This is a genomic window from Methanoculleus thermophilus, assembly GCF_001571405.1.
GTDB lineage: Archaea > Halobacteriota > Methanomicrobia > Methanomicrobiales > Methanoculleaceae > Methanoculleus > Methanoculleus thermophilus.
In genome coordinates this window covers 1-55825 of record NZ_BCNX01000008.1, presented here as the reverse complement: position 1 = coordinate 55825, position 55825 = coordinate 1, and the positions used below count along the sequence as shown (strand labels likewise).

Below are 55825 nucleotides of genomic sequence, written 5' to 3'. Positions count from 1 at the left end.
GGATCGACCGGATCGCCCTCGTCGCCCCGACGACCTCGCCGGATCGGCAGCGTGCGATCCTCTACGGTGCCTCGGGGTTCGTCTACATCATCTCGATCGAGGGGGTCACCGGGGAGCGCGACCGTCTTTCGCCCGGTATCGCCCGTCTCGTCGGTGCGGTCCGGGAGAAGACGGCCCTCCCCCTCGCTGTCGGGTTCGGGATCTCGCGCCCGGAGCACGTCCGGACCGTCGTGGCCGCCGGTGCGGACGGTGTTATCGTGGGAAGCGCGCTTGTCCGGACGATCGAGGAGCACCTCGGCGACGAGGCGGGGATGCACGCGGCCCTCCGGACGGTCATCGCCCGGCTCCGGCGCGGGTTTGCCCCCGACCCCGAACCTGATATCCTCCGGCGGGAAAGGGTTGAGGGATGAGAAAGGCGATCGGTCTCCTGGTCAACCCCATTGCCGGGATGGGCGGCGCCGTGGGGCTTTCCGGGACGGACGGGAAACTTGAAGAGGCCCTCCGCCGCGGGGCCGTCCCCCGCGCTGCCGCCCGGGCCGTCGAGGCCCTCTCCCGTCTTGGGGGCGAGGAGATCCACTGGTATACGGCCGCAGCCCCGATGGGCGAGGACGTCCTCGCCGCGGCCGGGATCGACCGGTTCACCGTCCTCTACCGCCCTGCATCCCCGACCACCGCTGCCGATACCAAAGCTGCGTGCCGGGCGTTCCTCGATGCCGGGGTCGACCTCATCCTCTTCTGCGGCGGGGACGGGACGGCCCGGGACGTCTTCGACGCCGTGGGCCGCTCGGTCCCGATCCTCGGCATCCCCGCCGGGGTGAAGATGTACTCGGCGGTCTTTGCGGTCAACCCGGCGGCCGCGGCCGAGCTTCTCCGCCTGGCGGGCGAGATCCCCTGCCGCGACTCCGAGGTGATGGACGTCGACGAGGAGGCCTACCGCTCGGGCCGGCTCGCGGCCCGGCTCTACGGGTATGCCTGCGTACCTTACATCCCGGAGCGGACGCAAGGCGGCAAGCAGGTCTTTGAGGAGCAGGACGAGGAGCGGGCAAAGGACGCTATCGCGGCGTTCATCGCCGAGATCATGCTCCCTGATACCCTCTATATCATCGGCGCCGGGAGCACGACGGCCCGGATCATGGAGAGGCTTGGACTGACTCCGACGCTTCTAGGGGTCGACGTTGTCCGGAACGGTGAGGTCCTCGCCCGGAACGCCGACGAGTGGACGCTGTTTGCCCTCCTTGAGCGCTATCCGCGGGCAAAGATCATCGTGAGCCCCATCGGCGCCCAGGGTTTCGTCCTCGGCCGCGGGAACCAGCAGATCAGTCCTGCAGTCCTCCGGCGTGCGGGGCTATCGAACCTGATCGTGGTCGCGACCCCCGGAAAACTCCAGGCCACACCCGTCCTCTACGTGGACACCGGGGACCCTGCCCTCGACCGGGAGGTCGGGGAGACCCTGCTTGTCGTCTCCGGCTACCGGCTGGGTCAGAGGAAGCGGGTCGTCCACGCCGATTGACGCAGGCGGCGTCACGCCCACCTCGGTGGAGTAGCGCTCGGCAAGTTTGCGCAGATCCCGCACCTTGGCGTTGGCCGCCTCGATGATCGAGAGGACCTCGATGTAGCGGCTGTTTCCGAAGTCACCCTCCTGCTTGAGGCTTGCAAGCTGCCTGCGGTAATGCTCGTTGACGACGCACTGGAGTTCGATGTCCCGGGCGCGAAGCTCCGCGACGGTCGTCTCCTGGATCCGGGGGAAGATATGCCCGAGCCCGACGATGTTTGCATCAAGGATCCGGTAGATGCTCTCGACCTCCTTGATCTGGGCGGCGGAGGCACCGTTTCCGTTCTCGATGCTTCTCCGGAAGAACTCCCCGAGATCCGCCCCGAGGTATCCAAGCCGCCCGATCTCGTTTGACATCCGGACAAGGTAGACCACCTCGGTCGCCTCCCGGTCCGAGAGAGGTCGTGTCGAGATCGACCGGAGGGCCTGCTCGATCCTCCGGTCGAGGTAACCGTTCAGGTTCTTGAGCCGCTCGACCATCAGGTAGTCCGCATCCCTGCCCGTGGCAAGGTAGGTCATCGCCGCCCGGAAGAGGTTGAGCGTGACCTCGTGGGCGTGCTTGAGCTCCATCTGGATCAATTCAAACCCCGCTCGTGTATCCTCCGGCAACCCGTCCTCGAGGTAGCGCGTCCGCATGAGGACTTCGGGTTCGTTTCCAGGCACCACCCTCTCGACGAGCCGTCCGAACTGCTTGATGCCGAGGAGGAAGACGCTCGCCGTGATCAGGTTGAAGAGGAGGTGGGCGTTTGCCACCATCTGCGCCTCCGTCCCGCCGATCGCCATCACGAGTTCGGTGAAGGGTCCAAGGAAGGGCAGGATCATGAGCACCCCGCCGAAGTTGAAGATGAAGTGGGCGACAGCCGCTCTTTTTGAGTGCAGCCCCATCCTGCTCGAGGCAAGCAGGGCCGTCGTGGTCGAGCCGATGTTTGCGCCAAGCAGGAACGGTATCGCCTGGGGGAGGGTGAGCAACCCCTGCTGGGCGAGGACGACGGTAAGGCCGGTCGTTACGGCGCTCGACTGGACCATCGCGGTGAAGAGGAACCCGATCAGGATCGCGAGCGGGAGCGCCGAGAACTCCGTGATGAACCCAATGATCTCAGGATCGCTCTGGAACGGCGCAAGCGATGTCGAGATGAGGTTGAGGCTGAAGAAGACGAGACCAAAGTAGAAGAGAGGTTTTCCGAGGATCTTGTAGCGCCCGCCATAGGCCCCGACGAGGAACCCGACCGGGATGAGCACCGCTCCAAACGCCGTCATCTTGAAGGCGACGAGCTGGGCGGTGATGGTCGTCCCGACGTTTGAGCCGATGATGATCCCGAGACTCTGGCCAAACGAGATCGTCCCGGCGTTGACGAGACCAATGGTGACGATCGTCGTCGCGGCGCTCGACTGGACGAGGGCGGTGACGACGGCGCCGATGAGTGCGCCGAGGATCGGCCGCGAGGTCATCTTGCCGAGGATGATGCTGAAGCTCCCTTTCGCGGCGGAGAGGAGCTCCCGTGAGAAGTTCTCTATCCCGTAGAAGAAGAGGATCAGGCCTGGCACGACGGCGAATATGGGTTCCCACGGGACCATTGGATCGTTTAGAGGTATAGTATCTCTGTTCTGAAATACTTCTCTATATACCCGTTTGGATTTTTGCGAGGGATGCAGCCGTTTTTTCTGCCGCCCGGCAACCGCGGTGACAGCCGGTCGGAACCGCAGGGTATATCCTTGCTCCCGGCCTAATTCCTCCTTGTGGCCTCATTCGACCCCTCGGTCCTCGGGATCTTTCTCTTCGGCCTCGTCGCCGGGATATGCCCCTGCAACAGCGTCCTCTGCCTGGGCCTGATCGGGTACCTGACGAGCCAAAAGACGGATCTCTCCCTTGCCGGGATCCTTCGGCTGACGGTTGCGTTCTCGCTTGGGACCGTCCTCGTCCTCCTTCCTCTCGGAGCAGCCGCGGGCCTGGTCGGCGACTACCTCCTCTTCTTAAACGAGACGGTGGCATGGGGGATCGGCGGGGTTTTGATGATCCTGATGGGGCTGCAACTCCTCCACGTCTACAAACCCCCGATCCGGAGCATCTTCAACCGCTTCCGGGCGCCTCCCTCCTACACGGTCTACGGCGCGTTCGTCCTCGGGCTCTCGTTTGGGGCGATCACGGTGGGGCGCGGGGCGCCGATGCTCCTCGTCGTCCTGACCTACATCGCGCTCTACCAGACCGCTCTCGAAGGTCTCTTTACGGTCTTCGTCTACGGCGTGGGGCTTGCGATCCCCCTCATCGTGATCAGTTCGGTCGGGGGCGCGGCCGGAAAGAAGGTCCGGGAGAAGGCGAGGATGAGCGGGGAGGTCTTCGACCGGATCGTCGGCGTCGCGATCGTCCTGATCGGGGTCTACTTCCTGTACCTGGCGTTCTTCTGAGGGGTTGCGACCACCCGGAGGGCGGCGTAGAGGACCGTCGCTACGAGGACGCACTCGAGATAGAACCCGAAGTCCGTGAGCGCGGAGAAGGCGAGTTTATACGCGGTGGTGTCGACCGCAAACGGGAGTGCGCCCATGATCCCGTCGAGGAGCCACCCGCCGACCGGCACCCTATCCGCGATCAGGGGAGCGGGGCCGCCCGGCCACCGGTCGGGGTTTATCAACAAGGCGAAGACGAACGGAACCGAGGCTGCAACGGCGGCAAGGACTGCCTGCCGCTCTCTCCGGATTGAAACGGTGCCCGAGATGAGCGGGAGCGGCGTCGCGGCCCCCGTGACGGCAAGGGTGACGATTACGAGGATGAAGACCGGAAGGACGGACGGCGGCGCCGGCCCGACTGTCCCCGAGACGGCTCTTGCGGTACCCGCCCAGATCACGCATGCAACGACCGCGACGATTGGAGGGATGGCCGGCGAGAATCGGGTACGGGGGAGTGAGGCGACGACCTTACCTGACATACTGCACCGTTCTCGACACGGTTCGGCTCCCGTGTTCTGTAACTCTGCGGGAGAGGTCAACGTTCTTGTATAAACGATTTCTGTCACAATCGTCTACACGTCGGGGCGCGTCAATCCGTTTCGTTCCCGGAGGAGCAGTAGAAGGGATATCTCGATGCGGATCTTCCTCCACGGCAGAACGGTCAGTCTGGCTGCTTTTTCTGGCACCGTTTGCTCACGATCTGCACGATGAGGCTGCTAAACAGCAACACGGGAAACAGCCACCGGGTAAAGGCGTCAGGCCGGTCGTGCAGGATGATGTCCTGGTAGAAGTTGACCGCGAGGACGACTACGGCAAGGGTGAGGAGCAGTTTCCACAGGAACGAGAGGTGGTTGCAGTTCATGACCGTCACCGGTTATCAGATTCCCACCGCGCGATGGAGATAGTACGCGAGGACCAAACTGGTTGCAAGAGCGACGAAGACGGCCCGGTCCTTCGACTTCTCGTGGAATATCCATACGCCGAAGTAGGTCGAGAGGCAGAACCAGGCGAGGAGGAGCAGGCCGGCGAAGGGGACTTGCAGGAGGACCGCCCAGGAGAAGAGGATGAGCGGCGCGAGAGCGTAGACCGCCGACTTCATCGTCTGCTCGAACTCGCGGTGGACGTCGACGAAGAGCAGGAAGAAGTGCTCGACGAGGCTGACGGCGAGGAGGGTGACGGCCCCGGCTATCAGGCCCTGCACGAAGGTGATAAGGGTGCCTGCCGCGATGAACCAGAGCCGGTGCAACCCGTCAATCTCCGGCTCCTTTCCCGTAAGGAGGGGTAACGCCATGAAGAGAACCGATGCGACTGCGACGATCGCGAAATAGAATACGAGATCGTCGCGTAACGACTTTTCATTGAGGCGCTGAAAGACCCGGCGGGGGCCGGTGAAGGTGGTTTCTGAGGGCGTCTCTGTCGACATGTTCTCTTCTCCCGGACGACGGTACTCACCCGCCCCGCCGTTTGCCGGGCCTGGGTTCCGGTATTAATCGATGAGTGGTCAACGTCACCCTATAAATGTTCTCTGTCATGATTGTCTACACGTCGGGTCTCAGTCGGTTGAAGAGGAGCAGCCAGTGCCCGTTATCGCTCTGACACTATGTGGGGGCCGGGACACATAGTCCCACGGCCATCCGATTCGTCCCGACGGGCAAAGTTCGCTGTTTATCAATGGGTGGCCTGGAAGTCGCGGGTATCAGCGGCCGAAGACCGCCGGGAGGTTCAGCTGCCTCTCGCGGATGGTCGTTGTGACCTCGAACCGCCCCTCTCCGGGTTCAAACGGAGTGCAATCTACGCTCAGCGTTTCGGAGCAGATCCCCCGGAATTCCCGGGTGGTGCTGTGGGGCACCCCTGCAGGGTTCCAGACCGTCAGGGTGAAGACGGCCGTCCGGGTCCTGCTGAGTTCATTTCCTCGGGCGTTGTCGCATGTGACAAGAAAGACGCTTCTTCCCGTCCCCGTCTCGATCGAAGGGGTCACGTTTGAGAACGTTGCGTTGCTTCCGAAATCAGCCCAGGCCCTGCCGAGGAGATAGACGCCGTGGGAGTCGTTATCCTGAAAGAGGATCTTGCCGCCGGAGGTGGTGGCGTTCACGACGATGTCCTCCGCGGCATACGATACGAGCCCGTACCCGAGGAGGATGGCAAGGCCCAGCGTCAGGATGATGCTGCACATTACTTTTTCGCTCAATCGGATCACCGTTTCAAAAAATAGGTGCATTCCTAGGGGATGCACCCCCTTCAGACATAGTCGAGGTCCCCGGTGCCTATGTCCGTTGCTTTCGTTGTGTCGAGCCAATCGTGCGTCTCGCACCAGAGTTCGTAGTAGGCATCACCAGTGCCCCGCGAATCAAAACTCACTTCGATTGTCCCGCTGGTCGCCCAGTCCACCTTTATTTGTTTAGTGTGCGCCATACCCTGAGCATCGTAGACCGTCAGACGGTAGAGTGCTCCCTGCCCGTCGTTGTCTTCGTCATTGGAGTTGTAGTACTTCGCTTTGAAGGTGTTGTACCCGGGCGGAACGGTTATGGGTCCGTACGTCGTCACGCTTGCCGTATCGGCGTCGCCGTCTGTATACATGACTCCCAGTTCTTCTACGGCCAGAATTCCGATGTCGCCGGTATCCTCGGTTCCGACTTCAATGCTCTCCTGACTTTGAGCCTGGGCTGCGGAAACCGCACCGACGGAAGCCAGTACAACCAGTGCCAGTACCGCCCAGGCCGTGATAGATCCGTTTCTTGTTTTCATCTTCTGCTTCCTCCTTGTTACGGTGCCGGAGGGGGAAAGGACGTACCTATAAGTAGAGGTAATAATAACCTTCTTTTCGCCTCCGGGCATGCGGGGTGCATCATCCTGTCGTGAACCGCGGATGTGTGGCCCCGCGACTTATGCGAATGCCTGATGCCGGCATCCGCACTGCTACCTCTACGTTGGAATATTTACCTTTTCTCTCACTTCTCTCTACATGTTCGCTGTCTTCTTCGGAAAGCGGAAGGCTGGATACATCCTGCACGGCCCACGGAACCGGAGAGGGTCCCGGCTGGCACCGGGAGTGCCGGGGCTCCATACTCGGTCCCGCTCCCTCCCGGGCGTGGTCACCGGATGTCCATCCGCATGAACCGCGTGTACGCGACGGCGAAGAAGACGGTGGGGTAGAGGATCAGCGCCACCACGCTCGACCATATCTCGCCGAGCGTATCCTCAAGGGTCGCCCCCGATGTCGGGGCGTTGGCGATCCCCTGGATGAGGGCGTTGGTCGCCATCTGCGGTGATGCGAGGTTTCCGATGCTCTGGATCAGGTCGAATTGCCCGTAATATGCCGTGAACGCTGCCTGGAATTCTTCCGACGAGATGTCCCCGCCGTATGCCGTCGGGTCGGGCTCCTCCATCATGAGCGCCATGCCGATATGCGTGGTGGCGTAGGGGAACAGGAAGACGAGGAGGATGAAGACGACCACCGAGAGGAGCAGGGCGCTGCCGCTCTCCCGGCAGAGGGTGGAGAGGGCGAGCGCGATGGAGAAGAACGTGACGAGGAAGAGGAGGATGACGCCCGCATAGGTCAGGATCATCCAGAGATCGCCGGCGGCGGGCACGATCGAGAAGACAAGGAGGAGCGCGGTGGAGATAGCGAGCACGCTCCCGACGACGAGGGCGAGCAGCGCGACGCCCCCGAGCGCCTTGCCGTTGATGACCTCGTCGCGGTAGACCGGGTGGGAGAGCAGGCTTTTGAGCGACCGGGACTCCTTCTCCCCGGAGACCAGGCCGGACCCGACGGCGATGGCAAGGAGCCCCCCGTAGGAGATCAGCGTGAGGAACATTGAGGAGTAAACGCCCTCAACTGGCGGTTTTGCGGGCATCATCCCGGCCGGTCCGTCATTCTGGTTATCCATCGCGGCCAATTGCTCCGAGTATCTATCCAGTTCTCTCTCGTAGCTCACGACCCCGCTGTACGTCCCCACCAGGGCGATGGCGAGGAAGAGGGCGAGGATCACCAGAAACCGCCAGCCCGTTATCTGGTCAGTGAACTCTTTTTGGGCCACGGTGAAGACCCGTTCCGCCGTCATGTGTTATCACCGGTCAGTGTATATGCTTCTATCTCCATGCTCGTTCTCCGTCCGTGGTCGCAAGAGTACCGCAGGCCCGCGATTATACACGGTATCGCCCCTTAAGTGACAACCGAGGTTTTTCCGCCGCCCGGAACAGGCAAGGGTTACTCAGATGCACTTCCACGGGTGTTGCCGTCTTGAGACTGGATCGTTACTCCATATACCTTTTCTCTCACATTCCTCTACACGTCGGGGCGTGAGGGGAGTGAATTCGACCAGTGGCCGTGGTAAACCAACGATACTCCGGACCGGTCACTTTTCGGAAACTTCAAGCCCGGCCGGTCCCATACTGACTTTAACCACGCCGGTTCCATCGGCCCGGAACTACCATGAGACGACCGATCCTTGCCGTTATCGTCGGAGTAATAGCTGTCTACGCCTGCATGCACTTCTTCATCTTACCGGAGGCCCCGGACGTCACCCGCATCGAGAATATCACCCATCTTGAGTCCCCGGCATACCATCCGGCCATCCTGGACCTCTGGGAGATCGCCGTCGAGAGCACCGGCGTTGAGAACGAGTCGGCTGTGCTGCGGAAGCTGGAGGTCGATCTCGCCGGGGATGGCGCGGCTCGGGTGATATGGCTCTACTTCTACGGCGATAAGGACGGCGAGCAGCACGCGTACGAGGCGTATGCGGGGCCGGGCGGAATCGTATCCGCCAAATCGCAGAAACTTGCCTACTCCGTGCAGGGGGTGCACCCCCTCGCCCTCTTACGGGAGGTCGACGCCATCGCTCTGGAGGATATCCCCTTCCGGGAGCAGGGTATGACACTTCTTTTGAGCCCGAACGCGTACGGGGATCACTACAATGAGACCCGGGGGAGGCTCTATGAGGTCTCGGATGGGGTATTCCGCCCGGTGAGAGAAGTGACGTTCGGCCCGGACGCGCGCTGGTACACTATCACGATCACTCCCCACCGGAGCCCGGGATCCCCGCCATCTCCAGAAGAGGTTCTTATTGCGTTCACCCGGCAGGATCTCGCAGCGGCCGAGTCCGTAGCCTACGGATAGGTGAGCGTCGAGAACCGGGACTCGTTCATCGTCTCCGGCCCAACCGCCCCCGGGTGACCTAACCGGTTGCGTCTGCGCCTCTGTTTTGCCGGGATTGAACATCCCGGCGGAGGAAATACCGCACCATCCTTCCGTCTCTCTCGCTCCATACAGCACCGTCCCGGATGAGCAGCCCCGTATGCCAGGCCACCGATGCACCGGAGATCCCGAGCGCGGATGCGACATCTTTTCGCGCTATCCCTGGATTCTGCGTGATGAGATCGAGGATCTCTCTCCGTGTCCCGTTGATGGGATAGCCCTCTCCTTCACGGGCCGCCCTGCCGTTCGCATGGTACCGCAACTGCCCGTGATCGCGCTCAGTTACTATCTGTCCGGTCTCGCAGAGGGTTGCAAGGTGGTACCGGAGCGTTCCAATGTTAATCCCAAGCCTGTGTGAGAGGGAAGCGTGGTTGATCCCGGGGTTCTCCCGGATGCAGAGGTACGCCGCACGACGGGTGTCGTGTTCGAGAGCGTTCTTCCGGGAGATCCTCCTGTGGCCGAGGCAGAGCCATGCGAACACCGATATGAGGAACTGCACCGGGAGGAGGAGCAAGGGGGCGTTCATGAAGACGAAGTCGAGCAGGACTAACTTCAGCGGTATGTTCCAGATGTACTCAGGGATCGGATCGTCTGGTATCATCTCCGGAAACTCCCGTTCGCTCGGTCCAGTGCCAGCAGCGCTCCCCGGGGTAAATAGTAACATGAGCACGATGAGGAGCAGCGCGAGCCTCGCGAGGACGGGTCGATTCGGCATTAAGAGGATCAGGTTCCCGGGAACATAAAAAAGATGTGATTTATTCCGCCGCGGCTTCAAAGGAATAATCCTGGGCATCCCGCACGGTTTCCCCGTAAACCTGGAATCGCCATGTTCCAGCCTCCGGAGAGGAGATCGATGTGCGGATCTGTGCGTTTTTATCACCATCTAGATCGGTATCGTGATAGTAGGCGTAGGTGCTTCCGCTCGGCGAGATGATCTTCAGCGTCAACGACTGCTGGGGGATAAACCAGTTTAGATTCACAAACAGCGTTGAGCTCCCTGGAGGCACATACGCGCTGTGATGGTTTGTCTCTCCCTGCTCTATGAGGTAAATGGCGCGAATTCCGGCGTCGCCTGCCGGGTTCTCCTCTTCCGAAGCGGTGTTCACACCACATTCGCTGCTCCCGGCAAAAGCCGGCGGCGCCATCAGGACCAGTGCAAGCACCAGTGCAAAGATGCGGTTGTATGTCATCATACCACCGGGGAACTTCTCAAATACCTTCACTTAAGTTTTCTCTCAAACCTCTCTACACGTTCCTCGGTCCGGGGCAGACTGGCCGCCCGGGAATCGGTGTCGAACAATGGCGGAGAGAGCCTGTCGCGCAGGGTGAGCGCTGGTGCCGGGCCTTCTTGCAAAATGGGTGTCTGTGACGTGGATACGATATCCGAATCGATTTTTCCTTTGCCGCGTGGGTTTATTTTCGGTCGGCACAGTGCGAGTTCCCGGTCGACTGTGGGATGTTTTCGGAAGCAAAATAGATCCAACTATCTCAACGTGTAGAGAGGATCGACAGAAATCGTTTATAGAAGAACGTTGATTTCTCACACGTGGGTACCGGAGCCGGTATCCCGAAGCGCGGGGGGTCCACCCGGCCAAGAGCGAATCGGATGGGTGAACGTCCCGCATGCCCGGAGGCAAAAGAGTGTACGTGCCTTGTGTACTTGAAAGTATGCCTCGCTCGCCTCCGGAAAATTATCGGAGGAAAGAGCATGAATGGAAAAGTCAGAACGCGGGCATTCTCCCTGCTCCTGGCGCTGTTGTTTGTGAGTGTGGGTGTGGTGCCGGCGGTGGCTATGGATGCCAATCCTGATTGAGGTGAAGAAATGGAGAGAAAACAGCAATTTCTGTCAGCGTTTGTTATACTCATGCTGACGGTATCGGTTTGTCTGGGATTTGCTTCTGCGAACCCAGTTGCGGATGAGTGTAGCATGACTGTTGAACGTGCAGAACTTACAAGTGACGAGTACACCGCAGCCGTTGAGTACCTCAAATCAAAAGAAAGCGTCATTGATATACGCGGCACTCTACCGGAATTCAAAGATACACAGCATCGACGTACATGGTATAATTTCCTAGATAACCTCACAAGCGACATGTTCGACTCCGTAAAACCCTACCTTTACCCGGATGGTCCCATCATCGGTTTTGGGTATGACATTGAGGGGTATGTCGGAATCGGTGTTGTGGAGGGATATTCTGAGGATAAAACTGATATTGCAGTGAACGAGATATACACAATGCTGAGTGAAGAAGCAAAAAAATCGGGAGTCGGAGATATTCCCATCAAGGTTAGATCTGTCGATCCTGACAGTCTAGTACTTCACAGCGCAAGTGACAGGTTCCGTCCCGTGATTGGGGGGGTGCAGATGCAGGCAGTCTTAGGCAGTTCAACAGGAACCGCAACAATTGGTTGGGCTGCGCGAAACGCTGCTGGAACCCTTGGCTATGTCATTGCTGGACACTGTTCTGACGGTGTCGGGGAAACAATATACCAGCCAAGTGTAAGTGCGTCAAATGCCGTTGGTACAGTGGCTGCTGATACCCATTGGCCAAGTCAGAGTTCATATGCAGATGCAGCTTGGGTTCCCTACAGTAATGTTGCGGCAAAAATCTATGGTAGTGGAGGGGTACAACAAACCGTGAAAGGTTACTATACTGACTGTGGAATAGGGTTGCCCGTTTACAAATCAGGAATTACTACGGGCACAACATCAGGAGCAACCATAAGGAAGGATATTGTATTTAACGGCGATACAAAGAAATATTTATACGATCAGTACTTTGTTTCTTATAGTGCCGCAAACGGGGATAGTGGAGCACCAGTTTACCATGTTGAACCTGATCATGACAGAATTGTTGTAGGGATACACTCTGGAAATTTCAACGGTGAAGAGTACTTTTCACCGGTATCAGGTGTGCAGGCAGCACTAGGCGTTCTTCCGCTAACAGGTTGAGGATGCATAGACATGAGTAAATTTTCAGCCCCAATTTTATTTTTCGTCCTTGTATTTAGCCTCTCTACAGGAGTGTACCTCTTTGAAGACTTCCGGGATCAGAGGTCGGCAACATCTGCCGGGGTATCCGGACAGCTTCAACCAGTCTTCACCGACCCGGACATAGGTCACCTCAAAGCCAGCCTGAACAAGAGGGAGCCCGTCATCGTCACGCTCGGAGGGCTCCCCATCTCGAAGGGCGGGAAGGGCGCAAACCTGGAGTACTTCACCGCCGCCATGGGAGATCAGATACGGGAACGCTACCTCTATCCCAACGGCTCTCTCATCGGTTTCGGCTACGACATTGACGGGTATCTCCGGGTGAGTATCTGGAACGGCCCGCCTCCGCCAAAGAATGTTTCTTCGATAGAGGCAGTGTATACGATGCTTGATGAGCGGGCAAGGGAGATGGGAATTGAGGATATCCCGGTGAAGTTCACGGTATTCATCTCTCCGCCGGAGCTGATCCTTGATTCTCAAACGGATCTCTCAAGGTGGATGCGTCTATGCGGTGCAACTTGAGGAGGTCACAATCCCCAGGGCCGCAGCCTGTTTTTTCCTATAGAGGTAGGCTTCAAAATGGTGTTTGTCCCATAAACGGTTTATCTTGAAATGTCCAAGTGGACAATCGTGGGTACCGCGGGCGTCGTCTGCACCGGTGCGGAAGTTCACCCCGCCGGTTTGCCAAACGTCCGGGTGAACATCCCGCATGCCCGGAGGCAATGGGAACGTGTGCTCTTCCCATGTTTGAAGGAATGCCTCTCCTGCCTCCGAAGAAAGAGACTGAAGGAAGTACTATGTTACCCGTCCCTGAATCGACCCATGGAGCACAGACACGATGGCATCCTTAACTAAACTCAAAATTCTATTTTTGGCGGCTGCAGTTACCGTCATTCTTATGTTCTTCCTTACCCTGTTCGGAGTTGCCTGGATTAACTCAAACCCGGGCTATTACAGATATACGGTCACAATAGGCGGCCTTTCCAACTATATCGACGAACCGGTCACCGATATTATCGTGCCGATGCCTATGAGGGACGGGGAGCTGGTTTTTTCGGAAGAAGAACTCCAGTACAGGCAATTCGGCAACTGGAAATCGGTGATTGTCGTAACCCCCTATGGCAAAATGCTTGCTTTTCAATCGGTCGGTACGAATCTTACTGATGTCCACGCAGAATTTTTCAAAAATTTTGATCCCGGTGAGCTAAGGCTGACAGACCCTCAGAATGAGTCTCTCTCCCCGCTCATGCGTGACGGTCTCAACTCCTCTGCAGGATGGAATTCCAGCACGCAGGATGGGTCCGGATACACATCGGTCCTCTTCCTCCCGAAGGATCTTGTGCCTCTGAATGCGAATGCAACAGATGTTGCCGTTAGCCTGGAGTTAACCGTATCTGAGGGAATCCATCATTCTATATCGGGAGATACGTTCCGGGTGAGTATTCTGGAGCATGTTCCTCCTGACATTCGCGGAGCGATCCCGGTAAACGTTCATGCTGCGAGGTACGAGGGTGGTGGAAATTGGGTTCCGATAAGCGAGTTCTAATGCATGCGAAGTGAAAAGCAAATTTGCGTTCAGGGACCGCCGGTGGGCTTTCAAATCCCTTTTCCGGATGCCCAGGTCCCGCAACCGGAAATCTTCTTGAGCCCTTGAAGAGGCATGAGCGTGCGTGAATCCGGAGAATGCCAGAATCGTTTATTTCTGGTAGCCTTTGCCCCTGATGCCGGCTGTTCGCTTGACAGCGCAAGTTTTCCATCGGCCGGGACAGCGAGTCTCCCGGATCGGCGGAGGCGCATTTCCGGGGGCAAAATGATCAGAATGCCTCAACGTGTAGAGGATCGTGACAGAAATCGTTTATAGGGGGACGTTGACTTCTCATGCATAGATCCCGGAAGGCGGGGCCCCTCCGGTGGGTGATGGTGGGGAGATGGGCGAACAGCGTACCAATACCAAAAAAACCTTACTGAACCTGCTGATAGCGGTCACCATCCTCGCCGCGGTGATCTTCCTGCTCCTTCTTCTTCCCGCGTTCGTCGAGACGACCATGCCGAACGACTCCTACATGATCAAGATCACCGGTCTGTCCGATCTCGCCGTGAACGGCACCGCCACGGTCATGATCCCGGTTCCGGCGAACGCGGAGGGCGAGCTGGTGATCTTCGAGTCGTCCAGCGTTCTCCAGCCCGCCGGGTGGAGGACGGCGATCCGGGAGACGCCGTACGGGAAGATGATCGCGTTCACGACGACGGAGGACTACGCGCAGGATATCTCCAGACCGACCGGCGAGTTCGAGACGAAAGAAGAACCCCGGCTACTCGTACCGGCCCTCGCGACCCCGGACAACGTGAGCGTCGCCGAGTTCGCCCGGAGCTCGGGCGGGACCTACACCACCGTCGTCTTCCTCGACGGCTTCGTCTCGCCGCCGGAGAACGCCACATCGATCTCGTTTGACCTCGAGTACCGGGGCGGCGGGGGCATGAAATACCTGATAGAGGAGGATACCTGGACGGCGACGGTGAATACGGCCGTTTCGAGCACAGAGTCCGGCTTCGTCCCGGTCCCGGCCGAATACCACGTCATTCCCGGGGGTATCCACCTTTGATGGACGGTCCCGTGCGGAGAATCTCATGGTGGATCGTGAGCGCCGCAGTCCTGCGGATCAGGAAGTGAATGGAAGATGGCTCCCTCGATAATTTCCTTTCTCGCCAAAGTCGTTGTTGTCTCGCTTCTCGCCATCGCGATTGTCGCCATCGGCGGAAACATTCTCGTCCACTATCATCAGACCCGGATGATGTCGGAGCATTCCTGGGATTACTCATACGCCGTCTCCGTTACCGGGCTGTCCGGCTACCGGGGAGATCCGATCACGGAGTTTGTCGTTCCCCTCCCTGCAGTCGGCGGTTCACCGGTCTTTTCCGGAGAGGACCTCCGGTGGATGACCTCTGACAACTGTACGACTCTCCCGGTTAGGACAGAGAATGGGGAGATGCTTGGACTGCGTCTCCCCGGTGCGGATCTCACGGATGTCTCCGCCGCTCACTCAGGGGGTTTCTTAAGAGAGGTCTCGCGTGAGGAGATAGCGGCGAGCGGGTTTGTGCCGGGACTCTCACGCCTCTCGAAAGCGGGGAATGCCTCTCCATACATCATCGTCCCGGATTCGCTCCGCCCCGTATCGGACGATCCTGAGCCCATCCTGGTCAGCATCAACTTCACCATATCCGGCGAGGGGAGGCCCGACTACCACATCTCGATCATGGAGCGGATCCCGCCGGGAAAGACCGGGATCATCCCCGTAGAACCAAGGATCTATCACCGAGACAGTTCTCGCGAACCCTTCCGCCCCCTGGAGGGGAACACCCTCATCAACTGAGACGTATGCTTCCAGAGTGCACCCTCCCCCGATCACAACCTTTAAGGTTAGGTCTAACCAAACTAACTTGCATCAACCATGACGGCGAGAGTTGAGCATCTCTTCGAGGTCTTTGATCGCCTGATCGCTATCAAGAACGAATGCACCCGCGAGATCGCCGCCGAATGCGGGCTCAACAATCTGACGGCAAAACAGATCGCCTACCTGAAAGTCATCGAGAAGCATCACGACCTGACGTTCAGCAAACTCGCCGAGATCACCAACAACTCGAAACCCACCGTCACGGAGATGGTCGATAGGTTCGTCCGGATGGAGTGCGCCTATCGGCAGAAGTGCCCCGATGACGGGAGGATGGCCTACATCCGCCTGACCGAGAAGGGGCGGATGATAGCAAACGCCGAGCAGAATGCGCTCCATCGTATGATCGAGAGGATTGTGCAGGCACTCGATGAGAACGAGGTGGATCTCTTGATCGAGATCCTCCGGAAGGTCAGGTAATTTTTTGCCCGGACGAATTGTTAGGTAAATTCAAACTAAATGATTGGAGTCACCATGCACTCACCACACGCTGACAGCAACGAGACGATTGTCATACCGCTCTTCGAGACCGTGGTCTACCCGGAGACGCGGACGAAGTTCCAGGTCGATACGGCCCTGGGCGAGCTGCTGATCGCCGCCATGAAGAGCGACGGATCGGCCTCCGCCGTCGGCCTGACCGTCAAGGGCGGCACCCCGCCTGCAGAGATCCCGGCCGAGGGGCTGTACACGACCGGCAACCTCCTCATGGTCACGCACGCCCAGCCTGCGGACGACGGCTACCTGGTCTTTGCCCGGGCGGTCCGCCGGGTGAAGGCCGTGGCCGTCTCGGAGAGGGACGGGCAGTTCTACGCCGCCTTCGAACCCCTCCCGGACATCATGGATATCGACGAGGAGACCCGAGAAAAGATGCTCGCAGAGATCAAAGCAGCCGTCCACGACATCAGCGCCAACTTCCAGGGCTCCGAGCAGTTCACCCGGCCCGTCGACAGGATGGGGTCCGTCGACCAGATCATGGCGTTCGTCGTGCCCTTCATGCCGGTGGAGGTTGCCGCGAAGCAGTCTCTCCTCGAGACCGTCTCCGTCAGGGAGCGCTATACGGCCTTCCTCCGGCTCCTGGTGGACCTCAGCGAGAGCATCAACCTCCGGATCGAGGTGGCGAGAAAGGCCTCCGAGAAGATCGGAAAAGCGAACCGCGAAGCGATGCTCCGCGAGCAGCTCCGGGTGATCCAGGAGGAACTCAACGGGGGCGACGGCTCGTCCGGCGAGGAAGGCTACCGGGAGCGGATCGAGCGCTCGACGATGCCCGAGGAGGTCCGCAAGAAGGCTCTTGCCGAACTGAGGAAACTCGAGTCGGGCGGGAGCCAGCACCACGAGAGCCAGGGGATCCGGAACTACCTCGACCTCCTGCTCGATCTCCCCTGGACGGTCGAGAAGAAGAGCATCGATATCGAGGAGGCCCGCCGGGTGCTCGAGAGCAACCACTACGGCCTTGAGAAGGTTAAGGAGCGGATCATCCAGCACCTCGCGGTCATGAAGCTCAAGGAGGAGAAGCAGGGCTCGATCCTCCTCCTCGTGGGCCCGCCCGGGACGGGGAAGACGAGCCTCGGGCGGAGCATCGCGGACGCGCTGGGCCGGAAGTACGTCCGGATCAGCCTCGGCGGCGTCAAGGACGAGGCGGAGATCCGCGGGCACCGGCGGACCTACGTCGGGTCGCTCCCCGGCCGGATCATCCAGGGGATGAAGCGTGCCGGGACGCTGAACCCGGTCTTCGTCCTCGACGAGGTCGACAAGCTCGCCGTCTCCTACTCCGGCGATCCGGCAAGCGCTCTGCTCGAGGTCCTCGATCCCGAGCAGAACAGCACGTTCTCGGACCACTACCTGGAGGTCCCCTACGATCTCTCGAACGTCTTCTTCATCGCGACCGCAAACAGTCTCTCGACGATCCCGGCGCCGCTCCTCGACCGGATGGAGGTCATCGAGATCTCGGGCTACACGAAGAAAGAGAAGTTTGCGATTGCAAAGGAGCATCTCATCCCGGAGACCCTCGAGGAGCACGGCCTGACCGCGGATCATCTCCGGATCGAGGACGGGGCCATCGCGGCGATCATCGACCGCTACACCCGGGAAGCGGGTGTCCGGACGCTCAAAAAGGAGCTTGCCCGGATTGCCCGGTACGTCTCGGCGAAGGTCGTCTCGGGAGGCGTCGATCTCCCGGTCGTCGTGACGGCCGATATGCTCCCCGAGATCCTCGGCCGGGAGACCGTCCGGCCGGACATGGCGAGGAAGGAGAACCCGCCCGGCGTCGTCACGGGCCTGGCCTGGACGCCGGTCGGCGGGGACATCCTCTTCATCGAGGGGACGTTCATGCCCGGCAAAGGGAAACTGACGCTGACGGGGCAGCTCGGCGACGTGATGAAGGAGTCGGCCCAGATTGCGCTCAGCCTGATCCGCTCACGGCTCGCGACCATCACGACAGGGTTCGACTTCTTCGCAAGCGACATCCACATCCACGTCCCGGCGGGGGCGACCCCGAAGGACGGGCCGTCGGCGGGGGTGACCATCCTGACGGCCCTCGCCTCCCTCGTGACCGGGAGAGCCGTCGACCCGACGCTCGCGATGACCGGCGAGGTGACCCTCTCCGGCGCGGTGCTCCCCGTCGGCGGGATCAAGGAGAAGGTCCTTGCGGCCCACCGGGCCGGGATCAAGACGGTCATCCTCCCGCGGGAGAACGAGCGGGATCTCGAGGACGTCCCCGAGGATGTCCGCAGCGATCTTACGTTCGTGACCGTGGAGACGATCGAGGACGTCCTCCGGGAGGCGCTCGGGATTGAACTCCACGGCCCGGTCGTGCCGTATGCGGGGAAGAACCGGTGCGTCCCCGCGCACAACCTCTGAACACCCCTCTTTTATCATCCCTTCATACCCTCGTTTCGCCCGCCGCGCCTTGCGCCGGGAGCAAACAGGCTTGAGGCGGCCCGACGTGTAGATGATCGTGACAGAAATCGTTTATAGAGGGACGTCGAGCTCTCACCGATAGCTGCCGGAATCGGTGCCCCGATGTGCGGGATCTGTCCGGCCTGCGTCAATATGGGAGGAGATTGCATGGAACCTGACAAAAAGCGCCTGATCATCATAGGAATCGTTGCGTTCATCGGCGTCGTCCTCCTCGTCGCGGCGGTCATGTTCGGAGTTACGACCTTCGTCACCCTGATCACGGGAGTCGACGGTCCGCCGCAAATGTTGGTTGTGGAGGTGGTCGGGGAAGAGGGTCTGCAGAACGCATCCGTCATCCGTCTGACCGACCGGGACCTGCAGCAGCACCCGGTTCTTGCCACCGCGATCCGGGAGGCCGGCAGCAACCCCAACGTGCCGGCATCCACGCCGGTCCCGATGACGGGGGCCGAATGCCTCGCGCTCACCGAGTCGTTTGGTGTGTATACGGCGAATGCGCCGATCCTCGAGTACGACGGAGTATACTATGCTACCCGTGTTCTGATCCATTAGGATGCTTGAAGAGGTGCAGGAATTGAAGAAGGTCATAAACCCGGCAACCGGCTCAAAACGGCGGGGATAATCGTCACCTGCGGTCTTGCCGGCATCGTCGCGGTCGCGCTCGGCCTCATGCTCGCCGACGCCCTCACCCTCTACGCTCACGAGAGTTCTGGGGAACAGCCGATGCTCTACGTCATGGAGCAGACGACACCAGGAGAGAACGTGGTCGTCCCCCTGACCGAGCAGGACTTCGAGCAGCATCCGGCGCTCGATGCGGTCATCCGTGGTAAGGAGCGCAACCCTTCGGCGTGGGAGTGGGGAGATCGGAGCCAGCGTGTCATCGGGGGAACCAACGTCTCCTACGCGGAGAGCAGGGCGCTCCAGGACGCCTACGGCCCCGGCCGGGAGACATGGGTCTACCCACACCTGGAGTACGAAGGGGCATACTACCTGGTTGTGACAGCGTGGCCGTGAAGGAGTTCTACCATGCGATGAGACCCCGGCGGCATGGCACTTGCCCCGGGTCACTCTGCGCGGCGTTGGTTCGCGGCTTGGTGTGGCGTTTTCCCAGTTAGATTCAATCCGGCAGGCCCGACGTGTAGATACGCGTCACAGAAATTGTTTATACAGGAGCGTTGACGTCTCCATCGTGGATACTGGAATTAGTATCCTGTGATGCGTGGGGTCCCCCCATCCACGGTTGACGCCCGGATGATAGAGCCCCACACGTCCGGATGATAGAGCCCCACACGCCCGGAGGCAAAGAGGATGTATGCTCCGTCTGCCTCCGGGTAATACGATGGAGGAAAGCAAATGCACCGAAACATCAAAACGAGAGCATTCCCTGGTGGCCCTGATGCAATTCTCGGGCATGTGAGCATGCGAACCCGGACGGCAGGGTGTGAAAGAATTGGCAAGAGCAGGGGGCCTGACGCCGTTGATCGAGATATTCTTCGCGGTCGGGTCTCGTCGAGACGGCTGGATCAAAATTTGCCGCAGTGTAGATGTAAGGGGATCGAAGACTCGGTTCTCCTGCGGAGGGACTGACTATGGCGGATCAACTCCTTGGTTCATGTGGTCCCGTCCAGACGTTCAAATATAACGCATCGGCAAAAATAATCTCCGCAAAATTGTATCAAAGGACGGACGGTGCGCGATACATTGCGGTGGAATGGTCTGCAAACGGTTGCTTCACGTTCCATGAGAAAGAGTGTCCCGGGCCGGGCTACAGCTGCGACCTGACGGTGATCGCGAAGGCCAGCTGGGACGGTCAGTTTAGACGGCATGAGTATCGTTATCCCGGCACCTCAATACAGGCGGGCTCGGCAAACCTAATCGTTTCGTCTCCGTCTCCTCCCCCCTCCTACACGGTCGAGGTTACGACCCAGGCCAAGTGCTACTGTGCCAGCGCTGTGCCGATACTGACCGAGGAGGCTACGTGTTCCTGTGTAACCACCCCCTGAAGGCATAGAGCATGAACTGCAAAAGGCTATGCATCATCCCGTTCACAATCTGCCTCCTCCTCTTCCCGGGAGCCGCAGCCGCGGCCGAGTTCCTCCAGCTCACCGATACCCCCGAGTTGGACGGATTTCCCTTCTGGTCTCCCGACGGAGAGCGGATCGCGTACATCTCGTTCGACCCCGGCACCGGGGATATGACCATCCGGGTGATGGCCGCCGACGGGACCGCCGGGACGGACCTGACCCCGGCCGGGTCGCGGGACTTCTTCGTCACGAACCCCTGGTCCCCCGACGGAAAGGAGATCTTATTTATATCCGACAGATCGGGCTCATACGACCTCTGGGTGATGAACGCCGACGGAACCGGTCCGGTGCAGGTGACCAACGGGACAAACGTCGTCCCCTGGCTGCATGGGCCGCGGGGCTACGAGGCGGAGTGGAGCCCGGACGGCAGGATGATCGCGTATACGTCGTGCCTCTTCGGAGGCGCGGATATCAGGGAGGCAACTGCCGATGAGCATGGCGGTCGTGCTTCGATGAATATCAATCTTTCAGAGATCCGTAGAGAGGCCGACATCTGGGTCGTGAACTCGGATGGCAGCGGAGGACGGGGGCTTACTTCCTCGGGCGATGCCCTGATGCCCCGGTGGCATCCGGAGGGCGACAGGATCGCCTACCTCTCCCGGGCCTCCGGCACAGCTGTGATCCGGGTGATGAACGTCGATGGGTCGGGCGGGTTGCAGATAACTCCCGACGGGGAAGATGTCCTGCAGTTCTCCTGGTCTCCCGACGGGCGCAAAATCCTCTATGCCGCGCTGACTCACGACCCCGCCTCTGACAACGTCTCGTTTGGAGTCCGGATCGTGAACGCCGACGGAAGCAACATGCGCCGTCTGACCTCGGAAAACATCGACAGCACACCGATCTGGTCCCCGGACGGGGAAAAAATCGCGTTCTATTCGGCGTCCCGTCCCCCGTCGTCGGTCTGGGTGATGGACGATGGAGGATCGGATCTGCAACCTCTTGCTCCGGGGTACGACTTTCGGATGCACCAGTGGTCGCCCGACGGGCAGACGATTGCGGTGAGCGATGGAGATGATATTTATGTGGTGGTTCTGGACGACCCGGCCGTTGCCGCGCCGGGTTTCGGGATACTCTCTGCTGTTGCGGCGCTTTCTATCTGTGCGCTTGCACTGCGGGCCGGGAGGCAGTTGTGACCGAATCAGAACGCCCCAGAGAGGCGGTGCTCAGGCCCGGCACCGGCAGGATGGTCGCGGTGGAGACAATCCTCTTTTTGTCCTCATCTCCGGGTGTTTGTGGATCCGGAGGAGGAGACGGTGGCCTCAATCGCGAAGAACTACAAGCGAGATCCCATCATGCCTTCTGCCGCACAATCCGCATCGACTACGCCCGGCGGTGAAGCGCCCAGGGTTGCCCCCCGTCACACCAACCGCGACATAGCAGTGCCCGAAGTCGGCTCGTCGGGGATTACTGCAGCCACCCCGGAGTTGATCGGGGCCGACTCGTAGATCGCCGGGATCGCGCTCGGCAACGTAATGCTCATCCTCCGAGACCGGGCGCGCCCCCGGTTTCCGGCCCGTAACGGCTTAATCCTGGTCCAGAATCGATCGGAAAGGTCCGATGTGTAGATGATTGCCACAGAAATCGTTTATAGGGGAACGTTGACCTCTCCCGTGTGGATGCCGCGATCACTGGAGGTCGCCCATCACCTTGAGGAGACATCATGAATCAAACCCATATCGGAGGTATCGCTCTCCTGGCATGCCTGATCGTTGCAGTGGCAATCGCGCTGGGTGCAGGCGCCCAAGGATCCGGGTCTCCGGCCGAGGACGAGAGCGGCCCGGTCCTGGTCGTCGGCGATGGGATGACCGTTATCGTCGCAGACGCCGCATCGCTCTCCGATCTTGCGGCCGCCGGGATTTCGGCGCCGGAGGAACTGCAGATCCCGAAGGGCATCACCCGGTACGATATCGTGACGTTCGACCATGCTGCCGTCAACAGCCAGGTGCGGGAGGGAGCACTCCCGCTCCGGATCCGCGGCACGGAGTATCGGGCCGGTCTGGAGAGGATGACCTTCGAGCAGATCGACGACGGCATCGACTCCTACGAAGGGACGATTCCCGGCGTCGAGGGAAGCGACGTCCTCCTGACGACCTCGGAGAAGGGCCTTATCGGGAGCGTGACGTTTGGTGGGGAGACGTTCTGGATCAGCGGGATTGAGCCCCGGGCGCGTGCCGAGGGCTCGGCGTCCCCGTTGCATATCATATACGGTTCGCGGGATGTCGAGCAGCAGGGCCCTGTCCTGGTGGACCAAGGGCCGGTTACGCCGCCGCCCGGGTACTACTCCACTGCAGGACCGGGGTTATGAAGAGTAACCTCGTGGTCGGCGCATTCGTCCTGGCGATTGCGGTCGGCTGCATACTGATTCTCAATCCGCTGAGCGCGGATGCGGATAAATTCTCTCTCGCCGCTGAGTTCCCGGAGACGCCGAACTCCTGCACGCTCTACCGGGCCGTCCCCGCCACCGTCACGGGGGAGGAGGTCCGGGGGATTGCCGGGCGGTTCGGGCTCTCGGGAGAGTTGAGCGAGAAATCCAGGGAGTTTCGCCTCGTCGACACCTCAAAGGACCCGGAGGAGTGGCTCTCGGTGTATGCGCACTCCGGCGCCGTGGCTTACCATATCCCCGACCGTGAGCTGCCGGCCGAGGTGACCCGGCAGCCGGATCTCCCGGCAGATGCGGAGGCGGAGGAGATCGCGCGTGCCTTCCTCGCAAAGACCGGGATGGCGTCACCGGACGCCCGGGTCGTGGAGATCGCCGTGAACCAGAGGCACGAGGTCTGGAGTTCAGGCGGCGATGAACCTGAAGCGTCGTACGACGTTACCGTTGCCGTCCGGTTCGGCCGGTCGCTCGACGGGCTGCCGGTCTACGGCGATGAGTTTGCGGTGATCCTGGGCGACGGCGGCGATGTCGTCGGGCTCGTGAAGACCTGGCGGGAGGTGGAACCGGAGGGCAGTGTCGCCGTTAGATCGCCGGAGGAGGCGTACGCCGACCTCCTCGCATCACGGACCGTCGGCCCTTCGGGAAGTGCGGCCTATGACCGTGTCACAATCGAGAATATCTCGCTCGGCTACTGGATGGAGCCCCGCGGTGTCGTGCAGGATACGGTCCGACCGGTTTATGCATTCTCTGGGACCGCGGTCCGGGACGGTGCTTCGGAGCCGTACGTCGAGTACGTTTCCGCCGAAAGAGACGCGCTGGAGGATGAGGCATGAGAGGAGTGATCCGGCCGGCGGCACTCCTCCTCGCGGTGCTGCTCGCGACAATCCCGGCAGCGAGCGCAGATACAGGGTTCGACCCCGACCGATACCCGGTCCCCGATTTATGGGTGAACGAGTCGATCGAGACGATCGCCATCTCCGGCGAGCTGAGCCTTCAGCCGGAGCCCGGGGTTACCGCGGAGGGAGCCTTCGGGATACCGTTCGGCTCGATCGTCGTCCATACGGCCGACAGAACGACGTTGATCTTCGATAGCGGCGGCAACCACCTCTTCTCCATCAGCGACGAACGTTCCACGAAGATCCCCACCCCCGCGGGCGTCGAGAAGCCCTGCACCTGGGTGAACCAGGTTCCGAGCGGTTCCCGGTCCTACCACCACGACAACGCGACCTTCGTCTTCGGCACGGCCGGGGAGCCGCCCATCCTCACCGTCATCGACGAGAGCCCGAAGCCCGTCGAAGACCCGATCGCCATCGAGATCACCTCCCTGCATGAGGGCGGCGTAGCCTGGATCGACGTCGTGCCGCCTCACGTCGCCGTCGTCGGGGAGGTCCATGCCCCTGCAGGTGTCCGGAGCGTGGTTGTCCGGAGCGGAGCGGGGGAGGTCTCGTGCGGGAACGGGACAGAGTTCGCCTGCTCGGTACCGGTCTTGACCGGGGAGAACACGATCACCGTCACGGCATGGGACAACTACGGGCGCCGGGCCGAGAAGAGTGTGAACCTGACCATCCGCATCGGCATCCCGCCGCCGCCGTCGATCGCGGTCTCGGGCAGGGTGACGGATGCCGGCGGCAACCCGGTCCCCGGTGCGCTGGTGCGGTTCGAGTCGGTGTTTACGCTCGACGACAAACCCATTGCGGCGACGAACGTAACGGGAGAAGACGGCCGCTACCTGGTAGACACCCTCGGCTACTGGCAGACGGTCACGGTCGAGAAGGAGGGCTACTCCACCCTCCGGGAGGAATTCATCTTCGAGAGCCTGACGAACACCCTCAACCTGGAACTGGAGTCGTCGAGCCGGACGGTCCCGGGGTTCGGTCCCGCGCTCGGGGTCCTCTCGCTTGTGGGGGCGCTGTTGCTTCTCATCGGCCGGAAGAGATGGTGAGATGACAGAGGGAAGTTCAGTAGTCCCGGCGCTCCTCCTCACCGCCGCAGTCACGGCACTGGCGGCGGGTTTTGCGGTCTTCTGGCCCGGCACGAAAGTTGTCGTAATCCAACAGGAGCAGATAGCCCGGAGGATCAAGCACTGGTCCATATCGATCTCCAGATCACCTACTTGAACAACAAAGGATAACACCCTTTTTGCGGAAATCAGAGCTCGGGCGGGCTCCGGCCGGTCGGTGCCTCTCCCTGCAGCAATTCATTACTACCTCTCCGACAGAATACCGGTATCCATGCAGTCCCGGGAAGAAGTCTTCACGACTCTGCAACGGCTCAAAGGCGAACTCTTTACGCGGTTCTCGGTCAGCCGGATCGGTATCAACGGAGCGGTCGCACGCGGCGAGCAGACCGAGGCAAGCGATATCGATATCCTTGTTGAGTTCTCCCGGCCGGTCGGTTTCTTCACCTTCATCGAACTCGAGGAATACCTCTCGCTCCGCCTCGGCGCTCCCGTCGACCTGGTGACGCCCGACGCACTGAAACCGCTTGTCCGTGAGCGGGTAGCCGCCGAGGTAGCCTATGCCAAAACGATCGGACATCCGCCTCCTCTGTAGCGACATCACCGAGGCCATCGAGCGCCTCCTCCTCCCGGTGACCGCCGCGAGAACCTTGTTCCTGCCGAAACTCACACAGGCGGCGAAAGAGGACGCCACCTTTGCCGTGGGGCTGACGGCGAGATCCGTGCCCCCCGGCTCCCCTAAATCCTCTTTGCTATCGTCTCGATCGCCTCGATCAGCGTCTGCTGCTGCGGCTTGATGATCGCGATCGGGCAGTCGACGATCTTTTCCACAATCGGGGCGAGGATGGGTGCACAGATGATCCCGAGCGCCCCGTCCTTGTCGGCCCGGACCGCGGCGATGATGCACTCCTCAAGGGAGTCCGCCGCGTAGCCCCGGATGAGGTACTCCTTCCCGTCGATGGTGAGGTGGCGGTTGTCGAGTTCGTCGAGCAGGAACCGGGCCGCGATGACCGCGATGAACGACTTCTCCCGCGGTTCGAGGACGTTCACTATCCTCCGGACGGTCGAGAGGCGCGGGTCAGCCCGGCCCGACGTGAGCTTGTAGAGTGTCGCAGGCGGGATCCCGGCCCGCTCCGCGAGGTCGCGGATGCTCATATCCTGCCGGGCGAGTTCCTCCAACAGTGCCTCGGCAAAATCGGTCTCAAAGATCTTTCTCGAGAGCATTTATCTACTATTGTATCATCATTAAGATAATATTTTCCTATTATGGTTAATGTTCTGGGAATAAAGAAAAACAGTTATGAATGTCCATGACGATGCTCACATATGGTCTCATCATCCATCCGGGAAGTCACGATCCTCCCGGGCCGGAGCCGGAGCGGCGAACCGGAACGGTTCGAGGCGATCACCATCCGGCCCGGGGATACGATCTCGATCGTCGGCCCCACCGGCTCGGGAAAGAGTGCCCTCATCAACGATATCGAGGTCTTCGCCCGCGGCGACACCGCGACGGGCCGGACGGTCCTCGTCAACGGCGCTTACCCTCCAGAAGAGTTCGTCCGCGACCCGGCGCACAAGCCCGTCGCCCTGATCACCCAGAACACCCGGTGCCTTGCAGATCTGGCGGTCGCAGAGTTTCTTTCGATGCATGTCCGGTCCCGGAAGATGGAGGACGACGGGATCATTGACCGGACGATCGCCCTTGCCAACGAATTCACGGGCGAGCCGATCCTCCCCGACGCCCGGATGACCGCGCTCTCCGGGGGACAGACCCGCTCGCTCCTGGTGGCGGACGCCGTCATGATTGCAGCGGCGCCGATCATCCTCCTCGACGAGGTCGAGAACGCCGGGATCTTCAAGGAGCGGGTGATCGAGGTTCTCCGGGATGCGGGGAAAGCGGTCGTCTTCGTCACCCACGACCCCCTGGTCTCCCTCCTCTCCGCCCGACGGATCGTGATGCGGGACGGGGCGGTCGACCGGATCATCGAGCCTGACGGGAGAGAGATCGCCGCCCTCCGGGAGGCCCGCCGCCTCGACGACATCCTCCGCCGGATGCGGGAGGAGATCCGGGCTGGCAACCTGATCACGGAGTCGATCGGAGTATGAGGCTTGTTATCGTCGCCGGCCCGCCCTCGGCCGGGAAGACCGCCGTCGTGCGCCAGACCATCCGCTCGCTCCAGGACCGGCACCGGATCGCCTACCTCAAGATCGACGTCGTCCGGGCGTTCGAGGACGAAGAACTCGCTGCCGAGTTCGGGATCCCGGCACGGAGCATCTGCTCCGGCGACCTCTGCCCGGACCACGCCGGGGTGATGGTGATGCGGGACGCCATTGCCTGGGCCGAAGAGGAGAGCGCCGACCTCCTCCTGGTCGAGAGCGCCGGGCTCTGCCTCCGGTGCTCTCCCTACACGACGCAGGGGCTCGGGGTCGTCGTCCTCTCTGCGGTCTCGGGGACGAACACGCCCCTCAAGATGGCCCCAATGCTTGCGCTCGCCGATATCGCGGTCGTGACCCGGATCGACCTTGTCTCCCAGGCCGAGAAGGAGGTCTTCCGGGAGCAGATCCGCGAGGTGAACCCGGATCTAGATATCGTCGAGACGAACGCCGTCCAGGGGACCGGGATGCGCTACCTCCTCCGGGCGATCGAGGACTATCCGCCGATCACCGACCCGGAGGCGATCACCCTCCGGGGGGTGCCGCCGCTTGGGGTCTGCACCGTCTGCATCGGAAAGACCGAGATCGGCTGGCAGCACCACTTCGGGGTCGTCCGGAGGATGGAGGGCGCCGACTACCTCTTCCGGGGGGACTAGCCCCGTGGCATGGCAACCGCCCGAAAAAGACTGCGGGGCCTGCGGCGCCCCGACCTGCCAGGCATTCCTCGAGCGGGTCCGGCGGGGGGAGCGGGAACTCCAGGACTGCATCTTTTGCCCCTCCGGGCCCCTCTCCCCCCGGTTCGAGGGCGAGGCACGCTACTCCGGCCGGGACGCCCTCGGCGGGGAGTACGACTTCATCCTCGATCCCCTCCCCGGCGAGGTCTCGGCCCGAAAGATCGTCCTCCCCTTCCGCCCGGACCTCGTGGAGAGGTGGGGGATTGCGGCCGGCGATATCGTCGTCGGGAGGCCGACCGGTGCGGGCTGCCCGGTCCAGCACGTTCTCTCGGTCCTTCACGCAAATCCGGTGACCGGTCTTCTCACCTGTCTCGTCGTCGGCCCGGAGTTCTCGCGGGACAGAGAGTTTAAGGAGATCGAGGCATATCACATCGTTGGTTTCGAGGGGATTGCCCGGCCGGTGCGGCGCGAACCGGTCCTCGGGATGCGGCAACGGTTCCTGCCCGGATTCTGCATGATGAACCTTACGCACACGGGTGTCGTGAACATGATTCTCGCACAGTCCTCGGGTCTCCATGTGCGGGTGGAGGATATTCGATTGTTATGAAGAGTATAGCAGATATCGATGAGAAGATCCGGAACGGTTCGGCGGTCGTCTACACCGCCGCGGAATTCAAACGCCTCGTCCGCGAGGGCGCGGAGATCACGGCCGCCGACGTCGACGTCGTCACCACCGGGACGTGCGGGGTGATGTCGGGGACCGCGGCGATCCTCTCTATCCCGGTGGCCGAGCCCGGGACGTTCGAGCGGGCGGAACGGGTCTGGTTAAACGGCGTCCCCTGCATGCCCGGCCCCTGCCCGAATGAGCGGCTGGGGCTGCTTGACCTGATCGTCTCCGGGACCGCCCACGCCGGGCCTGACTACGGGGGCGGGCACCTCTTTCGCGATATCGTCGAGGGGCGCGAGATCGAGGTGCTGGTGGAGGCCGCCGATCGCTCGATCGAGACGAAAGTGACCCTCGACGACTTCCCCTACGCCCGGATCTTCACGACGCGGAGCGCTTACAAGAACTACACTGCGTACCTCAACACCCAGCCGACCCGGGTGAGGACGATCTTTTCGGTTACCGGGCTCGAAGGGCCTTACCGGGAAGTATCGATCTCTGGGTGCGGCGAGATCAATCCCCTCCAGAACGACCCGGCGAGGCTCGCCATCCGTGACGGGTCGCCGGTCTTCCTGAACGGCTCGGCCGGGATCGTGACCGGGGAGGGGACCCGGAGCAGCGCGGCCCGCCCCAACCTCACGGCCATCGCCGATATGGTCGGGATGCAGCCGCGCTACATGGGCGGGTTTAAGACCTCCGCGGGGCCCGAGTGCATCACGAGCCTCGGTTTTGCGATCCCGGTCCTCGACGACCGGCAGGTCGAGGCCCTCCGGGTCCTCGACGAGGAGATCCCGCTCCCGATTGCCGATATCAACACCCGCAAGGTCTTCGATGAGACGACCTACGCCGATATCTGGCAGGGGGCCGGGTGGGAGGTGACCTACCATCCGGAGTGGTGCGAGGATTGCTCGGCCTGCGTTGCGGCCGCGATCTGCCCGACGGGCGCGTTCGACCGCGAGACCGGGATCGACCGCGATCGCTGCCTTGCCTGCCTCGCCTGTCTTGCCTGCCCGAACAACGCCCTCGAGGGCGATGAAGGCTCGCTCCGGGTCCGAGGAAGGCGCGTCCCGATCACGCTCCGCCAGTCCAGCCGGACGCTCGCCGAGGGCCTCTGTCAGGATATAAAGGAGATGATCCTTGACGGCCGGTTCACCTTCACCGGAGGCGGGGGGCGGTGAGGGAGAAATACCTCCTCCACTGTCCTGGATGCGGCCGCCCCTTCCCGGACCGCTACACCCTCGACTGCCCCTCTGGGTGCAACGCCCTTCTCCGAACAATTTACCGGGAACCCCGGCTCGTCCTCCGGGATCTCCCCGGTGTCTTTCGCTACTCGTCATGGCTCCCCATCGAGGGCCACCTCCGGATCGACGCGGGCCCGGTCTCCTACGCTAGCACCGGGCTTGCCCGGGAGCTCGGTCTCTCAAACCTCACCATCACCTTCTCGGGCTACTGGCCCGAGCGGGGCGGGCGGATGGAGACCTGCTCCTTCAAGGAGCTCGAGGCCCAGCCGACGGTGCTCCGCCTCCGGGAGAAGGGGGCCGGGGTCCTCCAGATCTCTTCTGCGGGGAACACCGGCCGGGCCTTCTGCCAGGTCTCGGCCCTGACCGGGGCGCCGGTAGTCGTGGTGGTCCCCTCCTCCGCCGCCGACCGGCTCTGGACGACGGCACCGTCCCCAAACGTCTGCCTCATCACGGTGGACGGGGACTACTCGGACTCGATCGCCTTCGGGCGGGATGTCTGCTCTATCCCGGGGGTCGTCCCGGAGGGCGGGGCAAAGAACGTCGCCCGCCGGGACGGGATGGGGACGGTGGTCCTCGATGGGACGCTCTTTGCCGGGAGGCTCCCCGACGCCTACTTCCAGGCGGTCGGGAGCGGGACGGGGGGGATCGCCGCATGGGAGGCCGCCGACCGGCTCATCGCCGACGGGCGGTTTGGCACTCGCCTCCCGGCTCTCCACCTCTCCCAGAACCTCCCCTTCGTCCCGATGGTCCGGGCCTGGGAGGCAGGGAGGCGGGAGATCGTCCCCGAGGAGGATATGCCCGACGCCGAGGCCTCGATCGAGCGGGTCTTTGCCGGCGTGCTCACGAACCGCCACCCGCCCTGGGGGGTCCGCGGCGGGGTCTACGATGCCCTCGCGGCCTCCGGCGGGAGGATGTATGCGGTCTCTAACGACGAGGCCCGGAGTGCTGCTCGGCTCTTTGAGGCGACGGAGGAGATCGACCTCGACCCGGCCGCCGCGGTCGCGGTCGCATCGCTTCTCCGGGCGGCGGAGGAAGGGTTCGTCGAACCGGGTGAGCATATCCTCCTGAACGTGACCGGTGGGGGGTATCAACGTGCGGCAGAAGACCTCGATCGCTACCCGGTCGAGCCCTACCTCCGGGTCGGGGCCGGCGAGGCCGTCGCGGGGGACGTCCGGGACGGTATCACCTCCTGGCTCGCCGGGCAGGGGGTGGCCATCCGTGCGTGAGGGCTGCGTCCTCGACAGGCTTGCGGCCCTCGGGGTCGATATTGTGGCGAGCCTCCCCTGCGACCGGACGCAGGACCTCTGCGCCCTGATCCCTGAGCGGTTCCATGCGGTCAATCTCACCCGGGAGGAGGACGGCGTCGGGATCTCGGCCGGGCTTGCGATGGCCGGACGGCGGCCGGTGCTTCATATGCAGAGTTCGGGGCTCGGGAACTCCCTGAACGCCATCATGTCCCTCACCGTCACCTTCGGCCTCCCCCTCCCGATCCTCGCGAGCTGGCGGGGGGTCTACCGGGAGGCGATCCCGGCCCAGGTGCCGTTCAACAGGGCGGTCCCGGAGGTGCTTGAGGCGCTCGGCATCCCGTATACGGTCATCCGCGATCCCGAGGACGAGGGGTTGATCGACGAGGTCGTCTGCGATGCGTACGATAACATGCGCCCGCACGTGGGGCTGATCCTCCCCTCGTTCTGGGAGGGGGCGGACGAGGCCTGCCCGTTAAAGCAGCCGCCCCCGCCACGGGCCCGCGAGTCGGCGCTCGAGTACCGGCGGACGTTCCGCGAGCCGGTGATGAGGCGCTACGACGCAATCAGGGTGATTGCGGGCGTTCTCAACGACGAGGCGGTCGTTGCAAACATCGGCGTCCCCTCTAAAGAGCTCTACGCGGCTCGCGACCGGGACCTGAACTTCTACATGCTCGGGAGCTACACCCAGGCGACCCCGATAGGGCTCGGGCTTGCCGTCGGGACCGACCGGGAGGTCGTCGTCCTCGACGGGGACGGGAGCCTGCTCGGGACCGCCGCCCTCCCGGTGGTGGCGGCTGAGGCGCCGGAGAACCTCACGATCGTCTGCCTGGACAACGGGGCCTTCGGGAGCACAGGAAACCAGCCCACCCCGGCCTCCGGCCTCGTGGACATGGAGCTCCTCGCCCGTGCCGCCGGGATCCGGCGGACGTGCAAGGTGCAGGACGAAGAAGAACTCAAGGATGCCTGGGAGAGCCGGGGCCGGGGACCGACTTTCATCCACGCGGTCCTCGCACCCGGGAACGCGCCGGTCGGAAATATCCCGCTTGCCCCGGCCGAGATCCGGGAGCGGTTCATGCGGGCGCTCCGGGGGTGAGGGCCCATCGGGGTTTCCCTATGTCCAATTTTTTGGAGACTTGTCCAGGATTTTGGACGGCCCCCCGGCGGCAGGGTTCTGGTCGGTGGCGCAATCACCACACCGCGAGAGCATCTTTTCTACATGTCCTCCCTTGGGCCGCACCGGCAGGTTAACATAGTCCCTGTTCGAAATTACGAACACATCTTCGATGATCCGAACATACTCTCCGGGGAGGTTTTTGCTCACGTCGGCCATCATTGAACGGAGGCTGAATCTTATATAAGGGGTGGAAGAAGCATGCAGCGAAAGATATCGATGGACACACTCTTAACGGGACTCTTCGTTGCGATGCTCCTCCTCTTGCTCTTCTACGACCCTATCTGGGTGCTCCACCCGGCGATCGAACCTCTCCTCATGCTCTTTGCCCAGTCTATCGGTCTCGTATTCCTCGTGCTCGTTGTATTCTGCATCATCGGCCTGGTGCTCCTCGTTGTCCGGCGCCTCTATGGCGTATGCAGGAACGTCGCCCGGAAGTGCAGAGAGGCGTGACAGAAGACATCTCTCTCCAGGCCGTCCTCGTTGTTAACATGGAACGCAAATACCTCGCCGCGCTGCTCGCCGTCGGCATCGCGGCAGGCCTGTATGCGGCTCTCGCCTACCAGTGGGTCCTCGTACTCGTCATCGTCGCGGGGTGGCGCTGGTCCTGGTCGCGGCCGACGTCGCAGGTCGGACCGGGGCGGAGTAGGCTCTTACAGCATCACCGTCGCGATCAGTGGGATCGTGAGGAGCGAGCCGATCGTCGAGACGAAGACGATCTGCGATGCAAGCCGGGAGTCGGCGCCGTACTGCTCGGCGAAGATGACGGTGTTTGCGGCGGCGGGCATCGCGGCCATCGTGATCATGATTCCGTTGATGTAGGGGTCGGCAAAGATCGGGGCGAGGAGGTAGAAGTAGGCCGCCGGGATCCCGAGGAGGAGGATGGCGCTCGCGGTCCAGATCCGCCAGCTCCCGACCATCTCCCGGGCCGGGAAGGTCGCGAGCATCGCCCCGACGATGATCATGGCTAGGGGCGTCGTCACCCCTCCGAGGAGGTCGATCGAGTCGATGAAGGGGCTCGGGATCTCGATCGAACCGAGGAAGAGGGCAAGCCCGAGGAGGGAGGCCGCGATCCCGGGGTTTAAGAGCAGTTTCGGGTCGAACCCCTTTCCCCTTCCCCCGGTCAGCATCGCGATCCCGACCGAGAAGACGAGGATGTTGAAGACCAGATTGAATATCGCGACGTAAAAGAGCGAATCCTGCCCAAAGAGCGTGAGAGAGACCGGGAACCCCATGAACCCGACGTTCCCGAAGACTATCGCGAACTGGAGGACTCCCTCCTCCGCGGCCGTGACCCGCATGGCCTTCGAGACCGCCCAGGCGAGTCCGAACGAGAAGATATAGAGCGCTCCGGTCGCGAGAACCAGGGTCTCGGCGTCGACGAGGCGTTCGGGGGTGAAGGGCACCTGCATCGAGGCGATGATCAGGGCCGGGATGGTGATGTTGACGAGGAGCCCCGAGAGCCCCCGGGTGGCCCGGGGGTCGACGATCTTTGTCGCGACGGCGACGTAGCCGGCGGCAATCAGGAGGACCAGGATGAAGATCTGGTCCGCAACTATCAGGAAATCCGTGATCGCACCGTTCATCTCGCTGCACCCGGTCTCTTCATCAGGTGTGGGTGCTGCTTTGCCTTTACGGTTCTGCCTCTTGAACCCCGCGGAACATGGACTGCCGGACCAGGTCAAGGAGCGGCGAGGACGGCAGGGAAGGATGTCATCCTGCGGAAATCCGTTAATGGCATTCACGCGATCTCCGCTGTCACGGCGAGATCGGCATGGGTGCAGTTCCATCTTTTGCGGATCTGTTCCATTTCTGTTCGGAATATAGCGAACAATTTATACGGAAGGAGATCCTATTCCTGCTTATGGCATTCATGAAATGGACAGACGATCTCTCCGTGGGCGTTCGAGAGATCGATGACCAGCACCAGAAACTCGTATCGCTCATCAACGACCTTCACGACGCGATGCGCGACAAGCGCGGGAAGGATGTTCTTGGGAAAGTGCTCACAGATCTCGCCGCCTACACGGAGTATCACTTCTCGACCGAGGAGAAGTATATGCAGAAGTTCGGCTACGCCGAGTTTGACGCGCACCGAAGCGAGCACCAGGCCTTCGTCGCGAAGGTCGGCGAGTTCAAGAAGGGATTCGATGAGGGTAAACTCGGCCTCTCTATCCAGGTCATGAGTTTCCTCCGCGACTGGGTGGCGAACCATATCAAGGGTTCGGACAAGCGCTACACCGACTTCTTCCGTGAACACGGCCTCTCCTGAGGGCGCCGGCCCCCTGCCCTCCCCGGCCGGCAGTGGTGGAGCGTGCTCATCCCGGCTGGGAGTGGTTCATCGCTTGCCGGTGCGGACTCCTTCCTCTACCGTTCGGCGCGGCCCGGGTTTCCGGCCCATCGGGGGCTTTTTTTTGGTCTGGCACCGATCAGAAGAACCTGATGTGTAGATGCGTGTCAGATAAAAGGTATATAGAGAAACGTTGACCCCTCCCGCGCGCATCGTGGGATATGCCGAGGTGAAGACCGATGGGGGAAAACGATTCTTGAACGACACCGGCTGGAAAGGGCTGATCTTCATCGCCCTGCTGCTCTTCATCCTGGCCGGCAGCGGTATAGTGTGTGCATCTCCGGCGGGGGAGGGGCAAGAGATCGTGCTTGGAGAACCCGCAGATACGACGAGGTATCAGGGATCCGGGAGTGCGTTCAGTATCTTCTATAACCCTATGCTCCTTGGGTGCGGTTTTGGAGCCGTGATCGTGCTCGTGCTGGGCTACTATCTCATCCGGAGGTCCCGCGGGAAGGGTAAAAGTGCAACGGAGAGGTGAAGCGATGAGACAGACCGGGAGGTTCTGGACCCTCGCGGCGGCTACGGCCCTTATCCTCCTGACCCTCGCCGCCGGGTGCCTCGACCGGCCGATGACGGCGGGCCACCGAACGCTGGAGGGGGACGTCTGGGTGCTGAAACTTGACGATGCCGGGGACCGGGAGTGGTTCACCGTCATCGACAGCGGGAAGTTCGACGAAGCGTTCTCCCTCATCGAGGTTCCTGACGGCTACGCGATCGCCGGGTCGGTCTCGGATATAGGCGAGTTCCACCCGACGCCGCGGGTTATCCTCCTTGACCGGGAGGGAAGGGGAGTGTGGGATACGACCTACCCGTCGCCGGACGACCACCGCGGGACGGGAATCGCGCCTTCCAATACAGGAGGGTTTGCCGTCGCGGCCTCCCGCGGTCTTGTTGTCCTTGCGGACGGCAATGGGAGCGAACGGCACCGCACGGACCTTGCCGCGGCAGGGGAGTACTGGGCGGTCGCGCCGTTAGCCTCTGGCGGCTGGATCGCGGTCGGGGGCGACCGTGTTGCAAGGATCGAGGCTGACGGCAGTCTCACCTGGCAGGAGCCGGTCGGGGATGTGAGCCCAATTTCCCTCCTGATCATCGTCCCGGATCCGGCGGGAGGGGTCCTCGTCGCCGGAGAGGCTGCAGAGGTCACCGGAGCCATCACAGCGGCGAAGTTCGACGACCGGGGCATACCTGTCTGGAACACGACGGTTCAGGGCGATCCTGGAGAGCAGTATCTCCTCGCGGCGGCCCGAAAGGACCCGGACGGCGGCTACTCACTGCTCGCCGGGGTCACGGGTGCGGAGCCGGTGGGGGTTCTAGAGGTCTCGCTTGGCGAGGACGGGAGCATTCTACAGCAGAGCACGATCAATACCTCCGCTCCCGTGACCTGGACCCCTGATGGTGGCTACATCTCGGCGGTGCTTGCCGAGAACGACTACGGCGGCGCCCTCCTCCGGGTGGAGAGGTTCGATGAGGACGGAGCCGCGTCATGGACGTCGACGCAGCGGCTGGACGAATACAGCAGGGTTGTCGCCCTCATCCCGACGTCCGATGGCGGGTCGGCGGTGCTCGGGATGTACATGAAGTACTGATGCCGGGGGAGGAGGCTGATATTTGATGCAAAATCAATCCAAGAGACCGGGTATGCGGACAGTCAAGATACTCATTATATTGGTCCTCCTCTTCCCGGCGGGTTCCGCCGCCGCTCCGGCGCCCTCCACCGGGGGCACCACGAACTGGCTCGATACCTTCGACGAGTGGGTCGGGCCCCGGGATATGTCGATGTACAATCCACCCATTGAAACCCCAGAGAGGGCTTCGATCACTGAGGAGGTCGCACGGCAGTACCCCGGCATGATCCTGCTCGATGAGAACGTGACGTTGACGTTCCCCGAAATTCCGTCTGCGACGGTCTCGGGGCAGCCGTCCGGCCCTGCCGTTGACGTGGTCATGACCGATCCCGTGTACTTCAGCCCGGTTCCGGCGGGCAACGGTTACGACGAGCGTGACGTCATCTCTAAGTCCTGGCCCCTGGCTACCGGTACCTGGGGCACTCTGGAGATTATCAGTAACCCTGTTGCAGCCCTCATAAAGAGCTTGATCAATGTACTACTCTTTACTCCCTGTGACGACGAAACTGCACACGGCGGGATCGATCGGGTCTCCGGGTATGACCGGATGACCCGGATACTGCAAAGCGACAGCGAAGTCCGGGACCTGATCGAGGGAGGTTACATCTTGGCGGCGTCTTCAACGAGACGGGAGAATCGGTAGCATACATCAGTCTTCCCCCCTCCGGCAGGCGGCGCCAAAGATCGGTCCTGCAGCACGGGAGAGTATCGAGGCCTATTGGGTGGTTACCGTCGTTACTGATGCCGGTGGAGATACTCTCGGCTGGAAGAGCTCCGTCAACACCACCGGCTGGGAGAACTACAGAGTAATCGTCGATACGCCCAACGGGACGGTAATATCCGTCGAAAGGGTAGAACACCTCCCTGAATGGGTGGAACAGGTTGCCGTTACCGCCGTTTCGCTGCGTTGACCGGAGACAAAACCCGTCCGGACGCCGTAAAAAGATCTACCCCCGGGAGACCTACGACGAGGTGCTGAGCCGTCTTCTGGAGATGGCCTGTGACCCGGAGCCGCTCTTCAAAGAGACGCTTCGGCGGATCGAAGAAGATATCGCAGATATTCGGGCCGGACGCTGCCGTCCGCTTGAGGAGATCGCAGAGGAACCGGGCCTTGAATGACCCGCACCCCTACCGTGTGGGGAGGTACCGGGTCATCCTGTACCGAAACAACTGACTTCGCACAGGCTCGCCCGCGCGCACCACCCCGCCACATGAGGGCGATGATCTCATCGTTCTGCTGCACAATCGCACAGGCTCGCCCGCGCGCACCACCCCGCCACGGCAGACACCTGTTCGCCGGGGGCGCCTGCCCTCTCACCCTCTTTGTAGGGCTAAATTCACCCGTATTTACCCCCCGTGGCCCTTTGCCTCCGCCGCCTGAATAACAACCCTTATGAGCAGCCCTACAAGAGATACTACTCAAATGCTCGACCAGTTCAAGGGCTGCCTCCTCGGCGCCGCCATCGGGGATGCGCTCGGCATGGCGCGGGAGAGCACGCCCCCCGATCTTTTGCGCATCCACGACGGCTACCGCCGGGCGTGGCGGGGACACCCGAACGCCGGGCTGAGACCCGGGCAGTTCACCGACGACACCCAGATGATGCTCCTTGTGGCGGAGATGCTCGCCGACGGCACCTACTCGGAGAACGCCTATGCGGCCGCCCTTGCCCGGATGTACATGAACGATGAACTCCGGTTCCCCGACGGAGCCGTTGACGCCGCGTGCCGTCACCTCCTCCTCTCCGGCGGCAAACCCTCCGGGGTCTCCTCGAACACCTCCGGGTGCATCAGCATCGCGATCCCGTTCGGTCTCCTCTACAACGAACCGGTCGACGTCACCGAACGGGTGGTCCAGGCCTGCAGCGTTACCCACACCCACCCGGCAGCCCACGCAGGGGCGATCACCGTCGCGCTGCTCGTCCACCACGCCGTCCGCGGCCACCCGAACGCTCTCGCCCTTGCCGAGAAGCATGCCGCCCTCGAGGACGCCACCCTCGGCAGCAGAGTTCGCGCCGCCGTCCACCTCGCAAACGAGGGGATCAGTCTCGAGAGCGCTCTTTCGGTGATCGGAAACGACGTCACCGTCTATCAGACCGTTCCGCTTGCCTTCTTCCTGATGACCCGGATCCGCGATGTTGCGACCCTCCTCACGACCGCCGCACACGTCGGGGGGAACACCGATACCATCGCCCTCATCTGCGGGGCCTACGCGGGCGCAACCTACGGGAGATCCGCTCTTCCGCCGGACCTCCTTGAAGGGCTTGAGGGACGGGACGTGATCGAGTCCGTGGCCGCCCGGCTCTACGAGCGCTGCACCACAAAGCCTTAAGATTGTATAAAAGACACCCTCTCTTATGGAAATTGCGATTATCGGTGCATCCGGATACACCGGCGGTGAGCTGATGCGGCTCCTGCTGCACCACCCGTCCGCGGAGGTCGTCGCGGCGACGTCGCGCAAGCTCGACGGCACCCCCGTCGCCTCGGTCCACCCCCACCTCCGGGGGCTGACCGATCTCGTCTTTCAAAATATCGACGCGAGCGATATTGACGCCGACTTCGTCTTCCTCGCCGTCCCGCACACGGCGGCGATGAAGGTGGCCGGGACGCTTGCGGAGCGGGGGATCAAGACCGTCGACCTCTCGGCCGATTATCGGCTCGCGAAGGATATCTACGAGAAGACCTACGGCGTGCCCCACACAGCCTACTTCAAGGCCCCCTACGGGATCCCCGAGCTCCACCGCGACGAGATCCGGGGCGCCTCCTTCGTCGCAAACCCGGGCTGCTTCCCGACCGGCGCGACACTGGCCGCCGCGCCGCTGGCAAAACTCGCCCACACCATCATCTACGACTCAAAGACCGGGGTCTCGGGCGCGGGGAACTCCCCCTCCGCGACGACCCACTACCCCAACGTCGGCGACAACTTCAGCGCCTACAAGTGGACGACCCACCGCCACCTCGCGGAGATGAAGCAGGAGCTCTCCCGGCTCGGCTCGCCCGCCCGGTGCTACTTCACGCCCCACCTCCTCCCGGTGAACCGGGGGATCCTGACGACCGCCCATATCCTCCTCCGCGAGCCCATGGAGCAGGAGGAGGTCGAAGCGCTCTATAAGAAGTTCTACGCCGACGAGTTCTTCGTTCGCTACCAGAAACCCACCCTTGCGGCCGTCCGCGGGACGAACTTCTGCGACGTCGCCGTCGAGAGCGAGGGCGACCGGGTCGTCGCGATCTCGGCGATCGATAACCTGGTCAAGGGCGCAAGCGGCCAGGCGATCCAGAACATGAACCTGATGTGCGGGTTTGCGGAAGACGCCGGTCTCCGCGTCGCCGGGATGCTGCCTTGAGGTGACCGCGATGGTGAAGGTGAGGGACGTCATGACCCCGAATCCGGTGACCGTCCGGGTCGACTCGCCGGTGAGCGAGGCGGCGGGATTGCTCCGGAAGCACCACATCGGCGGGCTCCCCGTGATGGACGGGGAGCGCGTGGCGGGGATCGTCACCGAGACCGATATCATATCGCTCCTCGATGTCGGCGACCTCTCCGAGGACCTCTGGCTCCCCTCGCCGCTCGAGGTGATCGAGGTCCCGGTCCGGGAGTTCATCAACTGGGAAAAGACCAAGCGGGCGCTCACCGATATCGGGAGCATGGAGGTCCGGAGGGTGATGAGCAGCCCGGTCGTCTCCATCGACGAGGACTCGGATATCGCCGATGCTGCTTCCCTGATGCTCCGTGAGGGGATAGCCCGGCTTCCGGTGCTCCGCGACGGCAGACTGGTCGGGATCGTCACCCGGGCGGATATCGTCCGGGGTCTTGGTGAGTCTACGGAGGAAGAGTCATGAAGAGTATCTGTGCAGTTGAGGGCGTCACTGCTGCGGGGATCAAGGAGGGCAAGTTTGGGCTTGCCCTGATCCGGGCGAGCGGGACGGCGGCCGGCGTCTTTACGTCGAATCGGATGCGGGCGGCCCCGGTCGAGGTGATGATGGAGCGGATCCGCCGCGGCAGGCTCGATGCGGTCGTCGTGAACAGCGGGTGCGCGAACGCCTACACCGGCGAGCGGGGCTACCGCGACGCACTCGAGATGTCCGCAATTGCGGCCGACGCGCTTAATCTCGACCCGGCTTCGGTCGGCGTCGCGAGCACCGGGGTGATCGGGCGCTACCTGGATCTCGATCTCATCCGGGACCAGTGTTCACGGGTAGCACCCCTCCTTGCCCGGAGCGCCGACGCGGAGGCCGCAGCGGCACGGGCGATCATGACGACCGATACGTTCCCAAAACACGCTCTCGTCGAGACGGAGTCGTTTACCGTCGGCGGGATCACGAAGGGCAGCGGAATGATCGCCCCGAACATGGGGACGATGCTTGCGTTCATCTACACCGATGCCGAGGTCGAGGCGCCGGTCCTCCAGGATATCCTCCGGCAGGCGACCCGGCGGTCCTTCAACCGGGTCGTCGTGGACGGGGACACGAGCACGAACGATGTGGCCCTCTGCACCGCGACGGGCGCCGCGGGCAGGGTGAATCGCGACGAACTTGCGCGGGCCATCGAGACCGTCTGCCGCGACCTTGCGGTCCAGATCGCCCGCGACGGTGAAGGGGCGACGAAGCTCCTTACGGTGACGGTCCGCGGGGCCCCCGATGAGGAGGCCGCCGCCACCGTCGCGAGGACGGTCGTCGCCTCTCCGCTTGTCAAGACCGCCATCTACGGCGAAGACCCGAACTGGGGCCGGGTGGTTGCTGCGGCCGGACGGGCCGGCGTGGAGTTCGACCCCTACGCGGTCTCGCTCTCCGTCGGGGATATCCCGCTCGTGCGCCGCGGTGAGATCGTTGCGGACCTTGTCGCGGCAAAGGCCGCGATGCGCGGGGATACCGTGACGTTCGACCTCGACCTTGCCGCCGGCGACGGGACGGCGACGGCATGGGGATGCGACCTCACTGAGAAATACGTAGAGATCAACGGGAAGTACACGACATGAAACGCGAAGAAGTGCTGATGGAGGCACTCCCCTACATCCAGAAATTTTACGGCAAGACTATCGTGATCAAGCTCGGCGGCCACGCGATGGTCGACCAGAATATCCTCGAGACGGTGATCCGGGACGCCGTCCTGCTCCGCTACGTCGGGATGAAGGTCGTCCTGGTCCACGGCGGCGGCCCTGAGATCACGGCGAAGATGCAGGCGATGGGCAAAGAGCCGAAGTTCGTCGGGGGGCTCCGGATCACCGACGCCGAGACGCTCGAGATCGCCCAGATGGTCCTCGTCGGAAAGATCAACGACGGGATCGTCTCCCTCATCGCAAACTGCGGCACCTGTGCTGTCGGGATCTCCGGGAACGACGGCAACCTCCTCATCGCCCGGAAGATGGAGCCGCAGCGGGTGAAGGTCGGCGAGGTCATCGAGGAGGTCGATCTCGGCCAGGTCGGCGAGATCGAGGAGGTCAACCCGAAGGTGCTCCACTGCCTCCTCGCTCAGGACTACATCCCGGTCGTGGCCCCGATCGGGATCGACCGGCAGGGGCAGAGCCTGAATATCAACGCCGATACTGCGGCCGCGGAGATCGCGATTGCCCTTCAGGCATTCAAACTGGTCAGTCTTACCGATGTCGACGGTGTGATGGATGCCGACCGGACGAAGATCTTCCACCGGCTCACGCTCGCCGAAGCGGAGAGGATGATCGCCGAAGGTGTGATCTCCGGCGGGATGATCCCGAAGCTCGAGGGCTGCATGAAAGCGGTCAAAAACGGCGTCGAAGGCGCCCACGTCGTGAACGGCAACCGGCCGCACAACCTCCTCCTCGAGCTCTTCACCGACGAGGGCGTCGGGACGATGCTCACGCTCTGATAGAAAATTATACATATACCTGCGCCGGTTCTCCCCCCATGGATACCCGCGCCCTGGCCGAGTTCATCCGGCTCGGCCGGTTCCCTTTCCTCATCTCGGGCTTTATCCCTTTTGCCGCCGGGGCGCTCCTCGCCCTCCTCCTCGGGGCGCGGTTCACCCCGGTGCAGTTCGTCTTTGGCTACGCGGCGATGGCTGCGGCGCACCTCTCGGTCCACTACAGCAACGACTACTTCGATGCCGATGCCGACCGGTTCGTCGAGACGACGGCGATATCGGGGGGGAGCGGGGTCCTCCCGAAAAATCCGCACTTAAAACCCGCAGCGCTCGCGGCGGCCGTCACCCTGATGGCGGCCTCGCTCCTGATCGGCTATGCCTTTGTGACCGTCTACACCTACCCGGCCATCTTTCTGGTCTTCGGGATCGCCGGGAACCTGATAGGCTGGTTCTACACGGCGCCGCCGGTCGCGCTCGTCTACCGCAAGCTCGGCGAGGTCGCGAACATGATCACCTTCGGACTCCTGATGCCGGGCGCGGGTTACTTCGTCGCGGCGGGGACCCTCGATCTTACCTTCTTTGCGTTTGCCCTCCCGCTCGCCCTCCACGGGCTCGTCTTTAACATAAGCGTCCAGATCCCGGACCGGGAGGGGGATATCGCGGGGGGAAAGCCGACCCTTGTTGCACGGAAGGGGCGGGTCTTCGGGTTTGGGTTGATTGCTGTCGCGGCGAGCCTCGCGACCGCGGCGCTTGTCGTCTCTGCCCTGACGGGGGCGTTCTTTCCCGTGGACTTCCGCCCGGTGGCGCTTGCATCGCTCGTCCCGCTCGGGATTGCGGTGTGGGGGTTTCTTCACCGATCCCCGGACCGTGAGCCCTCCCTCCGCTACGCCACGGCGAATATCGCAGGGTACTTCATCTTCCAGGTGCTGGTTGTGGGATACTTCGCCTTTCTGGCCTTCCTGGCCTAGGGAAAAAGAGGTCGGGTGGGGATTACTTCCTCTTCAGGAGGAAGTAGCCTGCCGCTGCAATGATGATGACGACGACCGCGAAGATCGAGAGGATCACCGTCATCGGCAGTCCTTCAGTGGGTGTCTCTCCACCGGGGGCTGTCGTCGTGGTTGTGGTGGTCGGGGTCTCGGTCGGGGTGGTCGTCTCCGGCACCGGCTCGGCGAAGAGCGCGAAGATGCTGAAGTGCGTCACCGTCGCCCTCACGGTCCGGGTCTCGGGGTCGAAGGTCGTCGGGATGTTCTCCCAGAGTCCTGTCTCCTCGTTGTACCACTTCACCGAGAGCTGTTCGCTCTCAAGATCGAGGGTGTTCCAGACATCCTCGGGGATCTCCAGGGTCAGGGTGATTGCGGGGTCGAAGGTGGCGCCGGCGGGGCTGGCCACATAGGCGTAGCCAGCGAACGCGAAGACGGCACCGGCCGGGACTGCCGGGACTGCATCGCTTGCGAGAGGCTCAATCCCGACCTCGGTAATCGGGTTGCCGTTGGCGTCAAGGGCCTGAACCCCCGCCGGGACGATGACGGTTGCGACGCCGTCTACGGCGCTGACCGCGATGGACTGGACGACGATGCCGGTGCTGTCGGTCATGAGGCTACCGGTGCCCTCGTAGGCGACCGGGCCGCTCGGTTCGGTGGGGCCGCTCGGGCCGCCGCCGCTCGGGCTGCCGCCACCGCCGCCACCGCCGGGGCGATATGTGGGTGTGGGCGTCGGTTCTACGGCCGCGATGCTGACGTTCATCTGGTCGACGGCAACGACTTTCTGGCCGTCCATGCCCAGAGCGTAGAGATAGTAGTCGCCGGGGTTGAGTTTCTGGAGGGTTGCGGCGGCAACTTTCACGGAATTGCTGTTGGCGTAACCTGCGCATCCGTAGCCTTCGGCGATGACAAGGCCGCCGTACTTCTCTAACGTGGCTTCTTGACCGTAGGGCTTCAGTGTGTAGGTGATCGAACTATTCGACTGCGTGATCGCGTGCAGGATCGGGATGAGTCCGTCCAGGTTTGTGACATCCATACCCTGCTCTGCGAGTTTTCTGGTGTCGACATTGATATCGAGGTCGTAGTACAGGTCAGACGGATCCTTTTTGACCAGGGCGTAGGAGATGTTATCTACCATCTCATTGAAACTGATGGTTACACTCTTTTGCGAGTCCTGGTAGTATGGGTTCTTTTCCGACCAGATCACCTTGGTGTCGCTCTTGAGGATGAGGACCGGCATGGCGGCGATGATGCGCATCTTCTTGCTGTTGCTGTCATACTTCACCACCATGATGAGGTACTCGCCGGGTTCTGGGGCATACTCACCCTGCCCGCCTCCAGGGGAGAACGCCTGGACTGCACTCAGGTTCGGGCAGAAATACCCGAGAGGGACTTTATTGTTATCCAGTGTGTAGGTCAGGTTGCTTGTGTTGTAGGGCATCACGGCCGGCCAGACGGCCACTTTCTTGGCATCGGTACTGAAGTAAAGTATGCCCTCTGTGTTGAAGAGATACCCTTCCTTGAATGGCTCCTTAAAGAGCTCGGTGAGCCCGGCGGCTTCTTTACCATTGTTCTTTGGGCATTTGATCAAGAGTACGTTACCGTAATCGCCGGCATACGCAGTCCCGTTGCCGATCACACTGAAGTCAGGGAACGTCCGTTCGGTATAAACCAGGTAGTTTTGATAGACCCCTGGCAGACTGTGTGATGTTGTTTCCGCGGGCGTGATGCGTACACCAATCGACTCTCCATCATGACTGTAGGTGCCCTCGGCCGGGTCGAACTTTCGGACGAGCTTCCCGATGGTTGGTAGGTTGAGAGCTTTGGAGGAGGCGTAATCCGACAGGTTCACCACGGGAGTGTTCCCGTCCAGCGGATCGAGGTTCTCTACATTCTTAACGATCAGGTCTCGGTACGTGTAATTATCCGGTTCTATTAGGGTTACCTCTATGTAGGTGTCGTCACCACTGGCTGCAGCGCTTATCGCTGCAGGAATGGAGATCAGGGCTATGAGAGCGCCCAGTAGTAACAACAGGCCTTTCTTAAATTTCATGGTGCCCAGTTGGTCTTGCCATTTCATAAATTTTTTCATTTCAAACAGACATCTGTATCTGATCTAATTGAATTGGAGTTTTTCTCGATGAACAATCATGCTGTCTTTATCATCCTGTTCGCTCTTCTGATCCCTGCCGCAACAGCGGCAACGATCGATATATCCCCTACGAAGATTGATTCAGGGGATACGGTCACCGTGGACGTGAAGGGCCTTCCTGATGATGCCGTATTCTCCCTCGGTATCAGCGCAGAGTTCGATGCGGATCCGGGTAATGCGTTTTCTTTTAGGGCCCGCGATCTCACTCTTCCTTTCTCCCTCAACGAGGGAAAGATTGAGGTCTACACGGAGGGTACGGAATGGACTACGGTCTCGCTGGAGCAGAAGGACGGGATGTCTTTTAGCACGGGCAAAAACGCCGATACGAACGGAGTGGTCGAGATCAGCCATTCAGATGACATCCCCGGCGGTACCTACGATCTTGTCTCCCTCAAGGGAAAGGCCATAGATCGGAACATCATCGCCAGTCTTGAGTTAATGGGTAAGAAGAAGGGTGCCGACGGCACAATCTCCTTTGCCCTCGAGGGAATCGAGAGCGGCACCGCGACGGTCACAATCAAGATCGACGGGCAACAGGCCCTCTCCCAGAAGATCACCATTGGTTCCCCGTCGGGCAACGGCGGCTCCCCCTCGTCGGGTAGCAGCGGTCCCCTCTCCCCCGGCGGCTCCCCCGGCGCCCCCTTCATCCCCGAGCCCACCGCCACCCCAACGACCGTGACCTCGACCGACAGGAAGGTCTCGCTGACCGGCCCCGGCGCTCTAGACGCCAGGCTCGAACTCTTCACCGCCCAGGGCACCGCCCCCGCCGGCTGGTCGCTCTCCGGCTCCGCCTACGCGGTGACCCCGGAGGGGCGGACGTTTGACCCCGCCGTGACGCTCTCCTTCGCGCTCCCGTCGGCCGACGCAACCGCGACGATCGCACGCTACGAGAACGGCGTCTGGACGCCGGTCCCCTCGAAGATCCAGGGCGACCGGATCACGACCACGATCACCGCTGCGGGCGCGTATGCACTCCTCGTCGCCGCAACACCCGCCGGTGAGACCGCGGTCGCGACGCCCACTCTTGCGTCCGCAGAGACCGAGACGACGGCCGCCCCGGCGGCGACGACCCCGGCCGCGGCCCCGTTCTCTCCCCTCCTCCCGGTCATCGCATTCGGAATCTTAATGTTCGGATGGCTGAGAAGGGGTTGACAGGCCAATCCATGAATAGCGAAGATCCACGACTGATCGATGAGGTCGCCGCGTACCGGCCCGGCGACCTCATCGCGGTTGCTCTCCTCACGGTCGCGACCCTGCTTTCCGTCTACCTCCCGGTGTTGAACGCAAGCCCTCTCCGGATCCTCTTTGGCGTGGCGATGGTCCTCTTCATCCCGGGCTACGCCCTGATCGCCGCGCTCTTTCCGGCGAAGGGGGATCTCGACGGGATCGAGCGGGTTGCCCTCTCGTTCGGGCTCTCGATCGCGGTCGTCCCCCTCATCGGGCTCGGGCTAAACTACACGCCCTGGGGGATCCGGCTCGACCCGATCCTCGTCTCGCTGACGGCTTTCACCCTCGCGATGTCGGCGGCGGCCTGGTACCGGCGTCTCCTCCTCCCGGCCGAGGAGCGCTTCGTGGTCCCCGCCCGGGAGATGATCGAGGCCGCCCGCCTGGAGCTCTTCGATCCTGAGGCCTCCCGGCTCGACCGCGGGCTCTCCGCGTTTCTTGTCGTGGCGATCGCTCTGGCGCTCATAACGACCGCCTACGTCATCGCCGTGCCGAAAGAGGGTGAACACTTCACCGAGTTCTATATCCTCGGGCCCGGGGGGAAGGCCGCAGACTACCCGACCGCCCCCCGGGTCGACGTAAATCAGTCACTCATCATCGGCGTCGGGAACCACGAGTACCGCGACGTCACCTACACCGTCGAGGCCATCCTCCTCAACCAGACATTCGATCCGACGACGAATACCTCGACGATCCACGCCGTGCTCCCGATCGACCAGTTCACGGTGACGCTTTCGCATAACGAGACCCGCGAGTTACCCTGGGAGTTCTCGGTCCCGTCGGCTGAATACAATAGGCTCCAGTTCCTGCTCTTCAACGAGACGGTCCCGGGCCCGGGTGTTGCCGGGCAGGACCGGATCAACGCGAGCTACCGGGACCTGCACCTCTGGCTGCAGGTCCGGCCGGCCTGAGGATTACCCGGAGCGTCCCTCTTTTTTCGTCGACGGCCGAGTGCTCGATCTTTACCGGAGTTCCGGTCCCGAGTGCGGTGATCGCCGCAAGCAGGCTGCAGACCGGGCAGCCGACCATGGTGCAGCACTTCGGGGAGGCCGCCCTGATCGTCCGGCAGCCGGGGATGAGCCGGTAGCCGGCGAGGGTGACGACGAGGTTCTCGCCGTCCCGGACGGCCTCGGTCTTTGCGGCGATCTCGAGGAGGTCGTCGCAGACCTCGGTGATGCACGCAAGGAGCGCTTTCTCGTCATCGGGGATCTCGAGGGCGTGCTTCTCCTTTAACCGTGCAAGGAGCGGGGCGCAGGTCGGGGGGATTCTTACGGCGCACTCTCCGTCCCTGGTGATGTAGGAGTAGTCGTCGTCGGGGAGGTTCGGGAGGGTTCCGGCGACCGGGATGACCTCGACGACGGTTCCGTCTTTGGGGATGAACCAGGCGTCGCTCTGGAGCCCGAGGTCGGCGCAGAGGGTGGCGATGTTGATCGTCCCCTGGGCGGGGAGGAGCGCGGTTATCGCAGGGTCGATCGGCTCGCCCTTGTAGAGCGCGAGGAGAAAGACCCCCGCGGTGAAGCACCCGGCACCCGCGAGGACGAGGGTTGCGGTGGTGATGTCCCCCCGCCCGGTTGCGGCCGCGAAGGTGAGGAGGCCGGCTGCAGCGAGGATGAGGAGGAAGGCACCCAGGTAGGGGTTGTTCTGGTTCATGCGCCACCTCCCGCCCGGCGGACGAGCCGGTAGTCGCGGAGGGCGAGGGCGAGATACCCGCAGCCGAGGGCGGCCGCAAGGGCGATGAGGGGAAGGTAGACCGTGCCGCTCGCCGCGATGAGCGCGGCAAAGACGGCCGCGGCCGCCGCAAAGACCGGGTAGCCCCGCCGGTCCTCGAGGAACGCGGCAAGGACGATCACCTGCAGGACGAGCGCGGCGGCGATGTTTCCGACCGCAACGACCAGGACCTCGCCCGCACAGAGGAGGAGGAACCGCCGGTCGTACTCCATCAGAGCACCTCCACGGCATCGACCCCGGGGATCGTCCCGGCGCCGGCGGGTGCCTGGAGGACGACCCGCATCCCCCGGACCTTCGCCTCATGGACGACCTGGACGAGGTGGCTATTATCCCCCGGTAGAAGGAGGGAGTAGAGCCGGACCTCATCGGCGTCTGTCCGGGCAAGGGCGGCCCGGACCGCCGCGGCGAAGGGTGCCGGGCTCAATTCAGCACTGCACGAGAGGATCCGGCCGAGCCGCTCCCGATAGGCAGTCTCTTCTTCTCTTCCTCCCCTCCGGGCGGCTCTTGCCCGGACGGCAAGGACGGCGGGTCCCGGCGAGCGGTAGAGGGGGGCGCCCGGCTCGTGAGGGGCAAGTCCGCCGAGGACCGCGAGGGCTTCGCGGATATCCTGTGTCTGGGGGAGGAACCGGACGACCTCTCCGTTTGCAACGACCAGGAGCGAGCAGCCGTCGCGGGAGTTGATCGCGCCCTCGACGGCGCCCGAGACGGCCATCGAGAACCGGGCGAAGGTCTCCGGGTCGCTCTCGTGCGCCGGGAGATCGACGGCGATGAGGGGCGCTCCGCCCTCAAGCCCGGTCGGTTCACGGACATACAGGGTGCCGCGTCGTGCCGTGACCTTCCAGTCCACCTGCCGGGGGTCGTCGCCCTGGCGGTAGGGCCGGAACCCGCGGATGCCCTGGCCGGCAAGGGAGGTCCGCCGGTCGACCTCGCCGTCCCCGTTCCCGGCACCTCTTCCCCCGTTGCTCCCGGCTCTCCCGGCGGGGTAGACCCGGATCTGCGGCTCGGCAAAACGCCGAAAGACGAGGTCCCGGGCAAAGAAGGCGTCGCTCGCCTCGATGACGACGCCGCCGAACGCCGTCTCCCCCGGGGCCATGGGCCGGACGGTATAGGTCGCGGTCGCTCCCGGGAGCACGAGCGGGGCCTCGCCCGACGCGACCGCCGGGGGGATGTCGCGCACCCGGACCGAGAACCCCGCCGGGACGGCGAGGTCGACCCGAACCCGGACGGTCGCGGCCGCTCCCTGCCGGAGGATCGTCCGGTCGACCGTGCGCTCGACTGCAACGGAGGCGGCGACGGCCGAAAGATCCTGCTCGAACCGCCAGCCCCGCCAGAGGAGGAAGAGGGCGAGAGACCCGGCAGCTAGGCTCGCGGCCGGGACCTGCAGCGGGAGGGCGATGACGGCAAGAGCGATCGCGAGGGCGGCGATCCCCCCGGTCGTCCGGGTCGGCCGGAGCATTCTCAGGGCACCTCGACTGTATCGAGGATCTCGTTGATGACCGATTCAGTGGTGATCCCGGTGATCGTCGCCTCCCGGGTGAGGCTGAGGCGATGAGCGAGCACCGGGACGGCCAGGGACCGGACGTCGTCGGGGATGACGTAGGTCCGGCCGTAGAGAGCCGCCCGGGCCATCGAGCCCCGGAGGAAGGCGATCGAGGCACGCGAACTCGCGCCGAGCCGGATGTCCCCGTGGGACCGCGTGGCAAGCACGAGGTCGCGCATGTAGGCGAGGACCACATCGTCGACCCTGACCTCCCGGACGGCCGCGGCCATGGCCTTTACGTCGGCAGGACCGATGATCGGGGTGATCCGGTCCCGGTAGAGCCCCCAGTCCAGCTCTCCGGCCCGCTCCCGCCGGAGGATCTCGAGTTCGTTTTCGCCGTCAAGGTGCGTGAGGGTGCTGCTGAACATGAACCGGTCGCGCTGGGCCTCGATGAGCGGGAAGGTCCCTTCGGCGTTGAAGGGGTTCTGGGTGGCGATGACGAAGTAGGGGTCGGCGAGCGGGTGGGTGATCCCGTCGATCGTCACCTGGTGCTCGCTCATCGCCTCGAGAAGCGCGCTCTGGGTCCTGGGGGTTAAGCGATTGATCTCGTCGACCATCAGGAAGTTTGCAAAGATCGGGCCTTTCTGGAGGACGAATTCATTCTTCTTCTGATCGTAGACCCGGACCCCGATGATGTCCGCCGGCTGGATATCGACGGCTCCCTGGACGCGCCGGAACTCGTAGTCGATGAGACGGGCGATGATCTTGCAGACCGTGGTCTTTGCGGTCCCCGGGACCCCCTCGATGAGGAGGTGGCCGCCGCTGATCATGCTGATGAAGATCTCTTCAATAAGGTGCTGGTTCGCAACGACGACCTGCTGGGCCGTCAGCCGGATCTCTTCGTAGGCGTTGGCAATCTGTTGTATGCGCTCGGTGAGGGTCTCGTTACTCATCTTCCTTCCTCCCGAACCGGTAAGCCACCGGCAGGATGACCAGGGCGGCGAGAGCTGCCGTGGCCGGCGGTGTCTCCCGGATCCATTGGGTTATGTTGATGACCGGGTTTTCGGTCCCGGTCCTGCTGTGCCTGCCGTCGATCTGGAGCGGCTGGAGATTCTGGATGAACGTGGGGTTTTCTGCAAGCATCGCGTTGATGAAGAGGCTTGGGTCCCCGAGGACGGTGAGGTTTCCCTCGTATGCGGAGACTACCCTGCGTGCGAAGGTCTCGGAGCCGCTCACCCGGCCGTCGCCGTCAAGGTCGTCCCAGGTGAGGACCGAGGTCTCGATGAGGGGCTCGCCCCCCTCGACCGCCGCGGGGTGGTTTAAGAGGACGGTCTTGACCCCGGCAACATGGCTTGCATTCCCGACGACGTGCCCGAGAAAGAGCCCGGGGTCGGCGTAGCTCCGGTCAAGGCTTGCCAGGTTTCCCGGCCGGACCCTTATTGTGCTCCCGAGGTCGGCGAGGAGCTGGTTTGCGCCTCCTTCTTCGTCGGCGATGAGGACCCGCCCGCCGGAGTCGAGGAACGCCCGGAGGTCCGCGACCTCTTCGGTTGAAAACTCCCCCTCGGGTGCGAGGATGAGAAGCGTCGCACCGGGGTCGAGATCCGCGAAGTCGCGGACGGTCTCTCCGGCGAGGTTCGAGGTGCCGTTCCAGCCGATGTTGTAGCGGCTGTACTCCTCGGTGGTGGTGGTGGCGTGGACGTAGGCGACGCCGGCGGCGATGAGGAGGATGATGAGGACCGCCCAGGCCTCACGCTGCAGCCTCGTCACCCCCGAGGATTACGTCTTTCATCCTCCTGATCTCCTCTTTCGTCGGCTCTTCTCCCCCATAGCGGATCTGCTCGTAGCGCTCGAAGAACCAGGCGTAATCGGGGGCTATCCGGGCGCAGTCCCGCGGGGTCTTGGTCTTTTTGATGCCGAGCCGGTCACGGAGTGCGCCAAAGAGGACGGTCGCAGCCTCGCGGGGCGCAAGATCCGCGATCTCGACCTTCGGTGGCGGCTGATGGACGATCGCCTGAGACGGCTGCGGTATGGGGGCCGCCTCAGGCGTCTCGCGCCGCCGGAGGTACCACGCGGTCCCGGCCGCGGCCGCGAGGGCGGCTACGAACGGGATGAGAGGGAGCCCCTCGCCCCGGACGACGATCGTGGCGGTCTCGCTCTCCGAGGCGTTCAGGGGGAACCCCCCGCCGTGGAACTCGGCCCGGAGGGTGTGCTCCCCGGCGGGGAGGGCGATCACCTGCTCGTAGGTGCCGTCTTCCCCGGTCTCGGTGTCGACGAGGGTCTCGCCGTCGACCCGGATCGAGACCGGGGCGCCCGCGACCGGGAGGCCTTCTATCGTTGTGAGGTTTCCGGTGCAGGTGACGGTCGTCCCGCTCGCCCCGGCGACGGCGAGGGAGATCGCGGTCTCGTCGGGGAGGGCCTGGAACGACTCGACCCCGGAATAGACGGCGTCGGCGGCGGCGTAAACGAGGTGCGGGCCTGCGGCGACCCGGTCGATCCGGTAGGGCCAGGCGTAGGTGCCGTCCGCATTGAGGGTGGCGGTCCCGGCGGCCCGGCTGTCGATGTAGATCTCGACGGGGGTGCCCGGTGTGCCCCCGGCGTAGCGCCCGGCGATCCGGATGGTCTCGCCGTAGCGCCCCTCGGCCGGGGTGACCGTGATCCCGAGCGGGGACTGCTGCGGGGCGGTCGCCCTGTGCCAGTCGTCCGCGGCATCGACGATCTCGGAGAAGTGGCCGACGCTCTCCCGGTAGGGGGTGGTGTTCAGGCTGTACCTCTCGCCGATCCCGGTCATCACGCTCTCCCGGCTTGCGTAGGCTGAGTAGGTCTTCTGCATCTTCTGTCGGAGTGCCTCCCCCTCGTAGGCGATTGCCCTGCGCTGGTCGCCGTCCTGGACCTGGATCTCGAGCCGCTGGAGGTGGTCGAACCGCCGGGTGTCGTTTAGGAGGGAGTCCAGCGCTTCAAGGTTCTTTCTGTTGTTCCGCTGGAATTCGCCGAGTTCGGTCTCTGAAGCGTCCAGGGTGATGACGAGCCGGTCGAACTGGGATGTGAGTTCGGAGTACCGGGCAAGATCCCGCTCGGCGCTCTCGTAGTCCCTGAGTTTGATCGTGAGAGTAAGGGTCCCGGTCTGGTCGAGGAGTTCGTCCATCAGGGGGACGACGGCCGCGGCGTTGTTTTTCTGGCCGTCGATCGTCTTCGGGTCGGCGTGGGCCCCGGTCGTGATGTTCTCGGCGGTATAGAGGACCGGGTCGGCCGCCTCCGCTGCGAGGAGGGCGATGACCAGGACGGTTGCCGCCGCGAGGATGACGTACGAGGCCCGGCGGTTCATCATGAGGCGAGAATCTCCAGGATTTTTTCTGCGACGATGTAGGCGAAGATGGCGACCCCGGCGGCGATGAGGTAGCCGATGTAGCGCATGTAGCGCGGCCGCGAGAAGGCGCTGTCGATCAGGACCGCAATGATCAGGAGCCCGATGAGGGCAAGGACGAAGTAGACCTCGAGGTCGAGGGTGCGGTTCATGATCATGAAGAAGGCGACGATGATGAGCCAGGCTACGAGCGCGGCGAGGGCATAGTATTTCTTCGCACTACCTGCCATCCAGAGAACTTTTCGGCTCTGTAAATGATAATTCTATTGAAATTATCTCTTCCGTGTCCGGCCCCGGCTGCAAAAAGTGGCGCTTCCTGGTGGCCGTGGTGCTCGTCCGGGTCTTTATCCCTTCTCCAAACGGAATGCTTATGGTAACCGCCTGAAATATTCAAACGAATGCGATGCGCGACTGTTATCCTCGTGGCCTGCCTCCTTCTCGCCACCGGCGTCCAGGCAGGGGCCGCCCTCTGGACACACTCCATGCCGTCCGGGATCACCGATCTCTCGCTCTCCCGGGACGGGTCCTATGTCCTGGCCGGGGGGGAGCGGGTCTGTCTCCTCGCCGGCAACGGCACCCCCCTCTGGCAGCAGTGGGTGGGGGCGCATGCCGCCTGCTCTGCGGACGCAGGGCGGATCGTGATAGCGAACGGCCAGCTCCTCACCCTGGTTGACCGGGACGGGGCCCTGGTCTGGCGGCAGGAACTCGCGAGCGCCTGCACGAGACTCGGCGTCTCCGCGGACGGGAAGTGCATTGTGGTGGCGGATCGGTTCGGGAAGGTGTACTTCTACAACGGCGACGGCAAACTCCGCGCCACGGCCGATACCCGGGGCAAACCCGGTGACGGGGCCGCGGCCTTCTCCGAGATCCGGAGCGTCGCCGTCTCCGAGAAGGGCGAGTATGCCGCGGTCGCCTCCAGCCGCGGCGTCTTTTACTACACGGGGACCGGGCGGAAGGTCTGGTCCCACGCGGACGTTCTCGAGGGTGCGACTTCGGTCGCGGTCTCGGCGAGCGGCAACGAGGTCGCCGCCGGCTCGGATGCGAACGTCCGGCTCTTCGACCGGGCGGGGAAGGTCCTCTGGACGTACCGGTGTCACCGCCCGGTGACGTCGCTTGCGATCTCTGGCGATGGATCGCGTGTAGCGTTCGGGACGCAGGACGGCACTCTCACCTGTCTTGACCGGGAGGGTGAGGCGGTCTGGACGTTCTCGGCCGGGGACTGGATCCGGGACCTCGCCTTCTCATCGGACGGCTCCCTCCTCCTCGCCGGCTCGATGGGCAAGCAGGCCTACCTCTTTGACGGCGCCGGAGGGGTGATCGGCACCTGCGCCCTCTCAGGTCCCGTCAACCACGTCGCCCTCACCCCGGACGGGAAGGTGGGGGTCGCGGCCACGTCGCGTGAGGTGGCCGGGGTCCCGATGATGGCGGCGGCTCCTGCTGCGACACCTACCGTGACTTCTACCGCGACTCCCACCGCTACTTCCACTCCGACCTCCACCACCACTCCTACTGCAACTTCTACCCCGACGAACGCGACCGCCCAACTTCCCGCCGGGATCATTGATCTTCCGCTCCTGGCCGCCGGGATCCTTGCCTGCGGGGTGCTCTCCGGTGCGGGGTACTTCTACCGGCAGCGCCGGCGGACCGCCCCGGTGCCGACCGCAAAAGAGGAGCCCGCTGTCGTCGTCAAGACCGAGGATGAGCCCCTCCCGCCCGATGATGAGGTGCCCACTGCCGCGACGACTGAGATAGGGCCCCTCCCCGCGGTCGAGGTCGATCCTTCGGCGCCCTGGCGGGCCTCGATTATTGAGGGAAGGCTGCGGGAGGCCGCGAGGATCCTCTCCCGCGAGATGTTCGCCCTCATCCGGGAGCGGACCGGGGCGCGCGTCCTCCGGACCGCGGACGCCCTGGCGGCCTGTCCTGCCTTCCGCGAGGACCTTGCCCGGTTCTTTGTGGACGCCGACCGGCTCGCCTACGGCCCCGATGATCCGGCGGAGGAGGAGATCGAGGCGCTCGAGGCGGCATACCTCCGGCTCGCCGGGGAGATCCGGTAGCGGTCATCTCCGGCCTGAAACTGCTCCGTGCACCCGGGTCGGCAGCAGGGAGACCCTGCCCTTCGGGTGAGACGGAGCCTTCCCCGGGGGGTCCCGTGCGCCGCGGCACCGGGCGGATCCCTCTCTCTCGCCGGAAATTCCTTGCCCTGTGAGAGAGCAGTGGTGCTACAAAGGGAATATTTTGCTGGGTTTCAAAAGCGGTTTGATATCCAGGCGCGCATGCCGGATCCCGGCGAAATTTCCTCAAATCATCGCACGATCCCTCTCTCCCGGGACCGGGGTGCCGGTGGATCCTCTCCTCTGAAAATACGCGCATGATGTCATCCAAATGCGGTATTTTCGAAGAATTAATGGTCAATGGACTTTAGTTCCAGAGAGGCTCCTGTTTATGTATCGGGCTGCTCTTAAACACTTATATCTATTTAAACTACTTTCCGGGAGGGGTATTAATTTAGAAAAATTTATATATTTTATCTTGCGCCTCTCCTCTCCAGCAACCCGGGCCCACACCGGGCCTGCTACCCCTCTCGCGGGCAATTTTTAAATAATCCATGATGATCGCGTCGGTCATATTTCGGCACATTTTTAAATCCAATTTCCAATACTTTACGTATAGACACCTTCGCCCCGGGGCGCGGCCGTCTTCCCGTTCCCGGCGCATCCGACCCCTCTCCGGGGCTCTTCACCAACCCTGAGCTTCCCGGCATACCATGCACTCGACCACCAACTCCCAGCCCCTCTCCCCCCGGGAGAGCCCCTCCCCCGCCGAGCCGGCGGTCTCTTCTCCCCCCCGTTCTCCCCTCGAAGACGACGACGCACCCCTCCTCGTCGATGCTCTTGTGGGGGTTCGGCGTGCCGTCCGGACCCTCGTTGCGATGCCCGCCTACAACGAGGAGGCCTACATCGCAAAGACCATCGTCGGCGCCC

General features: G+C 62.7%; 59 protein-coding genes and 2 pseudogenes (1 of these 61 cut by a window edge). 42 read left to right on the top strand and 19 right to left on the bottom strand.

Going from position 1 to position 55825, the window contains the following annotated elements; genetic code table 11:
* Both trpA and MCUTH_RS11395 read left to right on the top strand, forming a co-directional pair.
* A protein-coding gene (trpA, locus tag MCUTH_RS07950) for a tryptophan synthase subunit alpha (RefSeq protein ID WP_066957855.1) crosses the window boundary here: on the top strand, positions 1-410 show its final stretch. The gene continues 427 nt to the left of window position 1, outside the view; the window shows 410 of its 837 coding nt (coding positions 428-837); its start codon lies beyond the left edge, outside the window; the stop codon is at positions 408-410.
* Positions 407-1510 (top strand): ATP-NAD kinase family protein, encoded by a 1104-nt coding sequence (locus MCUTH_RS11395; protein ID WP_083524826.1) that lies wholly within the window; start codon positions 407-409, stop codon positions 1508-1510. The genes trpA and MCUTH_RS11395 overlap by 4 nt, the downstream gene beginning before the upstream one ends.
* Positions 1511-2236: 726 nt before the next feature.
* Here MCUTH_RS11395 and MCUTH_RS11970 read toward each other — a convergent pair.
* Positions 2237-3127 (bottom strand): annotated as a pseudogene (locus tag MCUTH_RS11970) (Na/Pi cotransporter family protein); the annotation flags it as partial.
* Positions 3128-3289: 162 nt separating this feature from the next.
* On the opposite strand from MCUTH_RS11970, the gene MCUTH_RS07935 reads away from it, so the two are divergent.
* On the top strand, positions 3290-3955 hold the full coding sequence (locus MCUTH_RS07935) for a cytochrome c biogenesis CcdA family protein (protein WP_066957850.1): 666 nt from the start codon (positions 3290-3292) through the stop codon (positions 3953-3955).
* Here the strand turns inward: MCUTH_RS07935 and MCUTH_RS07930 are convergent.
* From MCUTH_RS07930 to MCUTH_RS07905, 6 genes are all read right to left on the bottom strand, one after another.
* Complete coding sequence (locus tag MCUTH_RS07930) at positions 3928-4473, bottom strand: hypothetical protein (protein ID WP_066957848.1); 546 nt, start codon at positions 4471-4473, stop codon at positions 3928-3930. The two genes, MCUTH_RS07935 and MCUTH_RS07930, sit on opposite strands and share 28 nt — an antisense overlap.
* 182 nt (positions 4474-4655) lie before the next feature.
* Positions 4656-4856 carry a hypothetical protein gene (locus MCUTH_RS07925; RefSeq protein WP_066957846.1) on the bottom strand — a complete coding sequence of 67 codons (201 nt, stop codon included), beginning with the start codon at positions 4854-4856 and terminating at the stop codon, positions 4656-4658.
* A 15-nt stretch (positions 4857-4871) separates the two neighbouring features.
* The gene (locus MCUTH_RS07920; RefSeq protein WP_066957845.1) at positions 4872-5417 is read right to left on the bottom strand and encodes a Yip1 family protein; all 546 of its coding nucleotides are present in this window, start codon (positions 5415-5417) and stop codon (positions 4872-4874) included.
* Positions 5418-5690: 273 nt separating this feature from the next.
* Complete coding sequence (locus MCUTH_RS07915; RefSeq protein WP_224732779.1) at positions 5691-6191, bottom strand: hypothetical protein; 501 nt, start codon at positions 6189-6191, stop codon at positions 5691-5693.
* A gap of 41 nt (positions 6192-6232) precedes the next feature.
* Positions 6233-6739, bottom strand: coding sequence for a hypothetical protein (locus MCUTH_RS07910; RefSeq protein ID WP_011842941.1), 507 nt, complete (start codon positions 6737-6739; stop codon positions 6233-6235).
* Positions 6740-7086: 347 nt separating this feature from the next.
* Positions 7087-8055, bottom strand: coding sequence for an ABC transporter permease (locus tag MCUTH_RS07905; RefSeq protein ID WP_066957843.1), 969 nt, complete (start codon positions 8053-8055; stop codon positions 7087-7089).
* A gap of 371 nt (positions 8056-8426) precedes the next feature.
* On the opposite strand from MCUTH_RS07905, the gene MCUTH_RS07900 reads away from it, so the two are divergent.
* The gene (locus MCUTH_RS07900; RefSeq protein ID WP_066957841.1) at positions 8427-9110 is read left to right on the top strand and encodes a hypothetical protein; all 684 of its coding nucleotides are present in this window, start codon (positions 8427-8429) and stop codon (positions 9108-9110) included.
* Between the two features lie 58 nt (positions 9111-9168).
* On the opposite strand, the gene MCUTH_RS07895 is transcribed toward MCUTH_RS07900, so the two are convergent.
* Both MCUTH_RS07895 and MCUTH_RS11750 read right to left on the bottom strand, forming a co-directional pair.
* A complete protein-coding gene (locus MCUTH_RS07895) occupies positions 9169-9903 on the bottom strand; it encodes a winged helix-turn-helix transcriptional regulator (RefSeq protein ID WP_066957839.1) in 735 nt (244 codons plus the stop codon).
* A gap of 40 nt (positions 9904-9943) precedes the next feature.
* Positions 9944-10411: a hypothetical protein gene (locus tag MCUTH_RS11750; RefSeq protein ID WP_066957837.1), complete on the bottom strand. Its 468-nt coding sequence runs from the start codon at positions 10409-10411 to the stop codon at positions 9944-9946.
* 599 nt (positions 10412-11010) lie between these two features.
* Here MCUTH_RS11750 and MCUTH_RS11590 point away from each other — a divergent pair.
* The 16 genes from MCUTH_RS11590 to MCUTH_RS07825 all read left to right on the top strand — a co-directional run bounded on the left by MCUTH_RS11590 (position 11011) and on the right by MCUTH_RS07825 (position 25555).
* Complete coding sequence (locus tag MCUTH_RS11590) at positions 11011-12141, top strand: chymotrypsin family serine protease (RefSeq protein WP_150468723.1); 1131 nt, start codon at positions 11011-11013, stop codon at positions 12139-12141.
* Between the two features lie 12 nt (positions 12142-12153).
* On the top strand, positions 12154-12702 hold the full coding sequence (locus MCUTH_RS07885) for a hypothetical protein (protein WP_150468722.1): 549 nt from the start codon (positions 12154-12156) through the stop codon (positions 12700-12702).
* A 316-nt stretch (positions 12703-13018) separates the two neighbouring features.
* Entirely contained in the window at positions 13019-13726 is a 708-nt protein-coding gene (locus MCUTH_RS07880; RefSeq protein ID WP_066957833.1) for a hypothetical protein, read from the top strand.
* Between the two features lie 382 nt (positions 13727-14108).
* The gene (locus MCUTH_RS07875) at positions 14109-14783 is read left to right on the top strand and encodes a hypothetical protein (protein ID WP_066957831.1); all 675 of its coding nucleotides are present in this window, start codon (positions 14109-14111) and stop codon (positions 14781-14783) included.
* A 75-nt stretch (positions 14784-14858) separates the two neighbouring features.
* On the top strand, positions 14859-15551 hold the full coding sequence (locus MCUTH_RS07870) for a hypothetical protein (RefSeq protein ID WP_066957829.1): 693 nt from the start codon (positions 14859-14861) through the stop codon (positions 15549-15551).
* A gap of 78 nt (positions 15552-15629) precedes the next feature.
* Positions 15630-16049 carry a MarR family winged helix-turn-helix transcriptional regulator gene (locus MCUTH_RS07865; RefSeq protein WP_066957827.1) on the top strand — a complete coding sequence of 140 codons (420 nt, stop codon included), beginning with the start codon at positions 15630-15632 and terminating at the stop codon, positions 16047-16049.
* Positions 16050-16103: 54 nt separating this feature from the next.
* On the top strand, positions 16104-18485 hold the full coding sequence (lon, locus tag MCUTH_RS07860) for an endopeptidase La (protein ID WP_066958163.1): 2382 nt from the start codon (positions 16104-16106) through the stop codon (positions 18483-18485).
* Between the two features lie 207 nt (positions 18486-18692).
* Entirely contained in the window at positions 18693-19094 is a 402-nt protein-coding gene (locus MCUTH_RS07855; protein WP_066957826.1) for a hypothetical protein, read from the top strand.
* Positions 19095-19211: 117 nt separating this feature from the next.
* Positions 19212-19556: a hypothetical protein gene (locus MCUTH_RS07850; protein ID WP_224732778.1), complete on the top strand. Its 345-nt coding sequence runs from the start codon at positions 19212-19214 to the stop codon at positions 19554-19556.
* 1000 nt (positions 19557-20556) lie between these two features.
* Entirely contained in the window at positions 20557-21759 is a 1203-nt protein-coding gene (locus tag MCUTH_RS07845; protein ID WP_083524824.1) for a PD40 domain-containing protein, read from the top strand.
* 99 nt (positions 21760-21858) lie between these two features.
* A complete protein-coding gene (locus MCUTH_RS11585) occupies positions 21859-22071 on the top strand; it encodes a hypothetical protein (protein WP_150468721.1) in 213 nt (70 codons plus the stop codon).
* Positions 22072-22286: 215 nt separating this feature from the next.
* On the top strand, positions 22287-22931 hold the full coding sequence (locus tag MCUTH_RS07840) for a hypothetical protein (RefSeq protein WP_066957823.1): 645 nt from the start codon (positions 22287-22289) through the stop codon (positions 22929-22931).
* On the top strand, positions 22928-23836 hold the full coding sequence (locus MCUTH_RS07835) for a calcium-dependent protein kinase (protein ID WP_066957820.1): 909 nt from the start codon (positions 22928-22930) through the stop codon (positions 23834-23836). The genes MCUTH_RS07840 and MCUTH_RS07835 overlap by 4 nt, the downstream gene beginning before the upstream one ends.
* Complete coding sequence (locus MCUTH_RS07830) at positions 23833-24945, top strand: carboxypeptidase-like regulatory domain-containing protein (RefSeq protein WP_066957819.1); 1113 nt, start codon at positions 23833-23835, stop codon at positions 24943-24945. Before MCUTH_RS07835 ends, MCUTH_RS07830 begins: the two co-directional genes overlap by 4 nt.
* Position 24946: 1 nt before the next feature.
* Positions 24947-25120, top strand: a complete 174-nt coding sequence (locus MCUTH_RS11745; protein WP_161937583.1) for a hypothetical protein — start codon at positions 24947-24949, stop codon at positions 25118-25120.
* Positions 25121-25234: 114 nt separating this feature from the next.
* Positions 25235-25555: a nucleotidyltransferase family protein gene (locus MCUTH_RS07825; protein ID WP_066957817.1), complete on the top strand. Its 321-nt coding sequence runs from the start codon at positions 25235-25237 to the stop codon at positions 25553-25555.
* A 143-nt stretch (positions 25556-25698) separates the two neighbouring features.
* On the opposite strand, the gene MCUTH_RS07820 is transcribed toward MCUTH_RS07825, so the two are convergent.
* Positions 25699-26184 carry a helix-turn-helix domain-containing protein gene (locus MCUTH_RS07820; RefSeq protein WP_066957815.1) on the bottom strand — a complete coding sequence of 162 codons (486 nt, stop codon included), beginning with the start codon at positions 26182-26184 and terminating at the stop codon, positions 25699-25701.
* Between the two features lie 102 nt (positions 26185-26286).
* On the opposite strand from MCUTH_RS07820, the gene MCUTH_RS07815 reads away from it, so the two are divergent.
* The 7 genes from MCUTH_RS07815 (at position 26287) to MCUTH_RS07780 (ending at position 32564) form a co-directional block, all read left to right on the top strand.
* Entirely contained in the window at positions 26287-27066 is a 780-nt protein-coding gene (locus tag MCUTH_RS07815) for an ATP-binding cassette domain-containing protein (protein WP_066957813.1), read from the top strand.
* Positions 27063-27770 (top strand): GTP-binding protein, encoded by a 708-nt coding sequence (locus MCUTH_RS07810; protein ID WP_066957811.1) that lies wholly within the window; start codon positions 27063-27065, stop codon positions 27768-27770. The genes MCUTH_RS07815 and MCUTH_RS07810 overlap by 4 nt, the downstream gene beginning before the upstream one ends.
* A gap of 4 nt (positions 27771-27774) precedes the next feature.
* Complete coding sequence (locus tag MCUTH_RS07805; RefSeq protein WP_066957809.1) at positions 27775-28395, top strand: (Fe-S)-binding protein; 621 nt, start codon at positions 27775-27777, stop codon at positions 28393-28395.
* Positions 28392-29630, top strand: a complete 1239-nt coding sequence (locus tag MCUTH_RS07800) for a methanogenesis marker 16 metalloprotein (protein WP_066957807.1) — start codon at positions 28392-28394, stop codon at positions 29628-29630. The genes MCUTH_RS07805 and MCUTH_RS07800 overlap by 4 nt, the downstream gene beginning before the upstream one ends.
* The gene (locus MCUTH_RS07795; protein WP_066957805.1) at positions 29627-30919 is read left to right on the top strand and encodes a cysteate synthase; all 1293 of its coding nucleotides are present in this window, start codon (positions 29627-29629) and stop codon (positions 30917-30919) included. The genes MCUTH_RS07800 and MCUTH_RS07795 overlap by 4 nt, the downstream gene beginning before the upstream one ends.
* Positions 30912-32033: a sulfopyruvate decarboxylase subunit beta gene (comE, locus tag MCUTH_RS07790; protein WP_066957803.1), complete on the top strand. Its 1122-nt coding sequence runs from the start codon at positions 30912-30914 to the stop codon at positions 32031-32033. The genes MCUTH_RS07795 and comE overlap by 8 nt, the downstream gene beginning before the upstream one ends.
* 279 nt (positions 32034-32312) lie before the next feature.
* Positions 32313-32564: a hypothetical protein gene (locus tag MCUTH_RS07780; RefSeq protein WP_066957799.1), complete on the top strand. Its 252-nt coding sequence runs from the start codon at positions 32313-32315 to the stop codon at positions 32562-32564.
* A gap of 200 nt (positions 32565-32764) precedes the next feature.
* Here the strand turns inward: MCUTH_RS07780 and MCUTH_RS07775 are convergent, their stop codons facing one another.
* Complete coding sequence (locus MCUTH_RS07775; protein WP_066957797.1) at positions 32765-33697, bottom strand: AEC family transporter; 933 nt, start codon at positions 33695-33697, stop codon at positions 32765-32767.
* Positions 33698-33975: 278 nt separating this feature from the next.
* On the opposite strand from MCUTH_RS07775, the gene MCUTH_RS07770 reads away from it, so the two are divergent.
* The 11 genes from MCUTH_RS07770 (at position 33976) to MCUTH_RS07720 (ending at position 42887) form a co-directional block, all read left to right on the top strand.
* Complete coding sequence (locus tag MCUTH_RS07770; protein WP_066957796.1) at positions 33976-34383, top strand: bacteriohemerythrin; 408 nt, start codon at positions 33976-33978, stop codon at positions 34381-34383.
* A gap of 211 nt (positions 34384-34594) precedes the next feature.
* On the top strand, positions 34595-34939 hold the full coding sequence (locus tag MCUTH_RS07765) for a hypothetical protein (RefSeq protein ID WP_236707443.1): 345 nt from the start codon (positions 34595-34597) through the stop codon (positions 34937-34939).
* A gap of 4 nt (positions 34940-34943) precedes the next feature.
* The gene (locus tag MCUTH_RS07760; RefSeq protein ID WP_066957794.1) at positions 34944-36047 is read left to right on the top strand and encodes a hypothetical protein; all 1104 of its coding nucleotides are present in this window, start codon (positions 34944-34946) and stop codon (positions 36045-36047) included.
* A gap of 52 nt (positions 36048-36099) precedes the next feature.
* Positions 36100-36729, top strand: a complete 630-nt coding sequence (locus MCUTH_RS07755; RefSeq protein WP_150468720.1) for a hypothetical protein — start codon at positions 36100-36102, stop codon at positions 36727-36729.
* Between the two features lie 329 nt (positions 36730-37058).
* Positions 37059-37205: a hypothetical protein gene (locus tag MCUTH_RS07750; protein ID WP_224732792.1), complete on the top strand. Its 147-nt coding sequence runs from the start codon at positions 37059-37061 to the stop codon at positions 37203-37205.
* A gap of 304 nt (positions 37206-37509) precedes the next feature.
* Positions 37510-38415 carry an ADP-ribosylglycohydrolase family protein gene (locus tag MCUTH_RS07745; protein ID WP_066957786.1) on the top strand — a complete coding sequence of 302 codons (906 nt, stop codon included), beginning with the start codon at positions 37510-37512 and terminating at the stop codon, positions 38413-38415.
* Between the two features lie 25 nt (positions 38416-38440).
* On the top strand, positions 38441-39427 hold the full coding sequence (argC, locus tag MCUTH_RS07740) for an N-acetyl-gamma-glutamyl-phosphate reductase (RefSeq protein WP_066957784.1): 987 nt from the start codon (positions 38441-38443) through the stop codon (positions 39425-39427).
* 13 nt (positions 39428-39440) lie between these two features.
* Positions 39441-39923, top strand: coding sequence for a CBS domain-containing protein (locus MCUTH_RS07735; RefSeq protein ID WP_066958159.1), 483 nt, complete (start codon positions 39441-39443; stop codon positions 39921-39923).
* Positions 39920-41059 (top strand): bifunctional glutamate N-acetyltransferase/amino-acid acetyltransferase ArgJ, encoded by a 1140-nt coding sequence (gene argJ, locus MCUTH_RS07730; protein ID WP_066957782.1) that lies wholly within the window; start codon positions 39920-39922, stop codon positions 41057-41059. The genes MCUTH_RS07735 and argJ overlap by 4 nt, the downstream gene beginning before the upstream one ends.
* On the top strand, positions 41056-41925 hold the full coding sequence (gene argB / locus MCUTH_RS07725; RefSeq protein ID WP_066957780.1) for an acetylglutamate kinase: 870 nt from the start codon (positions 41056-41058) through the stop codon (positions 41923-41925). The genes argJ and argB overlap by 4 nt, the downstream gene beginning before the upstream one ends.
* Before the next feature lie 38 nt (positions 41926-41963).
* Positions 41964-42887 (top strand): prenyltransferase, encoded by a 924-nt coding sequence (locus MCUTH_RS07720; RefSeq protein WP_066957777.1) that lies wholly within the window; start codon positions 41964-41966, stop codon positions 42885-42887.
* Positions 42888-42909: 22 nt separating this feature from the next.
* Here MCUTH_RS07720 and MCUTH_RS07715 read toward each other — a convergent pair whose 3' ends face one another.
* A complete protein-coding gene (locus MCUTH_RS07715; protein ID WP_150468719.1) occupies positions 42910-44952 on the bottom strand; it encodes a hypothetical protein in 2043 nt (680 codons plus the stop codon).
* A gap of 87 nt (positions 44953-45039) precedes the next feature.
* On the opposite strand from MCUTH_RS07715, the gene MCUTH_RS07710 reads away from it, so the two are divergent.
* Positions 45040-46203, top strand: coding sequence for a hypothetical protein (locus tag MCUTH_RS07710; protein ID WP_066958157.1), 1164 nt, complete (start codon positions 45040-45042; stop codon positions 46201-46203).
* 11 nt (positions 46204-46214) lie between these two features.
* A complete protein-coding gene (locus MCUTH_RS07705; RefSeq protein WP_066957773.1) occupies positions 46215-47186 on the top strand; it encodes a DUF1616 domain-containing protein in 972 nt (323 codons plus the stop codon).
* Here the strand turns inward: MCUTH_RS07705 and MCUTH_RS07700 are convergent.
* Genes MCUTH_RS07700 through MCUTH_RS07670 form a run of 7 tightly spaced genes read right to left on the bottom strand, consistent with a single transcriptional unit; the run spans position 47134 to position 53074 of the window.
* Entirely contained in the window at positions 47134-47925 is a 792-nt protein-coding gene (locus MCUTH_RS07700; RefSeq protein ID WP_066957771.1) for a hypothetical protein, read from the bottom strand. The genes MCUTH_RS07705 and MCUTH_RS07700 overlap by 53 nt on opposite strands.
* On the bottom strand, positions 47922-48215 hold the full coding sequence (locus MCUTH_RS07695; protein WP_066957769.1) for a hypothetical protein: 294 nt from the start codon (positions 48213-48215) through the stop codon (positions 47922-47924). Before MCUTH_RS07695 ends, MCUTH_RS07700 begins: the two co-directional genes overlap by 4 nt.
* Positions 48215-49459 carry a DUF58 domain-containing protein gene (locus MCUTH_RS07690; protein WP_066957766.1) on the bottom strand — a complete coding sequence of 415 codons (1245 nt, stop codon included), beginning with the start codon at positions 49457-49459 and terminating at the stop codon, positions 48215-48217. Before MCUTH_RS07690 ends, MCUTH_RS07695 begins: the two co-directional genes overlap by 1 nt.
* 2 nt (positions 49460-49461) lie before the next feature.
* Positions 49462-50436 carry an AAA family ATPase gene (locus MCUTH_RS07685; RefSeq protein WP_066957764.1) on the bottom strand — a complete coding sequence of 325 codons (975 nt, stop codon included), beginning with the start codon at positions 50434-50436 and terminating at the stop codon, positions 49462-49464.
* The gene (locus tag MCUTH_RS07680; RefSeq protein WP_224732775.1) at positions 50429-51250 is read right to left on the bottom strand and encodes a DUF4350 domain-containing protein; all 822 of its coding nucleotides are present in this window, start codon (positions 51248-51250) and stop codon (positions 50429-50431) included. Before MCUTH_RS07680 ends, MCUTH_RS07685 begins: the two co-directional genes overlap by 8 nt.
* Positions 51231-52808, bottom strand: coding sequence for a carbohydrate-binding protein (locus MCUTH_RS07675; protein WP_224732774.1), 1578 nt, complete (start codon positions 52806-52808; stop codon positions 51231-51233). The genes MCUTH_RS07680 and MCUTH_RS07675 overlap by 20 nt, the downstream gene beginning before the upstream one ends.
* On the bottom strand, positions 52805-53074 hold the full coding sequence (locus tag MCUTH_RS07670; protein ID WP_066957763.1) for a hypothetical protein: 270 nt from the start codon (positions 53072-53074) through the stop codon (positions 52805-52807). The genes MCUTH_RS07675 and MCUTH_RS07670 overlap by 4 nt, the downstream gene beginning before the upstream one ends.
* A 168-nt stretch (positions 53075-53242) precedes the next feature.
* On the opposite strand from MCUTH_RS07670, the gene MCUTH_RS07665 reads away from it, so the two are divergent.
* Both MCUTH_RS07665 and MCUTH_RS07660 read left to right on the top strand, forming a co-directional pair.
* A complete protein-coding gene (locus MCUTH_RS07665) occupies positions 53243-54898 on the top strand; it encodes a WD40 repeat domain-containing protein (RefSeq protein WP_066957761.1) in 1656 nt (551 codons plus the stop codon).
* Between the two features lie 710 nt (positions 54899-55608).
* A pseudogene (locus tag MCUTH_RS07660) lies at positions 55609-55825 on the top strand (hypothetical protein); the annotation flags it as partial.

Bases quoted from the DNA above. Each gene is read 5' to 3' on its own strand.
- MCUTH_RS07910 (WP_011842941.1), bottom strand. From the start codon at position 6,739: ATGAAAACAAGAAACGGATCTATCACGGCCTGGGCGGTACTGGCACTG.
- MCUTH_RS07850 (WP_224732778.1), top strand. From the start codon at position 19,212: ATGCTCGCCGACGCCCTCACCCTCTACGCTCACGAGAGTTCTGGGGAA.
- MCUTH_RS07715 (WP_150468719.1), bottom strand. From the start codon at position 44,952: ATGAAATTTAAGAAAGGCCTGTTGTTACTACTGGGCGCTCTCATAGCC.
- MCUTH_RS07780 (WP_066957799.1), top strand. From the start codon at position 32,313: ATGCAGCGAAAGATATCGATGGACACACTCTTAACGGGACTCTTCGTT.
- MCUTH_RS07865 (WP_066957827.1), top strand. From the start codon at position 15,630: ATGACGGCGAGAGTTGAGCATCTCTTCGAGGTCTTTGATCGCCTGATC.
- MCUTH_RS11745 (WP_161937583.1), top strand. From the start codon at position 24,947: ATGACAGAGGGAAGTTCAGTAGTCCCGGCGCTCCTCCTCACCGCCGCA.
- MCUTH_RS07875 (WP_066957831.1), top strand. From the start codon at position 14,109: ATGGGCGAACAGCGTACCAATACCAAAAAAACCTTACTGAACCTGCTG.
- MCUTH_RS07900 (WP_066957841.1), top strand. From the start codon at position 8,427: ATGAGACGACCGATCCTTGCCGTTATCGTCGGAGTAATAGCTGTCTAC.
- MCUTH_RS07710 (WP_066958157.1), top strand. From the start codon at position 45,040: ATGAACAATCATGCTGTCTTTATCATCCTGTTCGCTCTTCTGATCCCT.
- argB (WP_066957780.1), top strand. From the start codon at position 41,056: ATGAAACGCGAAGAAGTGCTGATGGAGGCACTCCCCTACATCCAGAAA.
- MCUTH_RS07895 (WP_066957839.1), bottom strand. From the start codon at position 9,903: ATGCCGAATCGACCCGTCCTCGCGAGGCTCGCGCTGCTCCTCATCGTG.
- MCUTH_RS07770 (WP_066957796.1), top strand. From the start codon at position 33,976: ATGGCATTCATGAAATGGACAGACGATCTCTCCGTGGGCGTTCGAGAG.
- MCUTH_RS07700 (WP_066957771.1), bottom strand. From the start codon at position 47,925: ATGAACCAGAACAACCCCTACCTGGGTGCCTTCCTCCTCATCCTCGCT.
- MCUTH_RS07815 (WP_066957813.1), top strand. From the start codon at position 26,287: ATGGTCTCATCATCCATCCGGGAAGTCACGATCCTCCCGGGCCGGAGC.
- MCUTH_RS11590 (WP_150468723.1), top strand. From the start codon at position 11,011: ATGGAGAGAAAACAGCAATTTCTGTCAGCGTTTGTTATACTCATGCTG.
- MCUTH_RS07755 (WP_150468720.1), top strand. From the start codon at position 36,100: ATGCGGACAGTCAAGATACTCATTATATTGGTCCTCCTCTTCCCGGCG.
- MCUTH_RS07760 (WP_066957794.1), top strand. From the start codon at position 34,944: ATGAGACAGACCGGGAGGTTCTGGACCCTCGCGGCGGCTACGGCCCTT.
- MCUTH_RS07745 (WP_066957786.1), top strand. From the start codon at position 37,510: ATGCTCGACCAGTTCAAGGGCTGCCTCCTCGGCGCCGCCATCGGGGAT.
- argJ (WP_066957782.1), top strand. From the start codon at position 39,920: ATGAAGAGTATCTGTGCAGTTGAGGGCGTCACTGCTGCGGGGATCAAG.
- MCUTH_RS07920 (WP_066957845.1), bottom strand. From the start codon at position 5,417: ATGTCGACAGAGACGCCCTCAGAAACCACCTTCACCGGCCCCCGCCGG.
- argC (WP_066957784.1), top strand. From the start codon at position 38,441: ATGGAAATTGCGATTATCGGTGCATCCGGATACACCGGCGGTGAGCTG.
- MCUTH_RS07675 (WP_224732774.1), bottom strand. From the start codon at position 52,808: ATGATGAACCGCCGGGCCTCGTACGTCATCCTCGCGGCGGCAACCGTC.
- MCUTH_RS07695 (WP_066957769.1), bottom strand. From the start codon at position 48,215: ATGGAGTACGACCGGCGGTTCCTCCTCCTCTGTGCGGGCGAGGTCCTG.
- MCUTH_RS07685 (WP_066957764.1), bottom strand. From the start codon at position 50,436: ATGAGTAACGAGACCCTCACCGAGCGCATACAACAGATTGCCAACGCC.
- MCUTH_RS07665 (WP_066957761.1), top strand. From the start codon at position 53,243: ATGCGATGCGCGACTGTTATCCTCGTGGCCTGCCTCCTTCTCGCCACC.
- MCUTH_RS07690 (WP_066957766.1), bottom strand. From the start codon at position 49,459: ATGCTCCGGCCGACCCGGACGACCGGGGGGATCGCCGCCCTCGCGATC.
- MCUTH_RS07820 (WP_066957815.1), bottom strand. From the start codon at position 26,184: ATGCTCTCGAGAAAGATCTTTGAGACCGATTTTGCCGAGGCACTGTTG.
- MCUTH_RS07775 (WP_066957797.1), bottom strand. From the start codon at position 33,697: ATGAACGGTGCGATCACGGATTTCCTGATAGTTGCGGACCAGATCTTC.
- MCUTH_RS07830 (WP_066957819.1), top strand. From the start codon at position 23,833: ATGAGAGGAGTGATCCGGCCGGCGGCACTCCTCCTCGCGGTGCTGCTC.
- MCUTH_RS07885 (WP_150468722.1), top strand. From the start codon at position 12,154: ATGAGTAAATTTTCAGCCCCAATTTTATTTTTCGTCCTTGTATTTAGC.
- MCUTH_RS07845 (WP_083524824.1), top strand. From the start codon at position 20,557: ATGAACTGCAAAAGGCTATGCATCATCCCGTTCACAATCTGCCTCCTC.
- MCUTH_RS07840 (WP_066957823.1), top strand. From the start codon at position 22,287: ATGAATCAAACCCATATCGGAGGTATCGCTCTCCTGGCATGCCTGATC.
- MCUTH_RS07870 (WP_066957829.1), top strand. From the start codon at position 14,859: ATGGCTCCCTCGATAATTTCCTTTCTCGCCAAAGTCGTTGTTGTCTCG.
- MCUTH_RS07835 (WP_066957820.1), top strand. From the start codon at position 22,928: ATGAAGAGTAACCTCGTGGTCGGCGCATTCGTCCTGGCGATTGCGGTC.
- MCUTH_RS07800 (WP_066957807.1), top strand. From the start codon at position 28,392: ATGAAGAGTATAGCAGATATCGATGAGAAGATCCGGAACGGTTCGGCG.
- MCUTH_RS07880 (WP_066957833.1), top strand. From the start codon at position 13,019: ATGGCATCCTTAACTAAACTCAAAATTCTATTTTTGGCGGCTGCAGTT.
- MCUTH_RS07905 (WP_066957843.1), bottom strand. From the start codon at position 8,055: ATGACGGCGGAACGGGTCTTCACCGTGGCCCAAAAAGAGTTCACTGAC.
- MCUTH_RS07705 (WP_066957773.1), top strand. From the start codon at position 46,215: ATGAATAGCGAAGATCCACGACTGATCGATGAGGTCGCCGCGTACCGG.
- MCUTH_RS07930 (WP_066957848.1), bottom strand. From the start codon at position 4,473: ATGTCAGGTAAGGTCGTCGCCTCACTCCCCCGTACCCGATTCTCGCCG.
- MCUTH_RS07925 (WP_066957846.1), bottom strand. From the start codon at position 4,856: ATGAACTGCAACCACCTCTCGTTCCTGTGGAAACTGCTCCTCACCCTT.
- MCUTH_RS07670 (WP_066957763.1), bottom strand. From the start codon at position 53,074: ATGGCAGGTAGTGCGAAGAAATACTATGCCCTCGCCGCGCTCGTAGCC.
- MCUTH_RS07825 (WP_066957817.1), top strand. From the start codon at position 25,235: ATGCAGTCCCGGGAAGAAGTCTTCACGACTCTGCAACGGCTCAAAGGC.
- MCUTH_RS07810 (WP_066957811.1), top strand. From the start codon at position 27,063: ATGAGGCTTGTTATCGTCGCCGGCCCGCCCTCGGCCGGGAAGACCGCC.
- lon (WP_066958163.1), top strand. From the start codon at position 16,104: ATGCACTCACCACACGCTGACAGCAACGAGACGATTGTCATACCGCTC.
- MCUTH_RS07720 (WP_066957777.1), top strand. From the start codon at position 41,964: ATGGATACCCGCGCCCTGGCCGAGTTCATCCGGCTCGGCCGGTTCCCT.
- MCUTH_RS07855 (WP_066957826.1), top strand. From the start codon at position 18,693: ATGGAACCTGACAAAAAGCGCCTGATCATCATAGGAATCGTTGCGTTC.
- MCUTH_RS11395 (WP_083524826.1), top strand. From the start codon at position 407: ATGAGAAAGGCGATCGGTCTCCTGGTCAACCCCATTGCCGGGATGGGC.